This window comes from Humiphilus diazotrophicus (genome assembly GCF_059726315.1).
In genome coordinates this window covers 461,371-519,041 of record NZ_AP040869.1, presented here as the reverse complement: position 1 = coordinate 519,041, position 57,671 = coordinate 461,371, and the positions used below count along the sequence as shown (strand labels likewise).

The 57,671-nt window shown below is 51.0% G+C and carries 39 protein-coding genes (2 of these 39 only partly in view); 14 read left to right on the top strand and 25 right to left on the bottom strand.

Annotation, left to right across the window (positions count from 1 at the left end; translation table 11 throughout):
- Positions 1-2,857, bottom strand: the 5' portion of a protein-coding gene (locus AC6I7T_RS01845; RefSeq protein WP_497788092.1) for a TonB-dependent receptor. The gene continues 368 nt to the left of window position 1, outside the view; 2,857 of the gene's 3,225 nt are visible here — the first part of the coding sequence; the start codon lies at positions 2,855-2,857; its stop codon lies off the left edge, out of view.
- A gap of 493 nt (positions 2,858-3,350) precedes the next feature.
- Positions 3,351-3,821 (bottom strand): YdeI/OmpD-associated family protein, encoded by a 471-nt coding sequence (locus tag AC6I7T_RS01840; RefSeq protein ID WP_497788091.1) that lies wholly within the window; start codon positions 3,819-3,821, stop codon positions 3,351-3,353.
- 898 nt (positions 3,822-4,719) lie between these two features.
- Here AC6I7T_RS01840 and AC6I7T_RS01835 point away from each other — a divergent pair.
- Both AC6I7T_RS01835 and AC6I7T_RS01830 read left to right on the top strand, forming a co-directional pair.
- Positions 4,720-5,268: a hypothetical protein gene (locus AC6I7T_RS01835; protein ID WP_497788090.1), complete on the top strand. Its 549-nt coding sequence runs from the start codon at positions 4,720-4,722 to the stop codon at positions 5,266-5,268.
- A gap of 515 nt (positions 5,269-5,783) precedes the next feature.
- Complete coding sequence (locus tag AC6I7T_RS01830; RefSeq protein ID WP_497788089.1) at positions 5,784-6,425, top strand: IS630 family transposase; 642 nt, start codon at positions 5,784-5,786, stop codon at positions 6,423-6,425.
- A gap of 82 nt (positions 6,426-6,507) precedes the next feature.
- Here AC6I7T_RS01830 and AC6I7T_RS01825 read toward each other — a convergent pair whose 3' ends face one another.
- From AC6I7T_RS01825 to AC6I7T_RS01810, 4 genes are all read right to left on the bottom strand, one after another.
- The gene (locus tag AC6I7T_RS01825) at positions 6,508-8,349 is read right to left on the bottom strand and encodes a glycoside hydrolase family 97 protein (RefSeq protein WP_497788088.1); all 1,842 of its coding nucleotides are present in this window, start codon (positions 8,347-8,349) and stop codon (positions 6,508-6,510) included.
- Positions 8,350-8,902: 553 nt separating this feature from the next.
- Positions 8,903-9,769: a CheR family methyltransferase gene (locus AC6I7T_RS01820; RefSeq protein ID WP_497788087.1), complete on the bottom strand. Its 867-nt coding sequence runs from the start codon at positions 9,767-9,769 to the stop codon at positions 8,903-8,905.
- Positions 9,770-9,854: 85 nt separating this feature from the next.
- Complete coding sequence (locus AC6I7T_RS01815; protein ID WP_497788086.1) at positions 9,855-10,355, bottom strand: chemotaxis protein CheW; 501 nt, start codon at positions 10,353-10,355, stop codon at positions 9,855-9,857.
- 11 nt (positions 10,356-10,366) lie between these two features.
- On the bottom strand, positions 10,367-12,202 hold the full coding sequence (locus AC6I7T_RS01810; RefSeq protein ID WP_497788084.1) for a methyl-accepting chemotaxis protein: 1,836 nt from the start codon (positions 12,200-12,202) through the stop codon (positions 10,367-10,369).
- 1,733 nt (positions 12,203-13,935) lie between these two features.
- Between AC6I7T_RS01810 and AC6I7T_RS01805 the strand changes: the two genes are divergently transcribed.
- Positions 13,936-14,448 (top strand): molybdopterin-dependent oxidoreductase, encoded by a 513-nt coding sequence (locus AC6I7T_RS01805; protein WP_497788083.1) that lies wholly within the window; start codon positions 13,936-13,938, stop codon positions 14,446-14,448.
- Positions 14,449-14,606: 158 nt separating this feature from the next.
- Here AC6I7T_RS01805 and AC6I7T_RS01800 read toward each other — a convergent pair whose 3' ends face one another.
- From AC6I7T_RS01800 to AC6I7T_RS01780, 5 genes are all read right to left on the bottom strand, one after another.
- Positions 14,607-15,557: a carbohydrate kinase family protein gene (locus AC6I7T_RS01800; protein WP_497788082.1), complete on the bottom strand. Its 951-nt coding sequence runs from the start codon at positions 15,555-15,557 to the stop codon at positions 14,607-14,609.
- Positions 15,558-15,850: 293 nt separating this feature from the next.
- Complete coding sequence (locus AC6I7T_RS01795) at positions 15,851-17,134, bottom strand: SGNH/GDSL hydrolase family protein (protein WP_497788081.1); 1,284 nt, start codon at positions 17,132-17,134, stop codon at positions 15,851-15,853.
- A gap of 59 nt (positions 17,135-17,193) precedes the next feature.
- Positions 17,194-18,285, bottom strand: a complete 1,092-nt coding sequence (locus AC6I7T_RS01790; protein ID WP_497788080.1) for an alpha/beta hydrolase — start codon at positions 18,283-18,285, stop codon at positions 17,194-17,196.
- A gap of 84 nt (positions 18,286-18,369) precedes the next feature.
- Positions 18,370-21,963, bottom strand: a complete 3,594-nt coding sequence (locus AC6I7T_RS01785) for a TonB-dependent receptor (RefSeq protein ID WP_497788079.1) — start codon at positions 21,961-21,963, stop codon at positions 18,370-18,372.
- Positions 21,964-22,364: 401 nt separating this feature from the next.
- Positions 22,365-23,471 (bottom strand): GntR family transcriptional regulator, encoded by a 1,107-nt coding sequence (locus AC6I7T_RS01780; protein WP_497788078.1) that lies wholly within the window; start codon positions 23,469-23,471, stop codon positions 22,365-22,367.
- A gap of 970 nt (positions 23,472-24,441) precedes the next feature.
- On the opposite strand from AC6I7T_RS01780, the gene AC6I7T_RS01775 reads away from it, so the two are divergent.
- Positions 24,442-25,779 carry an EAL domain-containing protein gene (locus AC6I7T_RS01775; protein WP_497788345.1) on the top strand — a complete coding sequence of 446 codons (1,338 nt, stop codon included), beginning with the start codon at positions 24,442-24,444 and terminating at the stop codon, positions 25,777-25,779.
- A gap of 103 nt (positions 25,780-25,882) precedes the next feature.
- On the opposite strand, the gene AC6I7T_RS01770 is transcribed toward AC6I7T_RS01775, so the two are convergent.
- The 4 genes from AC6I7T_RS01770 to AC6I7T_RS01755 form a co-directional block, all read right to left on the bottom strand.
- Positions 25,883-26,287, bottom strand: coding sequence for a DinB family protein (locus tag AC6I7T_RS01770; protein ID WP_497788344.1), 405 nt, complete (start codon positions 26,285-26,287; stop codon positions 25,883-25,885).
- Between the two features lie 523 nt (positions 26,288-26,810).
- Positions 26,811-28,460 carry an IS1634 family transposase gene (locus AC6I7T_RS01765; RefSeq protein ID WP_497788076.1) on the bottom strand — a complete coding sequence of 550 codons (1,650 nt, stop codon included), beginning with the start codon at positions 28,458-28,460 and terminating at the stop codon, positions 26,811-26,813.
- A 209-nt stretch (positions 28,461-28,669) separates the two neighbouring features.
- Positions 28,670-29,707, bottom strand: a complete 1,038-nt coding sequence (locus tag AC6I7T_RS01760) for a site-specific integrase (RefSeq protein WP_497788075.1) — start codon at positions 29,705-29,707, stop codon at positions 28,670-28,672.
- 225 nt (positions 29,708-29,932) lie between these two features.
- Entirely contained in the window at positions 29,933-30,292 is a 360-nt protein-coding gene (locus tag AC6I7T_RS01755; RefSeq protein ID WP_497788074.1) for a hypothetical protein, read from the bottom strand.
- Positions 30,293-30,713: 421 nt separating this feature from the next.
- Between AC6I7T_RS01755 and AC6I7T_RS01750 the strand changes: the two genes are divergently transcribed.
- The 6 genes from AC6I7T_RS01750 (at position 30,714) to AC6I7T_RS01725 (ending at position 40,247) form a co-directional block, all read left to right on the top strand.
- Positions 30,714-31,283, top strand: a complete 570-nt coding sequence (locus AC6I7T_RS01750; RefSeq protein ID WP_497788073.1) for a hypothetical protein — start codon at positions 30,714-30,716, stop codon at positions 31,281-31,283.
- Positions 31,284-34,230: 2,947 nt separating this feature from the next.
- Positions 34,231-34,434 (top strand): MerR family transcriptional regulator, encoded by a 204-nt coding sequence (locus tag AC6I7T_RS01745; RefSeq protein ID WP_497788072.1) that lies wholly within the window; start codon positions 34,231-34,233, stop codon positions 34,432-34,434.
- Positions 34,427-35,230: a ParA family protein gene (locus tag AC6I7T_RS01740; protein WP_497788071.1), complete on the top strand. Its 804-nt coding sequence runs from the start codon at positions 34,427-34,429 to the stop codon at positions 35,228-35,230. The genes AC6I7T_RS01745 and AC6I7T_RS01740 overlap by 8 nt, the downstream gene beginning before the upstream one ends.
- Positions 35,202-37,163, top strand: coding sequence for a DnaA N-terminal domain-containing protein (locus tag AC6I7T_RS01735; RefSeq protein ID WP_497788070.1), 1,962 nt, complete (start codon positions 35,202-35,204; stop codon positions 37,161-37,163). The genes AC6I7T_RS01740 and AC6I7T_RS01735 overlap by 29 nt, the downstream gene beginning before the upstream one ends.
- A 459-nt stretch (positions 37,164-37,622) precedes the next feature.
- Positions 37,623-38,453 carry an outer membrane beta-barrel protein gene (locus tag AC6I7T_RS01730; protein ID WP_497788069.1) on the top strand — a complete coding sequence of 277 codons (831 nt, stop codon included), beginning with the start codon at positions 37,623-37,625 and terminating at the stop codon, positions 38,451-38,453.
- A gap of 129 nt (positions 38,454-38,582) precedes the next feature.
- Positions 38,583-40,247 carry a GH39 family glycosyl hydrolase gene (locus AC6I7T_RS01725; protein WP_497788068.1) on the top strand — a complete coding sequence of 555 codons (1,665 nt, stop codon included), beginning with the start codon at positions 38,583-38,585 and terminating at the stop codon, positions 40,245-40,247.
- 69 nt (positions 40,248-40,316) lie between these two features.
- On the opposite strand, the gene AC6I7T_RS01720 is transcribed toward AC6I7T_RS01725, so the two are convergent.
- Positions 40,317-41,522, bottom strand: coding sequence for an acetyltransferase domain-containing protein (locus AC6I7T_RS01720; protein WP_497788067.1), 1,206 nt, complete (start codon positions 41,520-41,522; stop codon positions 40,317-40,319).
- A gap of 119 nt (positions 41,523-41,641) precedes the next feature.
- Positions 41,642-42,784: an alpha/beta hydrolase gene (locus AC6I7T_RS01715; RefSeq protein ID WP_497788065.1), complete on the bottom strand. Its 1,143-nt coding sequence runs from the start codon at positions 42,782-42,784 to the stop codon at positions 41,642-41,644.
- A 263-nt stretch (positions 42,785-43,047) separates the two neighbouring features.
- On the opposite strand from AC6I7T_RS01715, the gene AC6I7T_RS01710 reads away from it, so the two are divergent.
- A complete protein-coding gene (locus AC6I7T_RS01710; RefSeq protein ID WP_497788342.1) occupies positions 43,048-43,407 on the top strand; it encodes a PadR family transcriptional regulator in 360 nt (119 codons plus the stop codon).
- A gap of 11 nt (positions 43,408-43,418) precedes the next feature.
- Complete coding sequence (locus AC6I7T_RS01705; RefSeq protein WP_497788064.1) at positions 43,419-46,079, top strand: ABC transporter permease; 2,661 nt, start codon at positions 43,419-43,421, stop codon at positions 46,077-46,079.
- Between the two features lie 313 nt (positions 46,080-46,392).
- Here the strand turns inward: AC6I7T_RS01705 and AC6I7T_RS01700 are convergent, their stop codons facing one another.
- Complete coding sequence (locus AC6I7T_RS01700; protein WP_497788063.1) at positions 46,393-47,319, bottom strand: AraC family transcriptional regulator; 927 nt, start codon at positions 47,317-47,319, stop codon at positions 46,393-46,395.
- Between the two features lie 160 nt (positions 47,320-47,479).
- On the opposite strand from AC6I7T_RS01700, the gene AC6I7T_RS01695 reads away from it, so the two are divergent.
- Positions 47,480-47,845: a nuclear transport factor 2 family protein gene (locus AC6I7T_RS01695; protein ID WP_497788062.1), complete on the top strand. Its 366-nt coding sequence runs from the start codon at positions 47,480-47,482 to the stop codon at positions 47,843-47,845.
- 435 nt (positions 47,846-48,280) lie between these two features.
- Positions 48,281-49,192, top strand: coding sequence for an alpha/beta fold hydrolase (locus tag AC6I7T_RS01690; protein ID WP_497788061.1), 912 nt, complete (start codon positions 48,281-48,283; stop codon positions 49,190-49,192).
- Between the two features lie 147 nt (positions 49,193-49,339).
- On the opposite strand, the gene AC6I7T_RS01685 is transcribed toward AC6I7T_RS01690, so the two are convergent.
- From AC6I7T_RS01685 to AC6I7T_RS01655, 7 genes are all read right to left on the bottom strand, one after another.
- Positions 49,340-49,738, bottom strand: coding sequence for a hypothetical protein (locus tag AC6I7T_RS01685; RefSeq protein ID WP_497788060.1), 399 nt, complete (start codon positions 49,736-49,738; stop codon positions 49,340-49,342).
- Entirely contained in the window at positions 49,735-51,393 is a 1,659-nt protein-coding gene (locus AC6I7T_RS01680; RefSeq protein WP_497788059.1) for an FAD-dependent monooxygenase, read from the bottom strand. The genes AC6I7T_RS01685 and AC6I7T_RS01680 overlap by 4 nt, the downstream gene beginning before the upstream one ends.
- Positions 51,390-52,994, bottom strand: coding sequence for a bifunctional 3-(3-hydroxy-phenyl)propionate/3-hydroxycinnamic acid hydroxylase (locus tag AC6I7T_RS01675; protein ID WP_497788058.1), 1,605 nt, complete (start codon positions 52,992-52,994; stop codon positions 51,390-51,392). The genes AC6I7T_RS01680 and AC6I7T_RS01675 overlap by 4 nt, the downstream gene beginning before the upstream one ends.
- A gap of 50 nt (positions 52,995-53,044) precedes the next feature.
- A complete protein-coding gene (locus tag AC6I7T_RS01670; protein WP_497788057.1) occupies positions 53,045-54,988 on the bottom strand; it encodes an acyl-CoA synthetase in 1,944 nt (647 codons plus the stop codon).
- On the bottom strand, positions 54,988-55,941 hold the full coding sequence (locus tag AC6I7T_RS01665; RefSeq protein WP_497788056.1) for a fumarylacetoacetate hydrolase family protein: 954 nt from the start codon (positions 55,939-55,941) through the stop codon (positions 54,988-54,990). Before AC6I7T_RS01665 ends, AC6I7T_RS01670 begins: the two co-directional genes overlap by 1 nt.
- Positions 55,942-55,991: 50 nt before the next feature.
- A complete protein-coding gene (locus tag AC6I7T_RS01660) occupies positions 55,992-57,071 on the bottom strand; it encodes a VOC family protein (protein WP_497788055.1) in 1,080 nt (359 codons plus the stop codon).
- 71 nt (positions 57,072-57,142) lie between these two features.
- Positions 57,143-57,671: the 3' portion of a TetR/AcrR family transcriptional regulator gene (locus tag AC6I7T_RS01655; RefSeq protein ID WP_497788054.1), read on the bottom strand. The gene runs 110 nt beyond the window's last position; 529 of the gene's 639 nt are visible here — the last part of the coding sequence; its start codon lies beyond the right edge, outside the window — the gene reads right to left on this strand; it ends in the stop codon at positions 57,143-57,145.

Below are 57,671 nucleotides of genomic sequence, written 5' to 3'. Positions count from 1 at the left end.
AGATGCCGGTACAATCCGGTCGGCGGCTGGTGGCAATAGGAAATGGATCGCTTTGATCATTGTAACTAAAGTTAATCGGCACTCCAGTACGGCCCTGTACTATAGTGCTCAACTGCCACCCCTCTCCTACCGCTCTAGGAACTTTCGGAACACGTGGCACGTCGTATACGCCTCCGAACGAGAACGAGTGTCGAACATCTCCGTCCGCGCGTGACCAATCGGCCTTGATATCACGCTGATTCTGATAGGCCTCAAAGAGTCCCATAGCGTCGTCATACTGGCGTGCGTAATTATAGTTGCCTTGCAGATTGAGCCCGTGCACGTTGGTCCGGGCACTTATGTTAAATGCGTTATAGTTTGAGGAAGCAATTTGCCCCTGTAGCGAGATACCTGCATATGCATCGCTTAGATAGCGTTGTCCCGACTTCTTGTTCGGATCGTAGGTATTCTGGTCCGTGCTGCCGGGTAACCGTAGTCCACGATTACCTCGATAAGAGACCGTAACCACGGTGTTCTTCGCAACCTGTTGGTCAACCGCGATGTTCCATTGTTCGGCATAAGTGTCGCGTTGATGTCTATCGAATGCGGTCATGCTGGCCGGAGCCTGTGGGTTGCAGTTGGGAGCTGTGGTGGGCAATGGGAATTGGATCGAGGTGAGCGGCGGATTACATGTAACTCCCGAGAACGCGATTGAAAGTAAGTTAATAGAGAAGTCTCTTTCCGTATTTGCAGATAAATTTAGAGGACTTCCAGCAGAAATAGGGAGGAAGAAGAGGCCGAAACCTCCCTTAATTGCCGTCAGGCCCCTTCCGGATGGATCCCAGTTGAAACCGATACGCGGCGCAAAATCGACCCATGACGGCTCATAAAACGATGTCTTCGGGGGAAGCAATGAAAGCGTAGCCAAATCGAAGTTTTGTACGACCCCAGCCTCATCGTGAAGAACCGTATTGTGGTCGTAGCGCAGGCCAAGATTCAGCGTGAGATTCTTCCGCATCTTCCAATCGTCCTGAATGAAATATCCCATCATGACGTTCTTCATATAGGTCATGGGGTATCCCTGGCGCGACCAGGCAATTCCATTATTTGCCAAGAAGCCTTCTGGTCCTCCGGATGCATCGACACATCCAGTCGTGGCTGGATCTTGTCCGTTGCACGGAAAATCCGATGCGGCATCCACGGTGGGTCCGCCGGTGAAATATATGCTGTCTTGCGCATCAAGTGCACGGCCGACCTTATTCCAACGGAGATCCAAACCAAACCGGAATTGATTTCTGCCAACAATCTTGGTTGCAGTATCAATCACCTGATACGAAATTGCAGGCTCCTTGGAAGCCCAGAGCTGTGGATTAGGAACTGTGCCGAATCCGATGTTGCAGAAGAAGCAGTTCATAATCGGGAAGCCTGGCTCTCCCGCATTCTGATGGGAGTGAGGACTATTGATCGCAAATCCGGCTTCATTCAGGAAAGAAGGAGAACCGATGTAATTCCAAGTGGCTTTTCCAAGTTGGCTGAGTTGCGGCGCGCTGGCTGATTGGCCAATTGCTAGACCATAGGTTCCGTATGTATCGCTGGCATTATAGTTATAGCGGACAGAGAAGTTATTCTTGGGCGAGAGCACATAGTCTAGCTTCAAGGCTGCGGTATTCTCACGAATGTCGTTATAGGTTGAGCCATTCAGAATATCGAACCAGTATCCATATTTGATATGCCCTACTGTCCTGGCGGGCCCGCCATTTCCGAGCGGAATCTTGGCAATAATTGGAGCTATGGAGGGTGCTGCTTTTGCCCGCATCGCTTGGTTGAGGACCAGGTTGTATCCGGTAGCCAGATTCGTAACATGCTGGCGGACGCCTTCGTAGTTACCGAAAAAGAAGAGTTTGTCCTTTTTGATCGGACCGCCAAAGTTACCGCCAAACTGATTCAGCCGTAGTGGAACAGCTGTACCTATGTAGAAATAGTTCTTGGCGTCAAGAGCATCATTGCGGAGGAACTCAAATACTGCTCCGTGAAACTGATTGCTGCCTGACTTGGTAATTACGTTGACGATCTCTCCCACCGCTCTGCCGTACTCGGCAGAATAGGCTGAAGAAATGACTTTAATCTCCTGAATGTTATCGACACTGGACCGGGTGATGCGTGCATTACCACGGCCGAAGGTGCTGAAGGTTGTATTGCCATCTACACGCGTGGCATCGGTTCCATCCACCAGCATGTTCGCGCCAATCTGACCGCTGGCAAATCCTCCGAGAGTATCACTGTTGACGCTACTGCCAGTGTTCTGGATGGCACCAGGTACCAGAGCCAGCAGAGACGTAAAGTCACGACCGTTCAGAGGCAGCTTGGCCACTTGCTCTGAGGTAATCGTGGCGCCCAGATTGCTGGTTTCCGTATCTGTTCTTATCTGATCGGCCTGAACTGTGACCGTCTCCGCCGCCGAGCCGATACCGAGAACAACGTTTTCGCCAATGCTTTCATTGGCGTGCAAAACAACACCTTCGATAGTGGTAGTTTTAAAACCACGCTTGGAGAATTTCAACTGATAGACACTCACCGCCAGTGAGGGGGCGAAGTAATCCCCTTTGGAATTCGTAGTCGTCGAGAAAGAACGATTGGTCTTCATGTCGGTAATCACGACCGTCGCACCCGCAACCATGGCTCCACTGCTATCGGAAACAGTACCCGTAATAGTGCTGGTATCGAGCTGTGCGTATGATCGAGCGGAAAAGAAGACAAGCACAGTAACCAGGAGTAGCAGCAGGTACGATCGCATACTGGAGAAACCGGCTATAGCACAGCGGAAGCCATACAGGCATCCCGCATGACCGTGTGACCTCTCAAGGAAATCAATTGACATGACGGTGTATTTGTCCTTCCTGGAACCGAATTCGCGATATTTATGGTACCGATTCCACACCCCGCATATATAACCCCCGCTTCAAAACAGTTGTCAAGCAGATTCCTTACAACTTTTCTGCTCCCGAAAGAGCATTAACACTGCTAATCAACTAAGCTATTTAAAATGAAATGCTTATAAATATTCATTCAAGACAAGAATGCACTTCAGCTAGAAGGAGATCGGAACTTTCGAACGCAACCGACTATTCCTCAGAAGAAGAACCAGCCGATAGCGCCTTAACGGCGTTTCGGTCAACAACTTGGAACCAGTTTCATATTGGAGGGAACCAAGTGGATACTACATTCAGCAGCCGGGAAAAATACGGCAATCGGCTCTGGATCTGCCCATTAGGCTGCGCAACCGTGATGCTGTACCGTTTGCATCAGGCGGCCAAACTATCATCATCTTTGAAAATGTAACGTGAGATTGCGGCGTGACGAGATTGCCCAGGTCAACGAATACGCTTTTTACCAGCTAGCAGCATCTCAATAGCTTTGCCGATGCGATTGGACTTTGTTGTTGCCTGTTTCGCGGAACAAATCCAATCGACGTACTCTTTCTTCTGAGAGTAGGTTAACTCGTCAAAGAAGGAAGCAGCCGTAGGGGCTGCCCGAAGCGCACGATGCAAATCTTCAGGAACTTCTACCGTACGCTCGGTCGTATCAAGCTCCAGGCTCACTTGCACCAAATCTCCCGGGTGCGCCTTTGCTCCAGCTTGAAGCTCCTTACTGACCATCATTGAATGAGTACCGTCCCCTTCGGGCATGAGGGAATTGTGAAACGGATGTCCATTGATCGTGCCTTTGACAGAAACTCTCGCCTTCGTCCCAAAAGCGTCCTGCACGTCGAAAGGAACAGAGAAGTACGTCCATGCACCGCCAGGCCCTTTTGACATAAGTCTTACTTCAAATTTATGCCTCATCTAATTGCTCTCCTCTAAAGCATTTCCCGAAATACCGCGAACTTTCCAAGTAAGGTGAAGAGCGGCTTTCTTTGGCGGAAAGCCGCGCCAACTTCTATTGCTTCGCTCTACATCTTTTCGGGAAATGCTCCAGCGCATAGCTACTGATACTTCGGAATAGGTGTTTTCCCATGGATTACAGAATCTTATTCCCTGCCAAAAAACCAAGCTGATGAAGATCTCGCAATCCCCTAAGGCTTAGTGAACCCGTGTCCATTTTCGAACATCATTTTTGAATTTCGGACAGTCCAATAACTTCAAGCAACTTTCTCCTATAAAGATTCGAAGGAAAATCATCTCGAACACAAAACAAATTGGCAATTGGAATGCTCTGACCACAACAGAACAATCTCAGTCACACCACCGTGACTGGACTTGGCTCGCATACAACTGACCCCGGGCGAAAAGGGACCATCCAGCCCCCATTTTGCCTGAAGCAGGTCTTGGTCTGCAATGAACAAACAGGAGTTGCCTATGAGCGATTTCAGAAATCTCTTGAGGCGTAAGAAGTGAACGATCCGCAACTTCAGATTACCGCCACCGCGTGGCCAAATCCCGGCAGCGTCAGCTTCGATGCTTCCACCCGCTTTGATCGTCCATGGTCAACCGGAATCAATGTGACAAGGGCAGAACCTATAACTCCTGCCAAAACATGGTTACTAACCAGCCTAGCCCTGAGCGATGAAAACTCATTCAAAAGGCCACTCAATCTCTACCCAATTGAATCGGAAATAAATGATGTGAGTACATCGTTCGAATATAAATTTTGTCCTCACTCGCTCACTGTAAGGTATCTGTCTGCGTAATAGGCGGACAGGAGTCATTGTGTATTCATATCAGATGCAGAAGAAAGAGAACTATGGATAGAAAAGAATTCTTGCGGACTTGTGCCGGAATGTTCTGTTCGTGCTCAGTAGCTGGTGCTCTCACTCCAAGCGAGGCTGTCAAGGCCGAAACAAAACAGCAGGAAGACTGGCGTCTACCTTTTATCCAAACTCGATATGCCAAATTGATCGACATTCTCGCGGATAAAGTCAGCCCCGACGATCTCTCTGAAATACTGCGGCAGCTTGGATACAACTGCAGCAACGACTGGCCGTTAACGAAGAAGTATAAAGGAAATATTGACGGTTACATTCAGGAGTCACAAAGAGCCTCAAATGAAAATATCGTTTACGATCGAGAAAAAGGAGTAATCACCGTAACCGGACCGATACGAAGCGATTGCTCCTGCCCTTTGGTAAATATCAAAACTACATCTCCGAAAGTATGTGACTGCTCCCTCGGATGGCAACAAGGCACATATGAGACCTTGCTGGGGAAGAAAGTCCACGTGAAATTCAAGGAATCGGTTCTGAGAGGCGGTCAGCGGTGCGCTTTTGAAATTCATATCGCCCAGACTGATTAAGCATTTCCGTCAAGATGTAGACCAAGCCACAAGAACTTACGCAGCTTTCCTTCCACCCGGTAAACATGCTTTATGTTTGCTGGGGTGGAAAGGAAGCTGCACCTCTGTATTACTGGCGAATCTATACCTATGCGGGACTTGCTCTAGAGCATTTTTCGAATTAGTGTAGACTGAGCATGGCGAAACTCAGCGACAAGCAAAGCAATGGCGAAAGCCTACGAAGATGATCTGCGACGTAAGTTCCTAGCAGCCTATGATGATGGGAATGGGACGCTGGAGGAATTGGCAGAGCTATTTGGAGTAAGTGTAGGTTGGGCGAAGAAGGTTTCCAGCCAGCGGAAGCATAGTGGTCAAGCCGAGCGAGTTGTTCATCGTCCCGGGAGAAAACCACACGTCGGAGCCAGAGAGCAAAAGCAGGTAATAGCGTGGGTGGAAGCGGAGCCGGATTTAACGTTGGCTGAAGTGCAAGCAAAGTTGCACAATGAAGCAAGCGTGGAACTGAGCTTGGGGCGGATTTGGTTTCTACTTCGGAAACTGGGTTTACGGCTGAAAAAAAGTCGCTCTATGCCAGTGAACGCGATACCGAAGCGAACCGCCAGCGACGCCAAGAATTTGTCGCCAAGATCCAGGCGACAAGTCTGGAACGGCTGATCTTCCTTGACGAGAGTGGTGTGACAACTTCGATGACGAGGCGTTATGCCCGTTGCCTCGGAGGCACTCGTATACACGAATCTACTCCTGGAGGACAATGGAAAATCATGACCATCCTGGGAGCAATGAGTTTTCGTGGCATGGTAGCAACGATGACCATCGAAGCCGCTACCGATGCGGAGATATTCCTAGCCTATGTCGAACACATACTCTGTCCGGCACTGACAGCTGGCGATGTGGTGGTAATGGACAACTTGAGTTCCCATAAGGTCAACGGCGTACGGAGGCTGATCGAGGCCGCTGGAGCAGAATTGCTATACCTGCCGCCTTACTCGCCCGATCTGAATCCGATCGAAAAGGCTTGGGCTAAGCTCAAACAACTGCTTCGGGCTGCCAAAGCTAGAACCAGAGAATCCCTTGAGCAAGCTATAGCCGACGCTCTCAAGCTTATTTCCCCTGATAATGCTCAGGCTTGGTTCCGTCTCTGTATAAATGGTCTACACTAATTCGAAAAATGCTCTAGACCTGTAAAAAGTGGCCCTTCTCGAGGGAAAAGCCAACTCCTGCTCAAGCCTCGGATGCAAGTTATTATTTGCGTATCCAGCCGACGAATCCACCCCGTGGTGCGAGATCCAGATGAATATGGTCACTGCTCGTCATAGTTTCATCCTTGCGATCCCAGCCATCGAGCTTTTTCGTCGTATCATACAGCAAGCTGGACTTCCAGCCTCCCTTACCCAGAAAATTCAGTGGAATATCGAGCTTTGTTACCCCACCACCGTTCATCACGGCAATAAACCATTGATTGCCTTTGCGCCGCGCCTCGGCTACCACCTTGCCCGGTTCACTACCGGCCAAAACACGAGTTTCATCCCATACCGGCGAAAGCGCCATCAAGATATCCTTTGCCGGATTGGCGACAAAGTCTTTCGGGTGGCCGCCGAAGCACAAAAACGGAGAGGTAAAAACTACCGACTGAGCCAATTCGTGTGTCCACGAATTTCCTTGCAGTTCTTTAGTCTCGAATACGGTAGGAGTGTAATCGCCGGCGCCCGCAACATAACGGGTAAACGGCAGGATGGTATCGTGTGCCGGCTCAAGGATCCGACGGTAACGGGTCATGTGCCATTCGTGTCCGCGAACACCTTCGCGTGTCAGGACATTGGGCCAAGTGCGTTCCATGCCCGTTGGTTTGTTGGCTCCATGAAAGTCCACAAGCAGCTTGAAAGTCGCTGCATCACGAGCTGTGTCGTGATACCAGCTTGACCACCAGCGGTCGCACGGTGGTGGGAAGTCGATTTTTACGCCGGTCACACCAGCTTCGACGGCCTTGCGGAAGTATACCTTGCGCTCCTCCGGATCCTTGACCTCCTTGCTGTGCACCCATAACCAAACCTTTACATTTTGACTTCTGGCATAGGTACTAACCTCTGCCAAGGACTTCCAGGGATCCTTCCAATCAGCCCATCCTTCATCAACGAGATAGTACTCATAGCCGAGTTGATGAGTCCAATCCACCCACTGTTTCTGATCCTCCAGATGGGGAGCCCCAATCGCCATCCACTGCCAAGTCGAACGACCCGGTTGGATCCAGTCTGCCTTGGCCAACTCCGGGCCGGGAGATGGATTCAGGTTCTGAATCAATGTGGTGTTGACCAGATCGGTAAGGGTACGAGCCACAACAGTGACACGCCAGGGCTGAATAACGGGATCGTCTGTAGTCCATCCCTTGGGATCGGCATAGAGTTGTCCTTCAAACGAACCATCAGAGGAGTACTTCAATGCTAGATCACCGTAGTCCTTCAAAGCAGCTTCGCTGAGAGAAACGTATACATTACCAACATGCGCCGTGAGTGGCATACCGTACAACTCGGCGCCCAGTTCATTCAGAACGAGCGTTCTATAAGGGCTCTCATAGGCAGGATCCAGCTTATCTGCCCAGACCGTTGGGTTGCCCGTAAGCATCCACGATGACCGGTCTGCCTCGATTCTGCGTCCTTCCTTTGCCTGGAGCCGCATACGTACGCCCACGCCATCATTGGCTACGTGAACGTCAACCCAGTACGATTCGCCATGCGAAGTCACCGGGATACTGGCTTCGCGCGCCTGATTGACTGCAGCCGCATGTGCACCGAAGAAACGATAATTCTCGTTCACTTGAGTAAACTGTGGTTTACCCAGCGTTACTCCCTGCCCCAATTCAGCACCACTGCTGAGAATCCCCAACTTTGACGGCGCAAGCACCTGTTTGCCATCGACACTGATGCTGTAATAAAGATTTCCGTCGATTGCGGTCAATTCAGCCTGTAAATTGCCGTCAGGACTTTTTACAACGACTGGTTTCTCTACCGAGAATGCAACAGCCTGCCCAATCAGGCTGAGACCAAGGAGAGTGAAGGAAACAGCCCAATTTGCTACTCGTAAACGCATATCTACATCTCCGGATTGAAGGACAGAGCCTGACTGTTCCCAGCGCGCACAGAGGTTCAAAGAAAGTAATCGCGCAGGAAGACACTCCAGCCTATCGCAATGCCAATTTTGTTTCTCTACTCAGGTATAGTCCTGGTTCCCCTCATTGTAGAAGGAGCCAACCACTCCCGGTGCACCTGCATTCGGCTTTTCACCCCCACCGGTACAGAATAAGTGCCATCAGCGATGATTGTTTCACCAGACTCAGCCACTATACCTAAATCTCAATCCGATAGCTCGAATCGAACCTGTGGTGATACGCCAAAGTTCAAGATAAAGACGCAGAAGCCATTGAAGTTGAGTAAAGGAGTGCCTTCCCGCCTGGGGAGCTCAGGCAGACTCATCGGATTGAAATCGGGCGAATAGATCTACAGATAGCCCCTACGAGGCAGCAGGCTGGGTCCCGGAGGGTTAAGCAACCTCTTCTTTATGCCAGTAGAACAAATTGCCTGACCTGTTACACAAGCAGTAATATCCTGGTCAGAGCTATTGAATAGTTCGTCTCTCCACGGATCTAGCGCAGCTTACGATAGATTGAGGGCTGCAGGCGTGTCAATGGAATGCTGAGATCTACCAGAGACTCTGAGTGCCCCACGAAGAAATAGCCGCCCGGCTTCAAATAATGGCATAACCGGTTCACAACGGCTTCCTGCACTTTCTTATCAAAGTAGATGAGTACATTTCGCAGGAAAATCAGGTCAAAGCGATTCTTCACTCGGTACTCTTCTGAGATTAGATTGAGGCGGTGAAAACTAATTTTTTTTCTCAACTCAGGAATAATTCGCAACTGACGCTTTCCGTGTTCTTTGCTTTGAAGAAAGTATTTGATCCGAAGCTCTACTGGAACCGCCTCCGACTGCTCGGCGGAGTAGACGCCTTGGCGTGCCAGAGTCAATACTCTCGTCGACACATCGGTAGCCAAAATTGCAAAATCCCATTTGCTATGAAGCCTGGCATATTCACGCAATACCATGGCTAAGGTGTATGGTTCCTCTCCAGAGGAACAGGCTGCAGACCACACATTCACCTGACGTAATCCTGGGATTCCGGGGTTATCAAGCGACGGTAGAGCTTTTTCAACCAGATAGGTAAACTGCTCGGCTTCTCGAAAGAAATCGGTCTTATTCGTGGTAATAGCATTAATAAAATGATCCCTCTCTCCGTCGTGGCCATCGGAAAATAAGTATTCCCCATACTGCTCCACAGAGTGCAAACCCAGCTCGCGGACCCGGCGCACAAGACGGCTTTGGATCATGCTTACCTTGGAAACAGGCATCTTAATCCCTAATTCGTCGGTAATGTAGCGGGCAAACCGGGCAAAGCCTTCTGACGTAAGGTGAGATATATCTTGCTCTGAACTGATTTGTGCCTTCTCGTCCATGTTCATAAACAAAGAAAGAGAGAAGCGCGAGATATGTTCTCGCGCTCATCCTTTCATTTCACTATCCAGCCCATAACGTAAAAGCTCACGCTGTAATACTGTTTTCCTTTACCTCGGGAGCTACTTCTTGCACTGCAACTAATTCTTCATTCGAAAATACTTTGTTGAAATCCAAAATGAGGATGAAGTCTTCCCCTCGCTTTCCAATGCCCTGTATGAATTCGCTACGCCATCGCATAGCTATCTTTGGAGGGGGATTGATGTTGCTAGGATCCAATTCGATGACTTCATGGACACTATCCGCCATCCCGCCCAAAACCGCCGGTTCCCCATCTAGATCCAGTTCCATCACGATAATCCTCGTGTGAACTGTTTCTCCAATCTTGGGCAAACCAAAGCGCATGCGTAAGTCAACAACGGGTACCGATTGGCCTCGCACATTTACCACACCCTTCATATAGTCCGGGGCCGTTGGAACTCTGGTGATCTGGGAGACTTCAAGTACTTCACGAACCTGTGCAACATCGATCGCGAACAATTCATCCCCCAGCTTGAACGTCATATATTGACTAACTTCTGTAATCATGACATCCCCGCCTATACCTGATATGTAGCAAAATTATTGTCTTCGGCATCGCCGCTACCGGTATTCGTCCCAAGCTCTATGTCAACCCCGATCTGCTTATCCGCACGACGATGACCATTCGAAGCTATGTTTCTACCATTTGTCTGAACCGGCCGCTGGAGCTGCTTAGGGCGGTACGACGATGTAGAGGATCTCTTAATCTGTGAACTCCGGCTCCGGGAATTGTCCTCCAGGCGGAAGAATGACACGGCTGATTGAAGAGAATCGGCCTGCGAAGCCAATTCCTCAGATCCTGACGCCAGCTCTTCTGCTGCAGCCGAATTCTGCTGGATGACTTGGTCAAGCTGCTGGATTGCTTTGTTGACTTGCTCGGTTCCGGTACTCTGCTCAGTGCTTGCTGCCGCTATCTCGCGAACCAATTCTGCTGTCTTCTGGATATCCGGTACAAGTTCGGCAAGAAGCTTCCCGGCTCCTTCTGCAGTCTTTACTCCATCCGCGCTCAGGCAGCTAATTTCCGCTGCGGCAGTCTGGCTGCGTTCGGCCAGCTTACGTACTTCCGAAGCCACTACGGCAAAGCCTTTTCCGTGTTCTCCAGCCCGAGCCGCCTCCACTGCCGCATTTAGAGCCAGAAGGTCAGTCTTGCGAGCGATCTCCTCGATGATGCTAATCTTTTCTGCAACTTCTTTCATCGCGTGTACGGTCTTATTCACGGCCTCACCGCTCGATTTAGCATCCTCGGCGGCTTTGGAAGCAATTTTGTCGGTCTGCCTGGCGTTGTCTGCATTCTGTTGAATGCTGGATGCCATCTCTTCCATCGCGGACGTACTCTCTTCCGCTGAAGCTGCCTGCTCGGTAGAACCCTGTGACAGCTGTTCGGCCGTAGAACTCATTTCCTCGCTTCCACTCGCCACGTTTGCTGCCGCTGAAGCCACCTCAGTCACAGTGGAACGCAAGCTTTCTAACATCTGCACCAGGGCATGTCCCAGAACATCGCGATCGGAAAGGGTCTTGGCCTGAACCGTAAGGTCTCCTTCGGAGATCTTCGTTGCTACACTAGCCAATTCTTTAAAGCTACCCACCATGCGATTAAGAGCTTCCAGCATCTGACCAAGTTCATCCTTGGAACTCACATCGACTGTATGGCTCAGATCGCCCTGAGAAACATGCTCAACAAGTTCTACAGCCTCAGCTAATGGCTTTGTAATGCTGCGCACGACGAAAATCGAGATAACTACCGCAATAATGACGGCGGCCAATAAGCCAATCAGAATTCCGGATTGGGAGCTGCTTACCGCATCCTTTACTTGCTTCGAAGATGTATCGGCAGCATTTTTGTTGAGAGTCACAAGTGCCAAAGCGGCTTCGGCATATCTTTTGTGTGCCGGCTTGAGTTGCTTCTGAACAGCCTCTGCGGCTCGTTGATTACTCTCTGCTGTCCCAATTCTGCTTATCTTTAGTACTTCCTCAAACTGCTCCCAAAATGCACTCCGGGCAGATTTGAAGGTTTCGTAGAGAGCTCGCTCCCTGTCGCTTGATATCAATTTCTCATAGTCTGTTAGTAATCCCTGATTGGCCGCACGAAGACTCTGGATTTCAGACTCGATTCGAGCCATCTCTTGCTGGTCCGTTGAAGCTACATGTTGCATGACCAGACTCATCGCCTGCTGTACATTGCTTTCCACCCTGCAAACGACGTATACACTGGGAAGGCTATTGTCCGTTACATCATTCGAGGCCTTATTGATACCACTGACCTTATTATATGAAAAAAGGCCGACCACTATGGCGATAGCTACGATAGCTGCAAAGCCTGCTGCGATTCGCACTCCTACTTTCAAGTTATTCACCCTCTCACCATCTCTTTCTTCACGGCACAAATGACCTTCCACTAAGGCCATCTCCGTTTGCTTGATCAATCCCTTGTCGGAATCCAATTCACCGCAGTCTTTCCAAAGAGAAATACTTCTATGACCGCGTTCTCATCTGCAGCTGTTTGTAAATAAATCTTTCTGCCTAACAATAACTTACTGGCCCATACTGATCGAGCAACGGATACGTATCTATTTCTATTGCTCTTCTATATCTTTCAGGATGCCCGACTCCCTCTCGCCCCTGGTGGTGCCTAATACAGGTACCTGCTTCGAGAGGCTATGAACTACAAGCAGTCGAATAGAGGTCGTCTATCTGCGTACGCTCTCGGCAACCGACAGTAATCTTGCCTCCCGTTATATAAATAACGGATGTCGGGATGAGAAAGATCGATAGCGTCATCGCTTGACCTGTCGCAGGGGAAAAGATCAGAGTTATGTTCTCCACAATCCGGATTATGCAAATTGGATCAGCCAAATTCTTGCGGACGGCTCGTACGCGCCATGCGTACGGAAAACGACCAACCCCTGGCCTTATCATTTTGCTGATCTCTGCATCGGCACTTGGTGAGATTTACTTAGGAAGTCGAATTCCATTTTTTTTGCCGGATTGCAAATCGGAACACAAATAAGTTATGAGCAGCGGGCGTAACCTTATGTAAACAATACTCAAGGCTGCTGGAAGATGTCTCTTAGACAAAGGATTTGAGGCGAAAAGTATGCTCATATCCGTCACTCAGATTTTTTCAAATATAACCCGAAGGTTGTAGAACTTCATCCTGGGCAAATGGTGGGATTGTCTAGACGCTGCGCAGAAAACAAAGGAAGAATAGTGGCCATTGCAAATCTTAAGGAAACGCGAACCTATTTGCAGAGAATCCACATTTCCTGGTCTGTGATGAGAATAGCTGTTTGTGGGACAACTAATGGAAAGCACAGATGCTCAACGTCGAAAGTGGAAAGATATGCCCGCTGCAAGCCGGAGATCATTTTGGGTATTGTTACCGTTATGGGGCGCCGCACCTGGTGCTCCACCTGAGGGGAAAAATACAGTATTGAATCCGTGAACTCCTCCCACCAGTCCTTCTCCGAAGATCGATATCCCATGGCCGCCCAAGTAGGCGATTTCTTCACTTTGCCGGTACCAAAAGGTCCGTTGCGAAATGTTCAACTATAGAAGAAGCAATAATGCGTCAAGTTATGCAACTTTATTCTCTACAGATAAAGAGAAAGGGCAGATGCTGGTCCAAGAAAACTGCTGAGAACAATGTACAAATGAAATAACCAAGGATTAATCCGACCTTCAAGAATCGGCACCTTATGTTTCCGTTCCCACAGGCCTCTTCCAATTCCTTGTCTTGGTCTAGTGGCGTTTGAAGAATAGAATCGCCGTCTTCTTCAAAGATTCCTTGATGATCTTTGGCAATAGGGGTAAGGAGCACCCACCCCCCAGGGTACACGGCTTGCCTAGTATCGCTACCGGTTTGGGCTTCATAGCTCTCTATATGGGAAATATTGACAACCCGTCTCAAGAAGGATTAATGTGTCTCGTAAACGTTACACATGTATTTCAAACTAGACACGGATAACACAATTGCGCCATCTACGTGCTTTGTACAAAGAGATGGCGACGTTTGGACCACCCAGACCACACAACCTTCAAGTGGTCATTTGTACCGATTGTTCCGGCAATTTGTCATCAGGAGATCTGTATGAATTTAGCCTTTCCAATTCGTTTCTTTAGGACAATAGCACTAGCCCTCCCTTTCTTTCTCATGAACATCATGGCTCACTCAGCCTCGGCCCAACTGACGGTAGAAGGTTATAAAGGCAAAACCGTAGCCATCTCTATGCAGGATCTGAAGCAACTGCCACGGCAATCTGTGACAGTCACCGATCCGAAGACCAAGGCAACTCAGACCTATGAAGGCGTACTACTTTCATCCTTACTTGCAAAAGCGGATGCGCCAACAGGAAAGACTTTGCATGGAATTGAATTTCGCGACTACGTGGAAGTGAGCGCTTCTGACAATTACAGAGTCATCTTTTCCCTTGCTGAACTTGATCCCCCGACCCATGCCAACCGGGTGCTCCTGGCTGACACTGTCGATGGGAAAATGCTCGATTCTACGCAGGGTCCTTTCAAACTAATCTCCCCTGACGATATCCGTCCTGAGCGTTGGGTGAGGATGGTGACAAAGGTTAGCATTAAGCAGGTTCCTTAGGACTCACCCTTGAAGCAAAGATTTAGCCAAGAGCCCTAACCACTCGATAACCACACAGCTTAGGATCTTCGACTCCCTATCGAACTACTACTACGGGAGGCCCTGAATACAGGGCCTCCCGATCATGCCGCATCGGCTCTGTCATGACATTTTCCTAATCAGCAATCTGCATTGTTCTGTTTTCGAATTGGGAATTCAATTACCTTAGCTCGCGCTTGTCCAACGACTCTCTGCATATACTGGCGATCAACTCTTGGCGTCCCCCCAACCTGCGTTGCAACCCATGCAGCAAACAGATTTGCGGAGTCACTAATATCCTCAAGCGACTTTCCTCGGATATAGAGATGAGCAAGACATGCAGTAAATGCATCCCCCGCTCCCACCGTGTCCATAACCTTTACCGTATATCCGTTGTGCTGCACTATCTTGTCTTTTGAAACCAGAAGGCTCCCGTGTGCACCACGCGTTATACAAACGAGGTCCAGTTGGAATTCTTTCAGGAGTTGTATGGCCAGCTCTCCTTCATCTCCAGTCATTTCCAACAAAGCGGAGACCCGAAGCAACTCCTCGGCGTTAACCTTCAAGATGTCTGCGTAGCGTAGTGATCTTTGTAATATCACCTTGTCATAGAAAGATTGGCGTAGGTTCACATCACAGATTCGGACTACATTATCAGCGGCACTCTGAAGAAAACGATCAATAGTCGAAGCAGAAACAGGTGACCGTTGCGCCAATGAGCCAAAGCAGATCACATGGGCGCTGCCTGCAAGTCCTTCCCAATCCGATGTCCATTCAAGAAAGTCCCAGGAAACGGGATGCTTAATCGAAAATACCGGCTGACCCGCTGTGTCGATCGACACCTCTGCAGTTCCGGTCTCGTACCGGTCATCGTACTGGAGATAGGATGTGCTTAAACCGAGTTCGTATAGGACCTGGTGTGCCTCTCGCCCCAAATCATCAGTGCCGATACGGCTAGCCACAATCCCGGTATCGCCAAGGATGCTCGCCATATAAGCAAAATTGGTTGGTGCACCACCTAATACTTTTCCTGTGGGCAACAGGTCCCACAGGATCTCTCCCAACCCAACCATGAGCACTGGCTTCGTCATTGAAAGAGCCTTGATGGAAAATCAGCCGAGCACTTTTGCCAAGCTGTCCATACGTGTGCACCAGAGCCTTCGATCCACACGTGGTTAATTCCTGCTCGCTCCAGACCTCATGAGAGTTCGTCACCGGAGTGAATAGGAAATTATCGTTTGCAACTCTAGTCCACAAGAGACGATGTTGCTTGTTTACCTTCTCAGCATTTGCCAGAACACCATGATCGAGCGGGGTCCAAGGACACTCCACCAGTGAGAAGAATGGCCAATGACAGACTGAGGATCTTCATTGATGTCCCAGGCTAACGTTGATCTCTGCGAAGCAAGGAGAGATCGATTGCATCGGCCATAGCTTTGTATCCGACTGCACTAGGATGCAAGTGGTCTCCCGAATGATAACCTTCGCGAAATCGTGAGGGATGGTTTGAGTCTCGAACTGCAGCATCAAAATCAATCACTCCGTCAAATTCCCCGCTTGTCCTGATCCATTGATTCAATTCTTTACGAATTGATTCCCCTTCCTGATTGAAGTAATCTGCTCCTTCAAAAGGCGTCAATGTAGCACCAAAAACTCTGATTCCACGTTCATGAGCACGATCAATTATTTGTTTCAAACCAAGAGTGAGATCCTTCACGGTCACATTTTCAGCTGCAAACGGACTCTCTTTAGGTGGTAGACCTCCGTTGGTGGCGGGCGGTTTTATGTGAGGCCATCCAATATCGTTAATGCCCTCGAAGACAATCAAACCGGTTATTCCGGCTCGTGCAAGTACATCTTTATCAAAACGAGCGAGAGCATTGATTCCTGCGCCGTCGTACAAAATTCGGTTTCCACCAATACCTTCATTCACAACCGCTATACTTGCAGCACCAGGCTCACATGCTAGACGCTTTGCCAATAAATCTGGCCAGTCGCCGTATCCTCCCTGCCTTGCCCCCACCCCATCAGTAATCGAGTCCCCTAATGCCACAATTGCAGTGACTTCGTTGCCAGACCAGATTTCAACATCAGCCAACCAGTACCAAGACATACTCGCTGTTGGATTTGGAATTTCCACTCGAGAGGTGAAGTCTCCCGAACTTGAGATATATGTCTCATGCTGAGCCCAGAAATGAATGGAAGGTACAGGTGATTTTCCCGATAAAAAGAGACTCACTGCAATTTCGGCGAACGGAGACACCTTCAGCTCAACCGGATCACTTAATATGGGAGCACCTGGAGGAATCTTGACCGCTGGCTCTCCAGCAAAGGTGAGAGCACGATCCGATTGGGGAGATATCTTCACTCCACCTTCTACCAAGGCTAGGTGTGCGGAACCAATCACAACAGGAGCCGTTCCAAATGCATTCGAAAGACGTATGCGCAGGCGCTGGCCTCCGATGGTTGACCTGACAACCATCCGGATCGTCTGATTTTCAAAAGTCGGCACAGGAGGAAGGCCAGGAATAGGAAGTGGAGCATGTATAGCAGCACTCCATGCGCTCACCCAATGCCCATCGACACGTTTCTCCTCAGCTCTGCTATTCAGACATAGGACCACGGCAACAAAAATGACAGTAGCTGGTAATGTTCTCGCCCACTTCATTCTTTTCTCGCTCATATCCATTCGCACCGCTTATGCTGAAATCCAGATGGTATCGCCTTTTACTTTCTGCCCAGGTGGCGATCAAAGAACTTGACCATCACGTTGAGTGCATCCTTGGATTCGGGGACATCCACGTTATAGAAAAAGCCGTGGAATAGTCCATCCCACACATGCAGTTCTACATCGACACCTTGCTTGACTAACTGTGTATCGGTGAACAGCGTCCCGCTCAAAGCAAAATCGCGGGTTCCTGTGATTAGCAATGTCGGGGGAAACTTGGCTAGAATCTCTGGAGAATTAATGGGAGAAACGAGAGGATCTTTCGGGTCAACGCTGCCGAAATAGCCGAGTTGAGAGTGACTTGGTGGATTGGGAGCAGGCATACGTCCCTCCCCTAAGGGAAACGCGATATAGGAGGCATCTCCGCCGAAACTTCCTGCCGAGGCACAGTAGATACCAGCCGCTCCAGGGGTAGGTAGGCCATGTGTCTGGAACCAGGCCAAAGACATTGCTGTCAGCATTCCGCCTGCGGAGCACCCATAAATGCCAATATTCTTGGGCTCATAAGTTTTCAATAACTCGCGATAGACACTCGCTACATCCTCGCTGGCCGCCGGAAATTTATACTCCGGGCCTTCACGGTAATCCACGCTGATAACCTTGATCTGCATCATTGCCGAAACTGGCATCGATTCAAGCTCAGCACATCCAGGCCAGCAACCGGAAAAACCTCCACCGTGAAGATTGATCAACACCCGCTTTTTATTATTTTCTGTAATACCTGCTTTAGGCGAATAAACGTATGTATGCACGCCACCAATCTGCTCGTCTTTGCGATCTAAAGAAAAGAGCTCTCGATCGCGCTCGATAAATGACTTCATGAAACGGGGAACACCCTGATCCTGTTTCGTAATCTCCGGATCCTGCATTTGCTGGATATGTTTGGTTACATAAGCTTTCGCCTCAGGACTGAGAAAGGAAGACATCGGAACCGGCCAAGCAGGAACTTCAACCGTACCATCCGGATGAATGGCGACTTTCTGCGGCACTGGTTGTGTGCGATCTTGTGCCGTAGTGAAGGAAACAGCCGTAATAGAAATGCAGCCTGCAACAATAAGTGTGAACACAGACCGTCTGACGAACATCATCATCTCCTACCTTTTCTGCCACTGATGTTTGGGAATAAAAGGGGTGAGGCATCGAATCCAACGGCACCTCACCTCCAGATCTCAAAACTAAAACGCCAATCTGAGAGAGAATTCAATGTTGCGCGGAGGGGCCGCAGTTGCCGTGACTATTCCCGTGACACCAGGTGAGCCGATGAGGGGGTTCGGACCGCTGAATTGTGTGCGATTGAACATGTTGTATGCTTGGGCGGTAAATAGCAGCCTGACACCTTCCGTAATGGAAGTATCTTTTGAGAGAGCTAAGTCCCAATTGTTTGTACCATCGATACGAATCTCGGAATCAACTCTAGATGCATTGCCGAATTCAGTTGGCGAAGTTGTTGTTGCGAAACAGGCCGTATTGAACCAGCCATTAAGCGCGCGTTGATACCGCGAACCACTCACCGCCTTGCGGCATCCTGAGACAACATTCGGACGAATGTAAACTCCAGGAGCAAAGATGAATCCGTTCCCTGCACCGAACTGCTGCATGATAGGACTCTCAAATTGGATCAAGCCAAGCGGCGGTCCGCTTTTGATAGTCGTTAAGCCACGGAACTCCCACCCTCCGATAACTCTGGAAGCAACCGGACCCGCGTTTGGGAAGAATCTCCGATTCTTCCCAAACGGTAAAGGCAACGTATATCCGAAAGTAATGTTTTGAGGAATATCGTACGAGCTTAGGGAGCGCTCCGTCTTGGTCACGCTATTGTTATCTTGAATCTGCCCGCCAAAGATAGAGGTGGGATCAAGAAAGCTTGTGATGTTGTCCGTGTTGGATATCAGCTTTGACCACGTATAGGCTGCAACGACTTGACCTCCTCCCCAGATTCGCTTGTTCGCAGAAATCTGTAGAGAGTTATAGCTGGAGAAGCCACGATGAGGATCTACAGCCAGTACACGATCGTACTGGGGGAAAGGTTTTAACAAATAGCCCTGTGCAACCGTTGGCTTGGAGAGAGGGGAGGCGGGATTGTTTATCGCGCCATAGAACGGATTGGGAACAAGCTTTTGCAGGGCGGCAGAGCCGAGCGCCCAATATTGATCCGGTAATTGATTGATATTGATGTTTGAAGCAGTCGCAAATCCCTGCAGCAATAAATGAGTCCCCTTCGATCCTGCATACGCGAAGGTAATGGTTCCATCTCTTCCCAGTTGTTGCTCGACAGCAAGGTTCCACTGCTGTTGATAAGCAGCTTTGTCTCCTGGTACACGCGATACCACCGTGGAACCGTAGTACGACGCGAAATTTGCGTTGCGGCCTGGTGCTTGCGATATTCCCTGCGGAAATGGATTTGAGGTAGTTGCCGTAATTTGATCCGGCTGCCCTGTGGTGACCTGGAAACTATTGTTGATCGCAGTCGTAATCGTATTAATTGGCGAAAAGTTCGGACCATCCTGTGACAAGGAGATCGGTAAATACGAAAGACCGTACCCCGCTCTCACGACTGTTCCCGGATAGAGACGATACGCAACGCCTACTCGCGGTGCGAATAACTTCCAGTGCAGATTGTCTTCACGTTGAGAATGCCAAGCAGAACTATTTACGAGAGCCAGCGACCCCATGGCATTTTGGGTACTTCCTGTAACTGGATTCGTAAAACTCGTAATGCTACCGACTGGAGCTGCTGATCCCGGCAAGAAGACAGTGTTCCTATTAGCAGCTTCAGAGTACACGCTGGGCTGGTCCCAACGAAGCCCCAGAGTCGCTGTTAATTGCCTGGTGACCTGATAGGTATCTTCTACAAAGAATCCGTAGTTGGTGAAATATGCCCGAGATCCAGTGATATTACCGATATTAGAACGTTGAGGAATGCCAAGCAGGTTTGAAGCTAACGCAATTCCCGTCGATCCTGAAGCGTTTGAACTTGCTGTAGGCTCAGCGTTATAAGTCAACGTAATACCGCTGGTATTTGGATCGGAGATCCATTGCACACGGCGGATATTCGCTCCAAACTTGATTTGATGCTTGCCGATGGTCTTGATCAGGTTTCCAGACAATGCGTACACATTCTGATGCCAGTACAATTGTGAGCCAATACCGTTAGAAGCAGTTAGGTTCGTTGCGGGGAATCCTGTCGTGCCAGTGAATGAAGAAGATGGGATAGAACCAGCTCCGTGTTGAGGGCCTCCTACGATCTGGCCCTGTAAAGCGCCGTAATTCCCTTCGTACCTCGAGAGGTTTATGCCTGTGCTAACGGGCGCTTCATTTTGGAAGATTCTCAGATACGAAGCACGTATATCGAGCAATGTCGTTGGACTCATCGTATAGGTATTACCTAATACAGCCTCCTGATTGTAGAGTCCTGTAGCTCCCTGCCCCTGTGTGCGAGTTCCCCAGGCGTCGTAGGGATTACTAACCACTTTCCAATACGTGTACCGGGCAAACAAGAGATCGTTACTGCCAAAGTTCTGGTCAACGCGGGCGTTGTATTGGTTTTGAGTAGCTCCGGTTCTGAAATTGGTGATGAAATTATTGACTAGCCCAGGCTGATTGGGAGCAGGAAAGGTATCAGTCAAGATGAGCTTTGCACTTTGATCGATCCTGTTTGGACAAATAACATTTAGCTTCCCATTGCAGGAAAATTGCGGACTACCTGCTTGGCTGTGATCATAAATGGGCGGCAAACCAGGATCAGAAAAATCTCCTGACAATTGGGCAGAGGTTGGAACTGTTGTCGTCGAGAGCACAGCAGAATGAGTTCGCGTCCACTCATAACCGAAGAAGAAGAATGTCTTGTTATGCTTGACGGGTCCGCCAACCGTTCCTCCAAATTGATTTTGGATTAAAGGTGCCCGCTTAAGCCCGGCATGGTTGGAAAAGAAGTCATTGGCGTTCAGAACTCTATTGCGCAAATAGTCGTAGGCGCTACCATGAAAGGTGTTGGTACCGGACTTGGTCGTGATGTTGACAACACCACCCGCATAGTTTCCATACTCCGCGCTAACGTTGTTCGTGACAACTCGAAATTCCTGCACGATATCTTGAGAAGGAATCAATCCGTTAGCATTGTTTGCCGGACCGTTTGACGAAACACCATCAACGAAAAATGCGCTTTGATTGCCAAACGCGCCTCCAATGAAGTAGTTCCCAAAAGCGATGGAGTTTGTTCGTGCACCGCCAGCCTGATTTCCTGAGGCCGTGCCATAAGTTGATCCACCGGCGGTTACGCCTGGTACCAGAGTGAGAAGGTTATTTACATTCCGTCCACTTACTGGCATCTTCTGAACTGTCTCTTCAGCTACAACGGAGCCGAGCGATGAACTATCCGTTTGTAGCGTTATCGCCGAGGCATTCACTTCGACAGTCTCCAATGAGCTTCCTAGCTGGAGTGTGGCATCCACACGTGTCGTAACGTCGACTTCCACCTGAACATTTTGAGCAGTAAACCTCTTAAATCCGCGCTGCCCGACTTCAATTCGATATTGACCGGAATTTACATTTGCAAATGAGTATGTACCGGAAGGTCCAGTTTGCATCGTGCGAATTTCATTTGTACCGAGATTGGTTAGGGTGACCGTTGCTCCTGAAATCGTAGCTCCACTTGGATCAGATACAAACCCCACGACTGATCCAAAGCGGACTTGTCCAATCAACGGCAGAGTAAATAGCATAGCCAAGACCATCGTCAACGCTAGCTTCACTCGGGAATCAGCGACCAACCAGGATCTCTTTCTCCAGCTCTTATCACTCCTAGGCTCCATGTCGTGATTACAGTTGTTCGAAGGTCTCTTCTTTCTTTCACACATACGAATATCTGCTGCCATATCAGAACCTCCCAATGCCTCTGCAATTCGTGCAGGCTTGATTTTCATTTCACGGAACGCCGGTATGGACTGGATTGTGCGAAGGTTCTCCGAATTCCGTGTTTAGCGTAATTCTGGGGTCCTAAAGAGTTTCACGAAGGGAACTTGTAGGCGTTTAATATAAAAGCTGTCAAGGGAATATGTAGATGTTTTGTATAAAGTTGTCTATACCGTTTTTCTGTTTTCGAGTACAAACGAGGCACTATGAGAAGGGCTGTAGGGTACCTTTAGCGAGGAGATAGAAGGATTACAAGGACTTAGTCTCGCGTTATCTGATCCGGTTGTGCACCGCAAGATTGCCGGATAATCAGCCGACATCCAAGCAGTACATCCCGAGGAGGTAATTCGGGATTAGCGATCCGATCCAGCATAACAGCCAGTGCCATTCGGCCAATTTCCCGACAGGGCTGGTGCTGAGTCGTAAGAGGAACAGGCAACAAACGTGCATACTTCACATCGTCAAATCCAACAATCCTAACGTCTTCAGGGATTTTTTCTCCAATCGAAAGCAAGGTATGCATTAGGTTTCCAGCTGTATGATCATTCGCGCAAAGAAACGCGTCCGGACGATGCTTTTTCAATACAGCTTTTACGAATTTTGGATCCGAAGCATCTCCCAGGTTTACGAGATCCAAGTGCGAAGATTTGGATAAGGACAGGAGGGCTTCACGGTAGCCTGAAATACGGGCATCTACTGTCGGCGCAGAGTTCGGTCGCGCAAAGAACGCGATCCTTTTAGCACCAGCTTGAATCAGATGCTCCGTCGCGAGATATGCCGCACGTCGATTATCTATTCCGACCAAATCGTAGTTGCTTCGATGCGGGTACCGTTCGATGCACCTGTCCAGCAAAACAACTGGAATATGTGCCTTACTGAGTGCAGCCACAATCCTGCGGTTTGCCTCATCTCTGCCGGGGGTAAATTCGACGGGGGAGAAGAAGACACCCGTTACTTTCCTTTCGATGTAATGGCGGCACAACTGTTCCGCAACTTCTTCTTTCTCGTTCTCCTTGGAAGCTGTATTTCCCCACAAAAGAGAATGATGTGCAGCTTGAGGTGCTTCCATCATTCCTTTACAGATCACTTCGAAAATCTCGGTCTGACCAAGTTCAGGAATGAGCAATCCAAACACATGACTTCCTGCGACCGTATTCTGTGACACAAAGGTTCCAGAACCCACCCGCCGACTCACAATGCCGAGCGACTGCAGCTCGTGCATCGCCCTAAAAACCGTCATTCTGGATGCCCCATATCTTCGGACAAGTTCAGCTTCACTTGGGAGTCGCTGGCCGGGCTTATATTTACCTGCTGAGATGTCTTCCTGAATTTTCTCGAGTATTTCTCTATATTTATGGTTTGCCATGGCCGCTTTCTCCCGCCTTGTTCTCTATTAGCAGACACAGATGAATCTGCATCCTGCTATAGACAAATCGACATATTATCCTATACAGCTATTAGACGAATAGTCTGATTTAGGAACACCCGATTTCGCGACTACTGCGGGCAACCAGAAGCGCTCACAACTGAAGCCTTCATAATTTCCAGTGAAGTTGCACACTACGGCAGAGCAGATCGGGTGATTATTTGTGTGCGACGGCTTTCCTCGGAGGGGACTAATCAGGAAGAGCAACCGATACAAGTCGAAAAGTAACTGACCATTCGGTTCACAATGTTGAGTCTTCGACAGTGTAGGGATCGAGACGATTAGCAGAGCCTTTTGCTCCCATCGCACATCTACCTTCTCGGACAATTTTGGGTCTATAACCCTCTCTGATCAAAATCCTCCCTTGCTCAAGCGCCTGGTTGCGTATGGAATCAAACCCGGGGTTCGAGTTCAACTTTGCAGAAGACAAACCACACACGCAGAACACATATTAAAAATAGAAAATTCCAAAAAGGAACCTCACCTTTCCGGAGATCTGGCTTGAGCTACCAAGGTTCATCAAATCCAGAGTGAAGCCAATAGGAAAGCAGATAAAGCATAGCGCTGCTAAAGCAAGCAGGCAGATAGTTTCGAAATGGGATTATGTGTGGGGGCAACCAGATCCGTCGAAAAAGGGGCAAAAGCGCCGATAATTTGGGTTTATCGGAGGGCGGGTCTCACCATACGGGTCCGACTACTGGCTCAACACATTGCGATTCTGGGGATGTTACCAACGTGGAATTGTCGGACTGAGATAGAAAGTTAATCATTTTTCTCTAGGAACAAATAGCAAAAGGCAGTCACAAAAAACAACAGATGCTAAATGGGTTTCCATGTGAAATTTGGGAAAAAGCGCATCCATAGGATTGCTTTCCCTATATCACCTGCCCACTGCATCCGTTAAAGTTGTCTGCCTGCCGTTGCAGAGGTATGTCTGTCGCCCAGAATTCTTGTTGTTGACGATAAGAAATCCACTAGAGATCTTCTTCAGGGATTGCTTCGCACCGAAATAGACTGCGAAGTTCATACTGCGAGTGATCGAGCCGAAGCACGAGCATTGCTTGAGTGCCACGCATACTCGTTGGCTGCCGTTGATCTCTCCTTTACTCCGGGAAGACTCGAAGGTCTTGATATTATCGAAGACCTCGCTTCGGCTCTGTTCCGTCCATATTTACTGGCTTATAGCGAGGACGAACAAAACAGAGCGCTTGCGCTTTCCAAGGGTGCAGATGTATTTCTTGAGAAAATTTGTCTGCAAACAGAGATCGCTTCTATAGTTCAGAATTTCATTGACGATCCAGCGTCCAGAATTCCTCGACTCCCTAACTCTAGCGGAAGACTACTTCTAGATGAACTTCTAGGGCCAAACGGTACGCGTGTTTATGTGCAGCCGATCTACGGCATAGAAAATACTCCCGCGCTGCTAAAGGCAGTCGAATTTCTCTCCAGGGGACCAGCCAACTCCCCCTTCGAGCGCGCTGATGTACTGTTTGCTTATGCTCGTGCAATACATATGGAAAATGTTTTGGACCGGCATTGTATCCAACGCGCTCTTGCGGTGGCCACGCTTCTTCCTCCGGATATCCGATTTTCCGTAAATGTGCATCCCTCCACACTCTGCAGCCCTCCCGATTTTGCAGCCTGGTTCTCGGAAGCAGCTAAAGCAGCCGAAATAGATGTCAGCCGGGCAACAATTGAAATCGTCGAACACGCTACAAGCTGGAATCGAAGTACTTTATTGCAGACATTGAAGGACCTGCGAAGCCTGGGAGTCAAAATAGCTCTCGATGACATTGGCACCGGGCTTTCCAACTATCAAATGATCTTAGACACTCGTCCTGATCGTTTGAAATTAGATCGATATTTCGTGAAAGGGTGTAGCACCGATCGCTTTCGTAAAGCTATTGTCGCTTCAGTGGCAAGACTGGCTGCAGATATCGGTTCAACAGTAATAGCAGAGGGCGTCGACACATTGGGGGACTTGCAGGAGTTGAAGAACCAAGATATCAATCTTGTCCAAAGCTTCATGTTCTGTCCACCGGTATCGGTGAACGAAGCTCTTGCTAGCGTCCTCGCCAATTCAGCTAAGGCATGCCATTGCTCGCTAGAGCAAAGAGAGAACAAAAATCAGTGCGCACTAAAAGGCCTGGGACTTTGCTTGCCTGATTACCCGAAACAGAACCTTCTTCGCGGAAACATCAGCAATAAGGAGCTGGAAATAGCTGGTCTTGAGATCTGCAAACTATAGTGCTCCCGGGCAAGGACCGTATTTTTGCTGCAAAGCTAAATAAAATAGCTTGAGTGCGTCTCCTCACACTCTCCCTTCCAAAAGCTAGGGACAAACGAGTTTGTCATTCAAACTGGTTCAGGTCGGTATCCGGCATAGGTTGGCCAAATCCGCGACACATGGCAGCTATCTGCCCCTTATGATGGAATGCGTGAGTAAGAATATGATGGAGGACAAGCGCAGGAGTACGAAAAGCTTTGTCTCCATCGGAGAAATGAAGCTCGGTATTGCTATTGAGCTGTTGATTTGTCAAGCCAGACAAATATGTCTGAGTTCGCCAGATGACCTTACTCTGTAGAAATCTGGCATCCGCGACCGTAGGATATTCGACAGGATTGCGATCAATATACTGAAGACCCTGAAGCGTGTGAATCCAAAAATCTTCACAGCTGAAAATATGAATCACCTGTTTTTGCAGTGTAGAGAATCCAAAACCAGGAAACTCCTTTACATAGTCGCTTGGGCGAATTGTGGAGGTGATCGAGTAGAAGATTTAGGCTGGAGTGAGTCCAGCTATGGAATTTCTGAACACCTTCGAGTGTGAACACGAAATTTCTCCTTACAACTGCCTGTAAATCTGATAATAAGATTCCGTGCATTTGCGAGTCATTTTCTGATTTGCTCCATGGAGTCAAAACATGAAATCGACACGAAAGGTCAGGAAGAATCAATCCCCGTTCGAGTCTCGTATTCTGCTGTATGGAACCGTCCTTGAATACGACAGAGAGGCGCAGACGCTGCTGTTTCGTGCCGCACAGGAACAACCACATAGTTTGTTCCGAGGAGCAGCTGGTCTTGAGTTCCGCTTCCCGATTTCCAATGTCACCCCTTTTTCCCACGAAGGAAAACCGGCCGCAATGGTTCCGGTGCGATCAGTACGCAAACAACTGAATGAGATCAGGCGGATCTTCCGTTTGAAAGGGGGCAGAGATTTAGGTGTAACAGGAAGAGGGGAAAGAGATTGTTGTTCTCCGAGCGGGAAGAGGTTCTGACTACATAGCGGGAAGATGGACGTGGAGAGCATCCAGAATTTGCTTCTGGCGTATATCCGGCAAAGGCAGTTTGGTAAGGGTTGATTTCTCGTCGACCGGATAATGCAAAAGACATAGACGTTCTAAGGAAGCCAGGGCATCGGGCAAGGTAATAGCATTAGGGTCCGTATCGGTGGTGCCGAAAGCAGCTCTTAATCGTTGTTCGATGGTGCGGCTAAGTTTCAAGGCCAACATACAACAGAAGACATGTCCACGCGTACGATCTTCTTTGCGCACGAAGATGGGGCGGATATCCAATAACCCAGTTTTTATTGCACGAAAATCTCTTTCTACTTTCTGCAGTGCCATGTAGCTGTCATGCACCTGCTGGGTGTCGAGTTGTGACATGGGGACATCGGTAGCCAACACGTAACAGCCCGCTAAGAGCAAAGCCTGCTGTATGGCTTCCTCTTTATGCTGTAGTCGCAGGAGATTTCCCTCTTGGATTAACTCAACAATTCCGCCTACCTTATGTCTTTGTGCCCAGTCTTGTAGCTTGCGCAATCCTGTTTCTGGTTTGCAGCGAGGATGCTGTTCCACCTGTACGTTACGTTGTTGGACCAACCGTTCCAGCTTGGACAACTTATCTTCTAGACGGTATTTCTCTCGTCGCTCAGTGTCTTCGTTTTTGCGCAGGATATAACGAGTCCCGTTATCCTGAACCTCACAAATCTGAGAACTAAACAGATCCAACTGCAGGAGTCCCTGGCCCAGGAAACGACGAATCTGGGGATCGGTAAGAGCTGTAATGTAGTGCAGACCCCGCTGCTGAAGCTCTTGTTGGCCTTTGCTCTTGACCATTCCACGGTCGCCCACGAAGATCAATTCTTGAACCTGAAACTGTTGCTGAAGGAGACGGATCTGCTCCGGTACGGTGCTGGGATCGGCGGTATTGCCGGCAAATACACGCACCGCCAACGGCTCTCCCTCCAGATCGGTCAGCAGCCCAATGACAATCTGCATCTTGCCGCGTTTGCCATCGCGGTTATAACCGAAGGCTGCTAATTGGTTTTGCTCGCCTTCCAGGTAGCTGCTGGTGACATCGTAGAGAAACAGTTGCGGAGGTTCACTGTGCTGACGTCGATAGTGCCGATACAGCGCTTGCTCGATCTTTTCTTGCCGCAGGCATAGATCATCCAAGGCTTCGTATAAATCATCTTCACAGAACGACTGCAGACCCAACACTTCACTCACCGCCTGATCCTGGCTCCAGCGCACCGCCGAGAGTCGAGAACCTTGATGGGCAATCCGCGCCAGCACCAAAAACAAACCCAACTTGCCCAGTTCGCGATTTCCTAGAGCCGAACTAATCCCTATCTGATCGGCCAGTTGTTTAAGGACGGACAGGAGTCCGAAGGACGGCCCCAAGGTTGGCAAGCCGGTGATGGCTGCCTGATCGAAATCACCACGCAAAGCACCGCGAAGAGCGGCAATGCGTTCGTTTGACCAATGAGAGATGTTGGCGATGGTACGGTTCTTGATCTTGCCATCCTGGCGGTAAGACTCTCGCAGTAAGATGGCCGGTGGCGAGTTGCGGTTAGGAACAACAGCAACGTACATGCGTAACAGAATAGCATAATAATGAACACTATAAAATATTATGTAAACCATTTACATGACTACATTTAGCCACGCGAAAACCAATACCTCCATATCTCTCAATTATTTATCGATTTTTTGGCCCGGAAGATCCGTCAGGAAAACACACGAACAGAAGGCTATGCCGGATACAGCCTAAAGGGCAGAAACCACTCAACACAAGCAAGGTATTCGAGTGGTTTCCAAAACCGCTCTTGGCCCTGAAGCACATCGAGAGCTTGCTAGAGTCCCAACTTCCCTGCCGCCCGCAACTTCATCTGCTTGCTGGCGCGGATGTAGCGCCGGAGTGTGTTCATTGATCTATGCCTGCTTTGCTGCATAATCTCGATTTCCGAGGCTCCATTTAAGGAGGCTTGCGTACAAAACCCGGCACGCAAAGAATGGCTGCTAAACTCCTTCAGCTTTTCACCTTTGAGACCGGCTGCCTTGAGAACGCGGCGCAGGATCCAGGTAATGGATTCAGGATTCAGAGCTTTTTTCGCTACGCGCCCTCCCTTGAGGACCTTACGGAATACCGGCCCATCTTTAATAGGAGCAATCTTCATCCAGTTATCGAGAGCTCGTACCGGACAGGTTGCCGGCCTCTGTCCAAAAGGGATCTCGACTTCCTCTCCCCTGCCCTCTTGGTCCCGCTTTGATCTCGGAATAGCAATGATCAACCCCGTAGATACCCATTCGATATCTGGAACTGTAATCGCTGCAAGTTCCGAAGAGCGAAAGCCCCCTGCGAAACCAATCAGGAGTAAGGCCTTGTCGCGAGCAGCCTTTATCGGATCTTGCAAGTTGTCGAGCATCTTCAAAAGGTCTTTCAGCAGAACCGGCCTGGCGCCCCGTTGGGCGATACCTTTCGTTCTCCGGATTCCTGCCATCACGTCGGCAACCAGCGGATTTTCACGCAACCTCGCTGGAGAGCGAAGACAGGCCTGCTGATGAGCACGATTAATCGTTGACAAACGACGTGCCAAGGTTGCCGGAGAATGAGTTTGAGCCAGATCGGCGAGATAGATGGCAACCGTCTGTTCGGAAGCTGGAAGGCTCTCGAGCGAGTGTCTCCGGCACCAAGTCGCAAAATCCTTCCAATCGGACCCATACGCTTCTTTCGTGTTATCCGAACGGGAGTGATCTACGAAGGTTTGAGCCAGCGCGATCTTGGCGGCCAACTCCGCGCTAGGTGCTGCAGGAAGAGTTAATCCCACTTCCCTGCTGTCCCGCATCTCTGTCGCAAATGGAGAAGTGGAGAAATCTGTAGTTTCGTCCATCTCAGCAGGCAAGCTCCAGTCGCCAAGGCTGGGAGGCATTGGCGGATGCGAAAGAGAAAAGATGCCGGGCTACGTGGGGCCGGTGAACTCTAAGTTGATAACCAACGTAGAGGGCAATCAAGAGATATGCTTCAGAAAAACAGAAGAGAGCGTGGTACACATACGGCTGGCATTCCTCTGTTACATGCAATCCCCGCTCTTCAGATTGGAAGTTAGGAATGTTGTTCATCGCCTAACCTCTTCCGGAAGCACGGCTATGTAACCGAGAGCGGTATACCAATCTGCAGAAATGAATTGAGCGGGCTCTATGTTTGGAAAAAGCTCCATTTGAGCAGCGGCTAGAATCTCTTCGCCGCCGAACTGCTGCCAGGGCAGCTCCGGGCATTCGGCCAGAATCTCGGCAATCGAAGGCGATTCCTTATCGTTCGCCACGATGTATTCGAGCACGATAAACGGCGCCGACTCGTGATAAACAGACCTCACCCGCCACTGGCCGGGACCGAGATAACCGCGATAGTCGTCAATTGCAATTGAAAGGCGGCGGAAAGCTTCGTCACGGGTAAAGACTAATTGGCGAGCGCTCATATATGGTCCTCAGTTCTGAAGATCTCGAACCACGTACCCAGATTTCAGGTATTTTGCACGATATTCCCGAAAATTCGCAGAAGGTTCTATTCGTTCCCCGACAAAGTTAATACTGCACACTCGTTGCCCGCCTTAGTTCGAAGAGCATGTCCACTTCTCCGCCTGCTTAGGCTTGCTCTTTTGGGGGTCACCCTTTCCCGCATGGGTAGCACGTCCTCTCTTCCGGTCCGGTGATCCATATTTTTCTCTGGAGCACCTGCAAGAAACCGTGCAAGTAGGCGAACAAAAGGAGTCTAGCACGATTACATCGGATAATGTTCGATTATCCGATGTAATTATCTAGGTTCATCAGAACAAATAAACGGCAACTGTGCCATTTATTCCCCTACCCTAAAAGCGAAGATTTCGAGGTAAAGATCGAATGCCGAAACCAATCAAGTGGGCAAATCAGGCACATGCCATCCGCGAGCGCGTTGCCAACTCCACGATTGAAACCTGGTCCCGCCAAGATATCGAGTGGGCGTTTGACGTCAAGCGCGTCGCGGCCCAGGAACTCATGCTTTCCATTGGCGGAACGCACACTATCGGTTCCAAGCGCTTCGTCGGCCGGAGCGAGATTATGGATTTTCTCGATGCAGTAATTAAGGGCCAAAGTGTTCGAGAGGTACTCGATCGTCGCAAAGTTGAAGTGGGTCCGCAACCACGTCGCAAGCGGCTACGCTTCCCGATCCCACACGACGCCGAGTCTTATACGCTGCTTCAGCTGCCGGAGGAAATAGAGCTATCTCCTCTCCAGATCGTCATCCGAGGTAAGGACACAGAAGAATTGTTGACCAACCTTTACCTCTTGGGACAAGCATTCCTGAATGATGCGGTGTCAATGCAACGTGCAGTAGAGCCGCTGCAGCGCGCCGCTGGGATTGAAACTGTCGCGACGGATGATTGGATAGAAAGGCAGCTTCATCCCTATATGGAAAGACCCGAAAGCTGACGAAATCCGTTAACCCACCTAGCCTTGCTCGAAGCAATCCTACTGAAGCTCCACAATTTAAGTATTCCTCAACCCTTATTTCGCTAAAGATCTAGATTCCGCCTAGGTCTTACCTCTTATTCCCAAAGAAAACATTGATTGTATAACGCCATCAGATGTGTTTACACCATCTGATGGCGTTATACAACTACAAGGCGACTGGGCGCGATAAACATAGCCAATGTCTTTAATTTTCAAGGAGATGGAGAAGGAGATGCCGGCCAGACAGGGGATGATATCTTCAAGCTGCCGATATCAGGCGATGATTGACTAGGCGTTTCCCGCGTCGAAACGAACTCGGTCGCCGGATAAAGAATATCTCTCGCCTTAGCAAATCGATGGCGATTTGACGGCCTCAGCCTAGCCATAGAGCTCAGAACCATGCTTGGGAAATAATCGGGCTGGAAATCGCGATCGAATTTATTTTGGATTTCGCGTCATGATCGTCTAGGGGGCAATACGATTCTTGCTCACGCGGAATATAGCGCGCATTCGACTGACATGCAGGGTTGAGATTTGGAGTTCCCTCCCTCCAAGTTCAGGGGATTTGTGGCTAAAGTGCAGACCAAGACATGAGCATACGCAGTTTCGACCAACAACGAGGGTCCATTCCAACCCCATCATTGCTTGCCTAGAGAATAGAAAATTGGCCTTCTCTAGGATTTTCGGGTTGATACCACCCAAGAAACACTCTGTAAATGGGATAGTTCCCTTCGAGGGTTAACAAATTGTATAGATAACACCATCAGATGGTGTTATCTTCCTACGGTTAAATAAGCGTCGCCATCCAACTCACTGCTTTGAGCCACCTACGACTATAGAAATGGGCATGAATAGAAAGCGCCCACCGCTCGGTAAGCCTCTTGAGACCTGTCGCTACCAATGTTCATTCGGGGATGTGATGGTGAAGAATTCGGTTTGAAGTGGCTACAAGGAGGAAAAGGATGTGTTGGATCGTCATAACGCCATCTGATGCTGTTATAACGAATTATTCTGTTGAACCTTAACAAACAGCACTACAGAATGGGCGTATTCGATCTCCTCTGCAATTGGGCATACCTAACGCGTTAGCTGGGTCACTAACATCGGCGCAAAACGTCCTTGGCCCTGAAATACGAGTGTCGAAGCATCATGTCGGATACGATCGGAAAGAATAAGACCATCAGATGCCTGATTCCTTAGTGAGATTTGCTGAACCTGTCCGTTGTAGCTCGGCAAGATTCCAATACTCTCTGGAGCTTTGCCTAGAACGTGACCTCATTGACACCTAACCCCCCGATGCAAATGCTTCCAGTCTTCTCTCGCATTCTTGGCGGCGGTCAAAGTAGTAAAGAAAAGTAATAACGCCATCAGATGGGGTTAATGATCTCGCATTGAACATCTGCGCCTCTCCTGGCACAAGCATCCGAACAGGTCTATATAACAGCATCAGATGGTGCTATATGCTCAGCGCTTGCCTCGACCATTCGGCTGGAGATGTCTCAACTTTGACGTGTTACCTTAACACCACCAGATGGCGTTATTCAGTCGATTACGAGCTTATAGCCAAAGGCTGATTGTTTGATTATCAACTTGAGAAATGGATCAAACTAACAGCATCAGATGGCGTTACATATTCAACTCTCACCCCAACGGTTCAGTTGGAGATCCCTCAACTTGATATACCAACTTAACACCATCAGATGGTGTTATCCGATTCGATCACGGGCCTACATTCAAAGGTTAATTGCTTGATTATCAACTTGAAAGACAAACAAATAACAGCATCAGATGGCGTTAATAGAGCATTCTGATCTCGGGATCTAAACTTCGAGCTTTGCACACAAGACCCATTTCTTACTGGCGTGCCAACCACAGTGTCTGATGGCGTCGCACCATCAGATGGCGTTACGAATGTTTCCAACTGATAACAGCATCAGATGGTTTATTACCATCTAATGCTGTTATTTATGGTAGCTCTCTTTATATCTTACAGACAATAAAAGAGTTATATTTGCAAACTACACTAACGCCATCAGATGATTATATTAAATATCACCATCAGATGCTGTAATACCACCAGATGGTGATATTTAGACAACAACACATATAAACGCCATCAGGTGGTTTTTCACCATCAGATGGCGATATTCTTTAGAGATAGGATCCTCAAGGTCAAGAATCCAGCAGACACGTAGAACTCAATATGAATAATCAGTTTCAGCAAAAGCTATAACACCATCAGATGGCTCACCCCCACCGGTGGCGTAAAGCCATCGGTGTCGATACTGAAACGGTGGACATCAGTTGTCCAAGAAAATCACTTTTGGTGGAAAAGGTCGATCGATATCGCCATCTGATGTGCTTTCACCATCTGATGGCGTTTGCAGAAGCTAAAAGAACCACAACATCTAACACCATCAGATGGCCATGAACCACCGGTGGCGCATAGCCATCTGAGTCAATCCTGAAACGAGGTGATCAATTGTCCAGGAACATTACTACAGACGGGAAGAGGTTGATAGATAACGCCATCAGATGGCGTTTAATGGAATGAAGAGATTCACAATATCTAACCCCATCAGATGGGGTTAGATCCTCAGTCGCTCACTGAGATACATTCGCTGTAATCCTTGAACCGACTGTTCCAGTACCAGTCAGCCGATGCCCCTTTGTCCCGCTTATATATGGAGCTAACCATAAACGGGTCGAAGTACCGAGAATCGGCCGAGACCACCATGATGATCCCCGAATGGCTTGGGTAGCCTGCTGTTTACCTCGGATGTACAGTCTGCGACCAAAAACTCGATTTTGTCCCTAGTTTGATTGCAGAAGGCCAGTTTTTTTGTTTTTATTGACTCTGATAATCGTCAACCGTGTGCTTAGGACAGTTGCTCTGATTACCGGATCTGAGGAATGGAATAGGGGAATGGCAAAGAAAGCAGACATTCGTCCGCATATCCTTTCAAGCTCTCAAATGGCTGCGCGGCTCGACGTCAGCAAGAAAACTCTTGATCGAATGATTAAAGACGGACGGCTACCTCAGCCTAATCGTGGCGAGAACGGCTACCGTTACTGGACCATGGAAGAAGCCCGTGAGATCGAAAACGCGCTGAAGGGGGAACGTGAATAAAATCAAATTTGTAACCCTAAATCAACGTGGAGGCGTCGGGAAGACCACTACTGCCTTATGCCTCGCCAGGTATTTGGCCGACTCCGGCAGGCGTACCTTACTAATCGATAGTGACCCTCAGGGCTCCATCGACACAATCCTCCGGCTAAAACCTGCCCACCATCTGGCAGACTTCTTGATCAATAAATACGCTCTGGAAGATTGTGTCATATCGCCGTCGAAAAACCTCGATGTCCTCTGTGGCAGCCGAGAAACGGCCAGTGCTGAGACCAAGATGATGGGTGAGTTTGCTCGCGAACGTCTTTTTGAAAATCTGTTCGGTCTTTATGACGAGAAGTACGACGCGGTTGTCGTCGATGTAGCACCGTCAGTCAGTCTGATGCAAACCTGCGCTGCGGTGTACACCCAAAATGTTCTCATTCCGGTCGATGCTGATCTCGTCAGTCTCTCCGGCGCCGGTGCCTGCCTTCAGTTCATCGACACCCTCAGCAAGGCTATTCGTACACCGATTCAGCCGATCGGGCTCCTGCCGACAAAGGTTGACCGACGGCTAGGAATGACTCGTATTATCCGGGATTTTCTGGGAGGACTCTCGCAAAGATTCTCAGTTCCTATTCTCCAGGAAATTCGTACCGATACAGCGGTCAGCAAGGCTACTCGCGAGAAGCAGTTTTTAGCTGATTTCGATCCCAAGTGCAAAGCATTTGAGGATTACTGCAAAGCAGGGGAACAGCTGTTAGATATCTTCGAAGGGAAGCTAAGGACGGATGTCCAAGCGGTCGAACCGGTCGTCTAAATCAGACCTGGATACTACATCGGAACTCGATGAGCTGTTGTCTGCTCCCTCGGTTCGTCCAAATCTGGACTTCCTTGGGCTCGGCGAAGACAGTGCTCCACAGGTTCCGTTAGATGTAGTGTCGAATATCGGGTTCACCCCCGGACCGAGCATCGGTGTCTCTTTCGATAATTTCGATATTCCGCAGCCTGCTCCGGTTGTCGCAGAACAACCTAAAGCAGAGCAACCAATAGTTGTAGACCCGATTCCTGTCTCGAATCATAAAAGTGTGCCTTCAACTCCGCGGCCCAAGAAGCGGATTGAGGAAAAACCTGTTTTCAGTGAAACCCTTGTTTCCGAACCATTACCGGAGCAGATTGTCGAGGCTGTCAACGACGAAGAGGTTCCTGAGCCAGCCGTTGTGCAAGAAGCAGAAGCTGCAATTGAGGAAAGGACCACCGAATCCGATGCCCCCATTGAAAGCACTCGACCGGTAGAGCTTCCAGTCCCTGCTGTCCCTACTTCCCCTCATGCGGAAGAGGAGACTAAACCGTCCTCGCCTGAGGTCGTACCCGACTTCCAGTTGGAAAGTCAGAGTGCACAGAGCCGTCGGAAAATCATCCACAAGTGCGTTCGAGCGCAGGATGGCCACTCTCATGTTGAGCAAGAAGTATACGCGACGCTATGGAGATACGGGCGCGAAGTCTCTACCGACCCGGACCAACGCCTGAGCACAATCGGACATAGCGTGATTGCTCGTGAAGCCCGAATCCACGAGCGTAGCGTCACATTCATTATTAATCGTTTGATTCAAAAGCTCTCCATCGAAATTGCACAAAACGAGGTGAGTGACAAACGAATTGCTCGTACTTACCGCATCTTCTCTTATACGGAATTGCTTAAACGCCGGAAAGCGGCAGGCCTCGAATGGGTGATCCGTGGACGCGGCGTAGAATTTGTCGACCCAGATTCCGGAACACCGCTCTTTGCTGTCCCTAAGCGTCCGAGAGCAAATAAAGCCATAACAGCACCTGATGGCATATTGCCATCTGATGGTGTTATGCCATCAGATCCTATGCATATAACACCATCCGGAACCGATGGCGTTACGCCATGGGCTTCTAATGGTGTAACAGCATCAGTATCCCCCGGTGTTACACCATCTCTTATAGGAATATCTAGGAAATATTCTAGGAATGAATACAAGGCAAGTACCGAGCAGGCAACGTCGTCGATCTTTCCTGGGTTTGACGAAGTCCGCCAGACCCTTGCCCAATTCGCCTATGCCGATGAGACAGCTGTAACCCAACTCGTGTCCGAATGTCTTCAACTCGTACCGGATCTGACCGCTGAAGAGATTTGCGAGTTTGTTGAACAGAAGGGAGCTATTGTTCGCGCTTCTACTTCGATCCAGAATCCGATAGGCTTCCTCTTGGCCACCGTTCCGAAGTGTTTTGCAGGCAATGCTTTTCTCAAATTCCGCGAACGGAGGAAGCGGGAGGTTAATGAGAGCCTCAAAATCGTCGAATCACAAATGGCGCAGCTTGAACTCTCTGCAAGCCATGCTGTTTCGCTTATCGCCGAGGATGATAGTCCAGAGGTTCTTAAGCAGAGGATTATTCGAGATTTCAAAGCCGATCCCTATCGACCGCTAGCTACGTATCTCAGCGCGGCTGAACGTACAGAAGCCGATCGATGCTGGAAAGATGTTTTGGTGGAAATTGAGCATATGGTTGATCGGCATACGTTTGCGACTTGGTTCAAACCCCTTAAGGGTTTCAAGTATTATCGTGGAACGCTTAAGGTCGTCGTTCCGCTATCGGAGTTCATGCACCTCCAACAGAAGTACAAAGATCAGATCGAGGAAGCTGTAAATCAGGTTGCTGAAAAGTCCCCGGAATGGCGGGCACTCTGCGAGGTCAGACTTTTCGACGGAACAGATTTTCGAATTTAGGAGATATGCGGGACAGGAAGACATAACGCTTTGGGAGAATAAGTAAGCTGTAAGGAATTGGTTCAGAGATCGGTTACGAATTAACTAGTATAGTCTGTCATAAATAGACGCATCTGGAAATCAAAGTAAATCGATCATTCTGAGTGGATTCCATTGACCGCGTTGGTAACAGTGTGATTGCCGATTACGCGAACTTTTCGGAAGGTGCCTAGTAGATGCAAAGTGATAAATGTAACAGCGCATGTTTTGTAAGTGCTATTGCCTCAGCCAATGCAAACTGGCTGCAGGCTCGGGCAATAGCGTGTCAGGATGTCCTGGTGAGTACATACCGTTTCTGATTGGTCGGAAATAGTCGTTGAGCACGTTCGGTCAGATTGCGTATGATCCATTCTGATCTCGTTGATATCACGAATGCAGTGCAGCCTAACTACGCCCCGCTACTTTCGGTAAATCCTAAAGATGAGCACCAAGGTGGCTTTGATCCAGGACTACGGCTCTCAGGCCAATAACTTCATTGTTCGCGGCGGTAGATTGTATGCAGGTGTGGACGGCAACAGCCGTTACGTTGAGAATCCGAAATATAGATTCTTTCAGCCGCGAATTGGTTTCGCTTATTGCCTCGCAAAGAATACGGTAATTCGAGGCGGTATCGGTCGCTTTGTACAGTCGAGCTTAAACACGGCCGACCAGGGAGGCTTCAAGCAGGAAACTCAGCTTCTTGCAACGAACGACAACTATAGGACAGCTAATATGTCGTTTCCTAACCTATTCCCGAATGGCAAACTGGCGCCTAGCGGTGCAAGCCGGGGGATTTATACAAATCCTGGCACATACGGAACATTCAGCAGCATGGATATTTCGCGTCCGCATATGAATGAAGCCAGTGTACATTTGCAGCGTCAGGTCGGGGAGTATCTGATCGGACTGGGTGGTACGCTGAATCGTACACGCAATGTGGGCGTCAACTACAACATCAGCCTTCCGAGTAAAGAGGCATGGGAGGCGGCATACGAACCTACCTTTGATGCCAATGGAACACCGATCATCAACACCTACCATGGCGACGTTAAGGTAGCTAACCACTTCAAAGGTGCATCGCCGTATCTGAACAACAACAGTCTGGGTAGTAATAACCAGATTAGTGCCTACCAGTTGATTCGTCCGAATCCTCTCTATGGCGATTGGTACGAGACTATCCCGATCGGCAAAGCTGGAGGCGTTAACCAAGCCTTACTACCAGGATACGACTTTCTTTATGTGCCAACGTGGTTATTAGGTTCTTGTCGGTAAGGGATGTATTTACAGAATGGAAGCAACGGCCACGAGAATTCATTGCTGACAGTTGCATGTCTTGGCATCTTTGATGCTCCTCAACAGCGCACGTTATTTGACAATTCATTATTCTTCGGAGAAGTAACAATGAGTTCACGTCTCTTACTGAATGCAGGTCTGTTGTTACTGATACTAGCTGGGTCCCTGCCAGCCTATTCTTCCGAGCCTGTTGTCATCACGGTGTATGCCAGTCAGAGCTCTGGCGCGTACAAGCCTGTATGGAATTACTTCGGAGCGGACGAGCCCAACTATGTCTACACCCTGAATGGTGAAAAGCTGCTTAGGGAACTTGCTGCAATGAGTCCGGTACCAGTTTACTTCCGGACGCACAATCTGCTAACTACGGGTAATGGCCAAGCTTCATTGAAGTGGGGATCTACAAATGTATACACGGAACGTCCCGATGGCACTCCCATATACGACTGGACTATCACCGACAAGATCTTCGATGCATTCAAGCGAAGCGGTGTGCGTCCGCTGGTAGAGGTCGGTTTCATGCCGGAAGCGCTCTCCACGCACCCGCAGCCCTATCGTCATACTTTTCCCAAAGAAGGTGCCGAGGGAGTCTTCACTGGCTGGAGCTATCCTCCGCGTGACTACGACAAATGGAGCGCGCTGATTTCTGCCTGGGTGCAGCACCTCAGCGAGCGCTACGGAAAGGACGTGAACGGCTGGTTATGGGAGGTATGGAACGAACCGGACATTCCGTACTGGCATGGGACTGCGGGGGAGTACAACCATCTTTACGACGTTACTACGGCTGCAATTCGTCGCGTGCTGCCCTCGGCTAAAGTTGGAGGTCCGGAAAGTACCGGTCCCAGCACGGGCAACAGTGCTGCCTTTCTCAGACAGTTTCTCGAACATTGCGCGCACGGCAAAAATACCGCAACGGGCAGAACCGGTGCTCCGCTTGACTTCATCAGCTTTCATCCTAAGGGAAACCCAAAGATCGTTGATGGTCACGTTAGGATGAGCCTTGCCACGCAATTGCAGAAGGTCGATCTTGGCATGGAAATTGTGGCCTCTTTCCCGAAGTGGAAGAACACCCCCATCATTTTGGGCGAAAGCGATCCTGAAGGATGCGCTGCCTGCAAGGGGAGTCAGAACTCCTATCGCGAAGGACCTCTCTACAGTGTAAGCGTAACAGAAGCTACCGTTCGCACCTACGAACTCGCCCGCAAACACAACGTGAACCTTGAGGGCATTGTCACATGGGCTTTTGAGTTCGAAGACGAGGCTTACTTCGCGGGCTTCCGCGAGCTTGCGACTAATGGCGTAGATAAGGCCGTCCTGAATGCCTTTCGCATATTGGGGATGTTGGGAGGGAATTGGCTGCAGGTAGAAAGTACTGGAGCTCAACCTCTGGAAGGCATCCTCAAGGGAAGTGTTCTCGGCCCGCCTGATATCAACGCCGTGGCTACGCGAAAGCCGCGTGAATTGAACATCCTCGTATGGAACTACCACGACGACGATGTGAACGCGCCTGCTGCACAGGTGGAAATAAGAATTCAAGATTTGCCCGCGAAGGTCGCCCGTATGGAGCGCTTCCTGATTGATGAAGGCCACAGTAATGCCTATGCCGTGTGGATGAAGATGGGCTCACCACAGCACCCAACTGCAGTGCAGCAGCAAGAACTGGAGAAGAGCGGCATGTTGGAATCGGTTGAACCGTCTATGTTGGACCGCTCAAGCGGAGTAGTGAAGTTCAGCCTGGCCCGGCAGGGCATTACGCTAGTCCACCTGACATGGTGATTAAACGCTGTAGAAACTTTGCGGTGTTCAACTGAGCCGCCTCGAACTTGATCCAACTCGTTGGAAGCCCTACACATAGCTGAGCAATGGTGATCTTTTTTTTGCTTTCAGCTTCGCATACCATCGGCAGGGAAAATAAAGAAGGACCAAGCAAACTAGGTAGACGAGATATAGGAGGGGAAGGCTCCACATGTAGCCGACTGGCAATGGACCCGGGTCTACTGGATGGTTTGTGAAGAGCCATGGGTGAACATGTCCGTCACGTACGAGTGAAACCCCGCACGCCGCAAGATGGATCAACGGAATGTGCAGCAAGTAATAGAACATCGGAACTCGTCCGAACGTCTCAATCATCCTGGCAAACCGCCCGGTCCACCCCTCAGCAAAAGCCCATGCGACGAACATCGGCCCGATCGTCATGCACAGATACTCGAGCGATGCCGGGTACTTCGTCGTGTTCAGGAAGCTGAACAGGCTGTGCCTGTCCCACGGCCGGGGATCTCCGTAGATTCCGATCCAACGCAGAGCAACAAAGAGCGTGGTGAGCGCCACGCCCAACCGGAGATAGATGCGCCGCCGCGTTTCGAGCGGTTTCAGGATGATTGGTCCGAAGGCGTACCCTGCAAGCATCAACCCAACCCAGGGAATGAGCACATACAGGATAAGCAAAGGTGGTCCCGAGCTTCCAATCTGGACAGAGCCTCCGAAATAGACGATTAGAAGCAACCAGTTCGGCCCGTCGTCTCCAAACAAGTGTGCGATCGCCGGCCGGAAAAGGTTTGTGAGATTGTGCAGCATGATGAGCGCAATGCCGATTGTTGCAATTGCTGGCCGGGAAAGATATACAGCCCCGGCAAGAGCGATCATGCTCCAGCCAAGCATCCAGATCACGCCAGCAAGGAGGTAGTGCTGAAAATCGAAGTTGAAGGTCCATGCAATGCGCAGGAACGTAAGCTCAAGAAAGATCAGCCATGCTCCTCTGCCGAGTAGAAATCTCGACAGCGACCAGCGATCGGCACGCTTCCGGCCGTAAAGGTAGGCTGAGGTTCCGGCGAGAAACACGAATGTCGGCGCCACGAAGTTTGTAATCCAGCGGGTGAAGAAAACACCAAAAGTTGGTCCGCCAGCCGGTATGCCCGAGTAGACCCTCACGTGATCAATGGCCATCAGAGCCATCGCGATTCCACGCACGATATCCAGTGACGTCAATCTGGCGGATATGTCCGGCGATTCAAAGGCATGGGCCGACTGCACGGTGACCTCGGAAATAGACATGTGTCCTCCCCTATGTGGGTTGGAGGGTAGCAGCCGTTAGTCAACGTCTGCAAGTTTTTGCCACGAGTGGTGAATGATTGGAGGACGATCTCTCGATATGCCCGATTTGCATTCACCGGCTAGCGGGTTGGTGCGTGATAGTCCCGCCACACATATTCGAGGGCTTCGGGAAGGGTCTGGAGTTTGGTGGCGTGGTCGACATGGCCGGCGTTTCGAGCGAAGACAAACTGATAGTGGTAATGCTTTGCGGCGAGAGAGCGGGCAAGGTTCTCGTTGCCAAGGACCCAATCATGCATGTTGTCGCGCATGACGTTGGGGTTGAGGAGATCAGAATCGCCGACCTCCATCCAGATGCGGATGGGCTTGATGGGCGAGTTGGGGATGAGGTGCTCGGGAAACTCCCAAGCGCCGTGCGGAGTTTCGGAGTTGGAGGGCCACTGCTGGTTGATCCACGTGCCGGAATAGGCGAGGACGCGGTGGTAGAGATCATTGTGATACCAAGCCATGATGAGAGCGCAGGCGCCGCCGGAGCTACCGCCCGTGGCGGCGCGGGCGTCGGGATCGTGGGTGAGCTTGACGTGGGCGTGGGCTTCGACGAGGGGCAGCACCTCCTGCTCGACGAACTCGGCGTATCGCCTGGACATGGTGTCGTACTCGAGCCCACGCTCGCTGCCCTGTGCGTCGCCGCCGCCGTTGCCGATGGAGATGCCGATCATTACGGGCAACTTGTGCGCGGCAATGAGAGAGTCGAGTGCTGTAAAGAGGGCACGGTCAATGCCGTCGGCGCCGACGATGAAGGGTGCGATAGATTGGGGGGCGTAGGCACTGGGAACGTAGACGCCAATTCTGCGATTCCAGGGCGCGGGATGACTGCTGGTGACGATGAGCTTGGCAGGATCCTGTGGATCTGGTGTCCCGAGGGGGCCAGGGTCGCGCGCCACGCCAGGATAGAACTTGCTGTCGGCGGAGCTCATGGTGAACTCGACAACTGTTCCATGGGGAGTTGCTGGGACGGCCGCCATTTCGGGTGCAGCGGAGTGCGTAGGACCGAGAATGAAATTACCGTCGGCGTTTGGGGAAGGCAGTGCGCCGTCGAGCAGTTCTTTGGCTTGGACGTAGCCGGGGCTGTGGGGATCGCGGGTGGGCGGTGGCAGATATTTGGGCTTAGGCGCTTGCGTCGCGGCTGGTGTTGCCACGGTTTGTGCTGAGACCGGCACGGCTAGCGCGGGGAGAAGCAGCAGGCTGAGGGCGCGAGAAAACATAGACACATTGTGCAACCTGGACCTCGGGCAGGCTAGGGAGTTTTCCCGCCCTAGACATAAATAACCGTTTAGGATAAGGCGTCCCGTGACTGATTCTGGTCTGCCGCTAACAGGCACGAGTCCAGAACTCTGGCGTCTGGAAACGCGAGTTGGAAATTTGGCACCGGTTGGCACATTTGCCTTGCCGCGATGTGCTCCTAATAAATGCTTCCCATAGTCATTCGAGTGGAGTATTCTGCTCTCCGGTAGTCGTTCTAGGGGAGATGACATCTGTGGCAACGCGGAGACCGCCCGACGCGGGAGAGATTCTGCAGGGAACGCTCGACATGCTCATTTTGCGCACGCTGGTGCTGGGACCGGCGCACGGCTACACGATAGCGCAGGCGATTGAGCGCACCTCAGAAGACGTGCTCGAGGTGGAGCAGGGCTCGCTCTATCCGGCGCTTCATCGGCTTGAAGATCGCGAGCTGGTTTCTTCCGAATGGGGCGTGAGCGAGAACAATCGGAAAGCGAAGTTCTATCGGCTCACGGCAAAAGGCAAGAAGGAGTTGAATGCGGCGGCTGGACGCTGGCGAAAGATGACACGCGCCATCGGCCTGATTCTCGGCGAGTCCTTTAAATAGCGACTGGAGCGATGAAGATGAACATGCGGCGATTTGTCGATAAGGCCAAGAAAGACCGCGAGTTGGCAGAAGAGATTGCGTCTCATCTGGCCCACGAACAGGATGCCAACATTGCGCGTGGGTTCGATCCGCAGGAAGCCCGGCGGCGGGCGCGTGTTCGCTTTGGCAATCCGCGCGTTTTACGCGAACTTGTGTGGCGTTATCGGTCTGTTGCGTGGCTCGACGACCTTTGGCGCGATATTCAGTTCGGATTGCGGTCACTGGCCAAATCGCCGAAGGTTGCGATCATCGCCATTCTGTTAATTGCCGTGGCAATTGGCGTGAATACCGCAGTTTTCTCGGTGGTTGACACAGTTCTGCTGCGGCCGCTTACCTACCCGAATCCAGAACAACTGGTCGAGTTACGGAATGTGAGTCCCCATGGCTCGTTTGCCGGCGCAAACATCCCCAAGTTCAACGTGTGGCATCAGCAGAGCAGCGTCTTTCAGCAGGTGGCCGCTTATGACTGGGGTGGAGCGGGCCTCAACGTCACCGGCGACGACCATCCGCAACAAGTGCAGGGGATGCACGTCTCCGCGGATTACTTTGCCATGTTTGGAGCCCCGCTTGTTGCCGGACGCAGTTTCACCGCAGAAGAAGATAGTCCGCATGGACCGCGCGCTACGGTGCTGAGTTATGGACTATGGGTGAGCCGTTATGGAGCGAATCCGAATGTGATTGGATCGACGATGCAACTCGATGGGGAGGCATACCAGATTGTCGGTGTTGTTGGGCGGAATTTTGTGACTGACACGCCGGCTGACCTGTGGGTTCCATACCAGTTCGACATGAACTCACAGGATATGGCGCACTTCTTCACGGTGGCGGCGCGCTTGAGGCCCGGGGTCAGCATTCAACAGGCAACAGCTCAGCTGCGTCTCGCCGCAGACCAGTACCGCCGCCTGTATGGTCGGGATGCGCTTGAGGCCGACTCCTCCTTCGGCGCTGTCTCTCTGCAAGAGTCGATGATTGGCGATATGCGCTCACCGCTTCTGGTTCTTCTTGGAGCTGTGGGGTTCGTACTCCTGATTGCCTGTGCCAATGTGGCGAATCTGCTTGTGGCGCGCGCCTCGGCGCGCAAACGCGAATTTGCTACGCGCGCGGCGTTGGGAGCGGGGCGCGTACAGCTTATGCGCCAGTTGCTGATCGAGAGCCTGATGCTATCGCTGTCTGGCGGAACGCTTGGGCTCGTTCTCGGCTTTGTGGGCGTTCGTTTTCTGTTGAGGATCAATCCAGGTAATATTCCGCGCATCGGTGAAGATGGCACAGGCGTTACGCTTGACCTGAATATTCTGCTGTTTACTCTGGGGATCTCCCTACTGACGGGGATTCTGTTCGGGCTGATTCCAGCCCTCAGCGCGGCACGCCCGAACCTTGTGTCCTCCTTGAATGAGAGTAGTAGCCGTTCCGGGATGAGCGTACGCAGCGGCAAGCTTCGCTCGATTCTGGTGGTGGGTGAAATGGCCCTCACCGTGGTGCTGGTGGTCGGAGCCGGGTTGCTTATCCGAACATTCCTCAAGCTGCAAGCCGTCGACCCGGGATTTGCGATGCGCAACGTCATCAGCATGTCGATGTCAGTCAATGGAAGTCGCTTCCAAAAGACTTCCCCGGTGGCGCAGGTGGTTCGCGAAGGCACGGATCGCCTGCTGACCATTCCCGGTATAGCGGCTGTGGGTGTCTCGAATTGTTTGCCGATGGCGGGCGGCTTTGGTATGGGGTTCGAGGTGGTCGGCAGGCCGAAGGGCAATCACAGCGGCGCCGGCTTCTACTCCACTTCCTGGGGGTACTTCAATGCGCTGAAGATCCCGGTCTTGCGCGGGCGGGTTTTCACGAAGCAGGATGACGCGGCCACGCCTGGAGTGGTTGTGATCAATCAGGCATTGGCCCGCCGCTACTGGTCAAACGGCGATCCACTCAAAGACAAGATCGTTATCGGCGCGGGCGCGGGGCCCGCGTTTGCCGAGGGGCCGCGCCAGGTTATCGGCGTAGTGGGCGACACGCACGATGGCGGTCCCAACCGCGAGCCGTTTCCGATGATGTATATCCCTCTGGCACAGATGCCGGACCTTGAAACCGCTCTCAACTCGCGGGTCGCTCCGATGTGGTGGATTGTTCGCACCGAGGTCGATCCGCGGACGCTTGTGAATTCCATGACCACGGCACTTCGCGAGGCAAGCGGCGGGCTGCCCGTTGCCCACATCCGCACGATGGAGGAGATTGAGGCGCGGAACATCGCACGCCAGCGATTCAACATGTTGTTGCTCACGGTGTTTGGCACGGCAGCAGTGTTGATGGCGGCTATCGGTATCTACGGAGTTCTGTCGTACTCCGTCCAGCAAAAGACGCAGGAGCTGGGCGTGCGCATGGCGTTGGGAGCGCAGGCCTCGAATCTCCGCAACATGGTAATCCGGCAGGGAATGGTGCTCACGCTGATCGGAGTTCTTTTCGGCAGCGGCGGCGCTCTCTGGTTGACGCACTTCTTGAAGAGTTTTCTCTTTGGCGTGAAGGCGCTTGACCCGATCACGTTCCTCGCGACACCGCTATTGCTGATCGGAATCTCCCTGATCTCGGTATGGCTGCCAGCCGTCCGAGCCACGCGCGTCGATCCCATGACAGCTCTTCGGATTGAATAGATTGTCTTTGTCAGTAGCCTCCGAAATCGTCAAGAGGCTCCAACTTCTGATTACAGTCCCAATCGCATTTCCATGACTGCAACGGTTGGAAACGCGACTTGGCGATTACGTATAAATCCAGAATCGTTACGGAAGAGAAAGGCGTTATGTAGACTCAAGCATTCGGTTTCTGAAGATGTCTACTTTCCTGTAATGATGTAGATTCCGTGCCTGACTGTACGGAGTATTGCAGCCACTGCCGAGTCGCATTGAGCCGTTGATTCGTGGATTCGTTCTAGCAGCGTTGAATAGCCCCTGATGGCATCTCCTAATGTCAACAACTGGACTCGACAGGATGACGATTCGCAAACCGTTTTGGCGGACAGCCGACCGCACGGGTAAACGCAGTACTGAAGGCGCTTGAGGAGTGAAACCCCACGGACAGAGCAATTTCTCTGACAGTCTTGGTTCCGCGGGTAAGCTGGTCTCTCGCCAAAGCAATTCTCCAATTCGCCAGGTACTCAATAGGACCGACTCCCATCACGGCCCGGAATCGTGTAGCGAAGGTTGATCGTGAGACAGCGCAGAGACGTGCAAGGTCTGCGACCGTCCATGCGCGGGCGACTTCGTGATGCATCGCGGAGAGCGATTTTGCGATGACTGGATCTGCGAGGCCAGAGAGTAGCCCCTTTGTCCCCGGTTCCAATCTCGGCACCACGTTACGCAGCAGTTCCAACAGGGTAAGCTCCATCAAGCGGCCCACAACGAGATCGCTGCCAGGTCCAGGATTCTGACCTTCGGCGTCATTCATCTTGAGCAACCAACCTAAACGCCAAGAGTCCTGCTGGTTAGCCGAGACATGAATGAGAGACGGTAGGAGGTTCCATAGAAGAGCTTCGTTTGCTGTATCGAAGACGAAACGACCGCATCGGAGCCTGGTGCAAGACCCCGCTGTTTCTCCAAGCACAAGTTCGGTGCTCCCAGTCGCGGCGACAATTGCCTCACTCTCCACAGGCTCAAGCTCCGGATCGGATGTCAAAGTAAATGGCGATGAGGTCCGAATCAGAGCGAAGTCTCCGGTCAGCAGGAGAACCGAATCGGTATGTGGGCGCGTTATTTGGCATTCCCCGGCTTCGACCCAACAAAACAGAAGGTCATCACGCTTTCGGAATGAAACGCCCCATCTTCCGGTACCTTCAATGCGTCCCCACAGTGTCACCTTCGGTCTTAGTAAGCCGATCAAATCGGCGAACGGGTCCATGCAGAATTGGACTCTGGATAAACAAATTCGGTGCAGGAGTTATCGACCGCATAGGCCAGCTTCCCTATTCTGAGACAGAGGGGACAAGTTCGGGGTACATACCGTCCGGCGCAAATCCACGGACCAGTCCTCAATTCAACAGCAGCAGAGGAACAAGAAAATGCCATCGAAAGCGATCGATCTCTATAAGCGGTATATCGAGGCGTGGTCGGCGATTTCAGACCAAGAGCGTCGCAACATTTTGGACTCGGTCCTAGAGACAGACATCCTCTACCGTATCCCGAGGATGGAAGGAACAGGCCATCAGATTGTCATCGACGATATGAACGAGTTTCAGGCAAAGTTTCCCGGAGGGAAGTTTGTTCTTCACAGCGTGTCCGAACACCACGACGTAGCGCTGATGGAGTGGCAACTGATTCTGCCAGACGGGACGCCAGCCGTGCTAGGTCATGATGACATCCGCGTAACAAGCGGAGGCAAGATAGGACAGGTCATCACATTTGCACCGTCCACGCGGGAGCAATAGGTCTCAGAAGTTGTCTACCGAACAAACAATAATCCAGGCCAACGGCCTCCGTTGAGAAGCCATTGGCTACGTACGACCCTGCCTCTAGCATTTGAAGGACTCTGCCCGAGGGATTCCTGACCCCTTGCACCACGTACCAAATGACGTTCTCAGGAATTCCCTTGTCCCAGGACCTCCCATGTCGGCTAACGGCGTGGAAGATTCAGCCCACGGTCATCTTCGCTACCATCATGCACAATAGAAGCGTCACGGGAGTTTGGCCTCGAAAAGCGCACAGGCGATTTCTCGCCAGTGAGGGTGGTTTCTAGCGGTAAATGCGTTGTTGTTACCGATCCGCTCCGTCAGAAAATCGGATTCTACTCTCTGCATCGAGAACGAAAACACCGCTACTTATCCTTCGCCTGATTCATCTTAGTCCTCTAGAAGGGAGACCCGATGCCATCAACGATTCGTGAGGCAGAGACGAGCGAACTCCTCATAACCTATCTTGAAGACGGCCCCAGCGATGGTTGGCCAACAATCCTCACGCATGGTTTTCCGTATGACGTGCATGCGTTCGATGACGTGGTTCCACTTCTCGTCGATCACGGGGCTCGTGTGGTCCGTCCGTTCGTCCGCGGCTATGGTCCCACATCCTTTCGTTCTCCCTCTGCAATGCGTTCCGGGCAGCAGGCTGCTTTAGGACGGGATCTGATCGAATTGGTCAACGCTCTTGGTTTCCAAGGAGCGATTGTTGCCGGATTCGACTGGGGTGGACTCGCATCGTGTGTGGCGGCCGCATTATGGCCCGACCAGATCGGAGGGTTGGTGTCCTATGCTGGTTACGACATCATCGACCTCGAACGGCAACGCCGGGCATACGCTCCTTCCTTGGAAAGATCGTTCTGGTATCAACACCTTTTTCAGACAGAACGTGGCCGGGACGCCCTCACTCAGTCCCGTAGAGAAATCGCCCGTATGCTTTGGCGCGAATGGTCACCAAACTGGACCTTCGATGAGGCTACGTTGTCGAAAACGACCGAGTCATTCGATAACCCTGATTTTGTAGATGTCGTGATCCATTGCTACCGATTCCACTTCGGCTTAGCAGAGGGCGATCCTCAACTTCAGCCGCTGGAGGCGGCGCTCGCACGCCGGCCCAAGATCACCGTTCCTTCGATAACGCTGGATGGCACAGAAGATCCTTTGAAGCCGGGCGGCACGGCGCAGTACGCGGACATGTTTTGCGGCAAACATGAACATCGCGTCCATAAGGCGGGCCACAATATCCCGAACGAACTTCCTTCAGCATTCGCGGATGCGATAGTCACCATTCGAAGATGGGTACGTGAAGGAGTAGCGCGCTGACCAGATGCCCTGGGCTATCATCTGCCAGGTTTAATCGAAGCGAAAGGCCTTAGGGTTGGTCATGTCACTCAAGCTGAGAATAAATATTTCATCCAGCTTGTGGTCTCCCAATATCCAGAAGCTTCTAGACCGTTTTCATCGAGCCCGCTATCTTCCGGGCTCGGTCTCAGGTCGGCGTGCGAGCTGCATCACTTCATTAAACCAGAGTGCGATTGTGAAATTGCCCTGCATGGTGTAGCGGCCCTCTTCGTAGCCGCGAAGCATGGACGCTGCATCACGACTGGCCAGAATGTAGACAGCGTCGCTGCCGCTTCGCCATATCTGCAAGAAGTCCGGTTTCTTGTGGAGTCCCCAGCGAAGCTGTAGGTGACCGTGGTGCAACACCAGATAACCGCCCACCCCGCCACCAGTCATGATTTGAAAGACAAATTGTTCTTGTCGCAAAAGGGCGCGAATACGCGGCGAGCGTTTAGCCGCACGCAGAATCATCCATTTAGTAGCTGCGAGCAGCGGCAGCAGTTTGAAGTCGTCAATTTTCGTTTTCATAACGACGGCTCCATGCCACGAATATGATCGAGGATACGATCAGGAACTGCAGGCAGAACCTCGCCACGCCACGCAATATGTTGATCGGGGCGCACAAGGACGTATCTGCTGAAGTAGGTTGCGCGTAGTCGCAGATCTGGAACTGGCAACACCGCCAATGGTATCTTCCTGTCGGCTGCTGCAGTTGTTAGCGGAAGCACGTTGTGGCTTGGGTCCTCGCACACGAGCAAAGTGAATTTATCCGGTGAGAGGTGATCGAAGAGTGCAGACCCGTCAGCAAGAAAGACGCTGGGAAGCCGTGCGCCGGGCGTCGTCGACGGTGTGTATTGAACCTCGTTATTGTTTTGGCAGGAGCACCTTCCATCGGAGATGATGACCGGAGATTGTTCGTACACGTAGCCAATCTCTATACCAAGTGATTCATAGAGCCTCGAGATTCTCTCCTCAAAATTGGCTCCAATCCTGGCTCGACATGCACTTCCGTTGGAGTTGTCATTCAATGCTTCCTTACAAACTGGGAAGTTGATCTCGAATGCTGCTGCGGCGCATCGTTTGACATGCTCGCGGTTACGGAGTGCGATTGGCAATCGTTCGGCTTCATAGCTGTCAATCAGTGCCTGTCCACCCCAGCCATGAATTATGGCCGCGAGTTTCCATGCAAGATTGTGAGCTTCAGCAATCCCTGTATTCATGCCGAGTCCTCCAGTGGGCATGTATTGGTGGGTCGCGTCACCTGCGAGATATACGCGCTTGCGGCCGAAGCTGCGAGCTACCAGGAATTGGGGCCGCCACGATCCACTACGGACGATTTCGTAGGCTATCTTCTGACCGAGTGCCGCATCGACGATTGCCTCGAGCTTCTCGCCATTACGCGGAGCGAAAGGGCGGTGCAGAACGAAATCAGCCCGTTCTGCATCTGGTGAGACCAGCAAGCAGAGATAGCCTGGACGTGAGATCCATGTGTGCCAATAAGGCTGTCGATTCGGATACAGTTTAGCGATTTCATTGGAGCGGAGATGAATGATGAAGAGTTCGCCTAGAATGTCGCGTGTACCGTCATAGTCGATATTGAGGAAGTTACGCACGCGGCTATTGGGGCCATCGCAACCCACAAGATACTCGCTGCGAATCTGTTCGTGACAACTGGTAGCTATTTCGTCAATATGCGAAGTTACTCCTGAGTCGTCCTGTTCAAACCCGTAGAGGGACCAACCAAAGCGCACGTCGATATTAGGATCGTCTTTGGCTTCGGCGAGTAGAACGGGTTCGAGGTGCATTTGTGCAATACGCTGCATGGATTCGAGAGGAAGGCTACCATCTGCAGTTTTGCGAATAACTAGGGATGCTTCTGCAACAGGACGATAGACTGGGTGACGATCCTTTATTACGCTGTACCATGGTCCCGCAGCGCTGGCTGCAAATCCGACGTATTGATTTGCGGTACGTGGATTGCCGACATCGCGAATTTTGTCTGCAAGACCAAGTTGCCGGTAGATTTCCATCGAGCGGCAATTCACAACATCTAATTTGGGATGGCGGGTGGTTTCGGCACGGTCATTGACCACGATCGATGCGACTCCCTGACGACTGAGCGCGAGTGCGAGCGTAAGCCCCACCGGACCGCCGCCGCAAATCAAAACGGGCGTATGAATCATGCGACTACCTCCGCATGTTTCTGGTGCGGTAGCGATCCGAGCAACATTTGGAACACAGAGCCGAGTTGTTCCGCCCGGCCAGCGTCGTACACATACCGGTCCGGCCTGATCAGTGCGAAATCCGCCTTAGCGTCTGCGAACCATTGTTGTAATGCACCGTTCTTATCACCTACGATTTTGGCGTCAGGCCTTGCCGCGAAGGTTACAAATCGTAGGGGAAGATTATCGGCCAGCTCCCGAATCTCCAGCGAAAGCGAGCTGATGACTCCTTGCCGGGCAATCACAGCGAAGCTCTGTCCGATAACCTCGTCCAGTAAGATAGGAGGTCCATCGTTGCGCGTTACAATGGGCTGAGGGAACAGATGCCCTGCTAAGCGTGGCCTATTCTTACCGAAGAATCCGTCTTTAAGCGGTCGTTTGCGATTTGCCGCCCACAACAAAAGACCATTGAATGCTGGTATCCAATGACAGGGACGAAAAACAAGATTGTTGCGCAGAATGGCCATCAACCGATTTCTCGTCTGAATACGATTCCCCAAGAACATTGCGCCCTTGATGATCTGTTGCACGTGGTCTCTGCGTTCGCGTTCATAATTATCGAACAGGCTTTCATACTCGTATCCTTTCAGTGCGAGATCGAGACGCCAGCTAAGACTTTCGGCATCGCGGACCCCCGAACACATTCCTTGACCTAGAAATGGAGGCATCTGATGAACGCTATCTCCTGCGAGTACGATGCGCCCGTTGCGCCATTTGCGCGCCCATAACGCGTGGAAGCGGTAGTATGCGATACGAATAATTTCCAGCTTGGAAATATCGGCAAAGGCGCGAAGTTGCTGACGAACGCGGATAGGATCTGTCACTTCCTTCTCCGGCTTGTCGTCAGTTACCATGAACTGGAATTCGTAGTATGGTCCTGTAAGTGGTACGTAGGTGACAGGCTGTTTGGGATCACAGCATTGGAAGTGAGTTGTAGGCAGTGAGGGGTCTTTTTTGCCCGACTTAGTCTTTGTATCTACTACCACCCAGGCTTCGTCGAAATCAGCGCTGTCGAGTACCAGACCCGCGGTCTTGCGCGTGAAGCTGCGTCCGCCATCGCAACCAATTGCAAAGCGTGCGCGAACAGAGAGTGTCTTCCCATCGGAAGTAGTACCTGTAACGGTTACGTCATCATCATTCTGAACTATCTCGGTAACTGCGGCTCCGTAGAGCGGAGTTACCTTGGAATAGCGCTTGATGGACGTGCGAAGATGCCGCTCCAGTGTTGGTTGGTGAAACCACCATGCTCCGTCAAAGCCGTGCCTGCGATCCTGCACTCCGACTTTCGTGCGGAAGATCGGCTTGCCGCCGGGCTCGAGCGTGATCTCCATGTTCTGAAACGGCTCGCATGATCGACACATTTCCTCGTGCAGCCCGATCTCCTGAAATACCCGCATGATCTCGTCGTCGAAGTGGACGGCACGAGGAGCGTAGTAGATGTCGACATCGCGCTCAAATCCAACTACGGACCATCCGCGTCTGCCAAGCAGATTGGCGAGAACCAGGCCGGTTGGTCCAAGGCCAATGATCACGACGTCACAGTCGTGAACGTTCTCCTTCATAACTCTTCCTCCTATGGATGTGTGCGCAAACGAACAGAGAACGGCCAGACTCAGGCGGACTCTGCGAGTGTTTGATCAATACTGGACTTGGCAAAGGAGACCAAACAGGTGAGAGGATACGACGCAAGTAATTCCTCCGCTTGCGATTTTGCTTGTGCCGACTCGGTTGTAACACAGACTTTCAGGCCTGTCTGCTGGTCCTGGACAATATCAACCTTGCTGCTGTGCAAGCCGGATTCCTGAAGTGCCCGCAGTACAGTGAGACGAATCTCTTGGTTTTTCAGTACGAGCTTGTTCAGTTTGCCGATTGCAGTCTGCGGCATCTGATCGACAAAGCGAATAGCTTTGGGCCATGCCGCACGCTCGCCGATAGTGGCCCGTGCATGATCGAGAAGTGCCTCTTCGGATGTGTCTGCTCCGGCACGCAACTGTACATATGCGACTGGTACTTCTCCCGCGTTGGGATCTGGACTCCCAATTGCTGCTACCATGTGCACATCTGGATGTTGCAAGAGAGGTTCCTCGATAGACAACGGGTCGATGTTATGACCACTACGGATAATCAATTCCTTCTTGCGACCAGTAAGCCAAAGATATCCGTCCGCATCGTGACGTCCGAGGTCCCCAGTATTCAGCCACCTTCTACCTTCCCATTCAACCCAGATCGATGTATCGTTTTCGTTGTTGAGATAACCTTCGAATACGTTCGGCCCGTGGATCAGCACAGCACCAATTTCATTGATTGCAGCGTCACGAACGTAACTATTGTGTTCATCGAGAATAGCCACACGCAACTCTTGATAGGGTAGGCGTAGGCCCACGGAGCCGATGCGGCGTTCTCCAGCCGGAGGGTTGATTGTGGAAACACAAGCGCCCTCTGTCAATCCGTAGCCTTCCAGAATTCGAATGCCTGTTACACTTTCAAATTTGCGAAATAATTCTGGAGGCATTGGTGCCGCTCCGCATACCGCGTATTCCAGGCTCGAGACGTCTATATCATCCAATTGTTGATTGAGCAGAGTTGCAAAGATGGTGGGGACCGCCGAAAAAAAGTTGATGTGATAATGTTCTACAATCTTCCAAAATTGCTGAAGAACCTGGTTGCCACGGTATCCTTGTGCTGTGCCCAGGATGACTTCATCTCCGCGCATCCACGGCAAGAGTCCTGTCACAAGTTGCCCATTGGCATGGAAGAGCGGTAGTCCGCAAAAAAAGACTCCTCGCTCCCGTACTCCGAGTGCTTGCATTCCTGCCCATGCGTCGAAAACTTCCGAGCGGTGTGTGCGACACGCGATCTTCGGCGACCCGGTGGTGCCACCTGTGCAGAAGTACGAGGACCGGTCTGTGGGCAAAATCACTCGGGCACTGATAAGGGCCTCCTGGGGTTGATTCTTTATTGAGCTTGCAAAATCGAGAATGCAATGTCGGGAATGTCTGCGGCGCTCTCTCCAGGCAAGCATACGAAGAACCGCCCTCTTGGGCAGCGAAACGTACGGCCCCATGTTGATCCAGACGATTGCTTTCACATGAGGAAGGTTGTCCAATTCTGCCGCGATCTTCTGCCATACATTAATTCCAGGAGTAGGCGCAAGCGTGACGACAACCTTCGCACGAGCTGCATTCAGCAGGTTTCTGATCTGCAGTCCATCAAGCAATGGGTTGATAGCCATCGTGATTCCCGCTGCTTCGCCGCCCCAAATGGTGAAATGGGTTTCAGGAAGATTGGGGAGGATAAACGCGATGATGTCCCGGGATGTTGCCCCAATCGACGTGAAAAGATTCGCTGCACGCGTAATATTGGCAAACAGCTCGTCATAGGTCCACGATCTGGATTTCTCGAACTGTCCACCATCAAAGAAGAACGTCAGTGCTGTTCGTTTCGGTGTCTGTTTCGCCTGTTGCTCGATTGCTGCATATGTACTGGTAGGGAGATGGCGCTCATTGAGCGGCACCGATTCTATTTGCAGAATATCTGTAATATCGCGGATTGCCATTAGACTTCTTCCACCACGAGGTTATGTTGAATACCGAGATCGATGCGGTTATCCAGGCTATAAATATGGGATTCCACCAAGTCACCAGGCTTCAGATATTGCTTCCGCCGCGCCTGAAGCTTCATGAAGAGTTCCCATTTCTTTTTCTCGGGAAGTAACCCGACGAGCCGCTGCTTGAAGGGCGTAGGTACGATCAACGCGCAACCAGAAGGAGTTCCGGTTGCGATCAGGTCGCCAGGAGCTAGGTCGTGAATACCGGATAGTTCCGTCAGGGTTTCTGCCGGACCGTGCACCATGTTTGCTGTACAGTCTCTCTGCCGAATTTCGCCATTCACGGTCAGTAAAAGTTGGAAGTTCCGAAGATAGTGCATTTCTTCGCGCTGCAGTAGACAGAGATATGGACCTATAGGAGCAAATGTTCGGAAGCTTTTGCCCTTGTAAAACTGACCTTCGGGTATCTGGATATCGCGTGCGGAGTAGTCATTCAACATCACGATACCCGCTACGTAATCACCCAGGTTTTTCTCTGTCACTTTGGTAGGGCGCGTAATGGCCTTCCCAATCACGATCCCGAGTTCGATTTCGTAATCGAGGAATCGCACGCAACGTGGTTTGATGAGCTTACTGTCAAACGGCACGACGCTGGACAAAGACTTAGAAAAAATCATGTTGAAACGCTTCACGTTCGGATTGATTCCTGACTCAATCATGTGCTGGCGGTAATTTGCGCCAAGGCAGAGGAACTGCTGATCGCGCGTAATCGGAGCTAGAATCCGAACGCTTGCGAAAGGAATCACAGGTTCTCTGTCAGACGGTGTCCAGTCGGGCTGGAAATGGCGGACGAAATCGCCTGTGGAGATGGGGCCACTGCAGAGAACTTGCAGGTGATCCCCTATCACTGCGCCCCATCCGGTTTGACCCTCAAATTCATAGCGAACAACTATAGTTGCCATTCAGTAAGATCCCTTTGATAAATCCAAGGTTGGCGCGTCAGAGGCGCGCATTACATCGCGAAGAGCTTAGCCAGTGCGATCACTTTCCTGAGCGTCACGTCAGGCGAATGGCGGAGACCGCAGATGAAACCTGCGACAGTTTCGGGCGTCAGCTTCGGGCGGTTAAAACTAGCCGGCATGCGCTGTCCCCACTGTGCCATTGCTTCAGGACTTGCGAATCCGATGCCCATTGGCTTTTCCGTAGTGAACATATCGCCGTCGCAATAGTGCTCGTGCTTATCTCCCCAGGGGTCTTGCCAATAATCGAAGAGCTGGCTACCGAGGATGTGACGTCCAATTCCCCATGCGTGTTTCCATCCACGTTCGCGCAGGATCTTTTGGCCCATACCGATGGCGTCAGCATCGACAACCTCGTATGCACTGTGGCTGTATCCAGGAATGAAACCTTGGGCGATAGCCAGAGTGTGGTGATCTGCAGGCTGAGAACCAAGGTCGAGGCGCATGAAGGTGACTACGGGCGAACCATCAGGTAACACCTGAACGTCACTGGGAATGAATCCGAAGTGATACGTGTACCACTCGCATGTCTTCTGGTATTCGACTACTTCTAATACGATGTGACCGAGCTTGTAGATCTCAGGAGGGCAAGCCGGCGGCCGCTGTGCGCTATTGATGCGCGTAGGCTGTATACCCTGATTCAGACTTAACGGAGCTCTGTACTCCAGTTTCTTGGCATCCGCGCGTCCGTGGATTACTTCCACTGTGAAGCCCGAGGGATCGTGGAGACCTGTGAAATTGCCCCCACCCGGGTGAGGAGCAACTTCTATTTTGGGTGCTCCTGCAAGCTCCGTAAGGACTTGCAAATCAAAATCCGAAGCAACATTTAATCCAAAACCGACAAACCTTGGCCGTCTGGCCTTGTGGATTCGATAACAATACGCCGCCGGACCCGCTCCGCGAAGATAGAGAATTTCCGGAGATTTACGTATAACCACTAAACCAAAGTCCGTAAGAAAACGCTCTGCGAGGTTAAGGTCTGGTCTTTCAAAAATAAGATGCGCGAGACTTGTCGCCTTCACGAGTGGACGGATGTGACGCGCAGGTTGCGAAGTGCTAAGGACAGGCTGCATCGACCCTCCGTAGTCTCCGGCATATTAGTGCAGGGGAAGTGTGCCAGAGCCTATGAACTATGTGGCCCGAATCAATCGATTGTCAGTAGCGCAGGCAGGTCGGTGATGGCTGCTGTTCTAGCTGCTTTGTGCGGTATTCCAAACGCCCGAAGTGTTAGCTCGACAGCATCCGACCCTGCTGTCTTCCAACTGCGATGTCCATTCAAAACCAGAAACATGGCTCCGAGAGTGCTGCAGCCGATCTGCATGATCGCGGTTGGCACCTGCTCCGGGTGCAACTTGTAACGGCCTGCTGCAATTCCATTTGCAATATCTTTACGTGGGTGTCCGCTCCACATCTTGCGCAAGGTGTCGTCATTGAGCGCGAACCGTACAATAAAAGCGCCCCACTCAGGTTCTTCGTGCGCGCGGCGCACAAAAAAACGCATTCCAGCAGACAGCCTCAGTACCGGGTCTTCGATGTGTGCAAGTGACCTACTTACGCGCTCGAACATCTCTGTGCTAAGGCGGCTTACGATCTCCTCGAAGACGTCCTTCATGGATTGCTGATCGTTGTTGTAGACCGTGCCGCGTGCAACTCTAGCCTTGAGTGCTAGATCG

What these genes read in the sequence shown, in the direction of transcription:
- AC6I7T_RS01840 (WP_497788091.1), bottom strand. Translation starts at nt 3,821, where the DNA reads ATGAGGCATAAATTTGAAGTAAGACTTATGTCAAAAGGGCCTGGCGGT.
- AC6I7T_RS01835 (WP_497788090.1), top strand. Translation starts at nt 4,720, where the DNA reads ATGGATAGAAAAGAATTCTTGCGGACTTGTGCCGGAATGTTCTGTTCG.
- AC6I7T_RS01825 (WP_497788088.1), bottom strand. Translation starts at nt 8,349, where the DNA reads ATGCGTTTACGAGTAGCAAATTGGGCTGTTTCCTTCACTCTCCTTGGT.
- AC6I7T_RS01820 (WP_497788087.1), bottom strand. Translation starts at nt 9,769, where the DNA reads ATGGACGAGAAGGCACAAATCAGTTCAGAGCAAGATATATCTCACCTT.
- AC6I7T_RS01815 (WP_497788086.1), bottom strand. Translation starts at nt 10,355, where the DNA reads ATGATTACAGAAGTTAGTCAATATATGACGTTCAAGCTGGGGGATGAA.
- AC6I7T_RS01805 (WP_497788083.1), top strand. Translation starts at nt 13,936, where the DNA reads ATGAATTTAGCCTTTCCAATTCGTTTCTTTAGGACAATAGCACTAGCC.
- AC6I7T_RS01800 (WP_497788082.1), bottom strand. Translation starts at nt 15,557, where the DNA reads ATGACGAAGCCAGTGCTCATGGTTGGGTTGGGAGAGATCCTGTGGGAC.
- AC6I7T_RS01795 (WP_497788081.1), bottom strand. Translation starts at nt 17,134, where the DNA reads ATGAAGTGGGCGAGAACATTACCAGCTACTGTCATTTTTGTTGCCGTG.
- AC6I7T_RS01790 (WP_497788080.1), bottom strand. Translation starts at nt 18,285, where the DNA reads ATGATGATGTTCGTCAGACGGTCTGTGTTCACACTTATTGTTGCAGGC.
- AC6I7T_RS01780 (WP_497788078.1), bottom strand. Translation starts at nt 23,471, where the DNA reads ATGGCAAACCATAAATATAGAGAAATACTCGAGAAAATTCAGGAAGAC.
- AC6I7T_RS01765 (WP_497788076.1), bottom strand. Translation starts at nt 28,460, where the DNA reads ATGGTTTACATAATATTTTATAGTGTTCATTATTATGCTATTCTGTTA.
- AC6I7T_RS01760 (WP_497788075.1), bottom strand. Translation starts at nt 29,707, where the DNA reads ATGGACGAAACTACAGATTTCTCCACTTCTCCATTTGCGACAGAGATG.
- AC6I7T_RS01755 (WP_497788074.1), bottom strand. Translation starts at nt 30,292, where the DNA reads ATGAGCGCTCGCCAATTAGTCTTTACCCGTGACGAAGCTTTCCGCCGC.
- AC6I7T_RS01750 (WP_497788073.1), top strand. Translation starts at nt 30,714, where the DNA reads ATGCCGAAACCAATCAAGTGGGCAAATCAGGCACATGCCATCCGCGAG.
- AC6I7T_RS01745 (WP_497788072.1), top strand. Translation starts at nt 34,231, where the DNA reads ATGGCAAAGAAAGCAGACATTCGTCCGCATATCCTTTCAAGCTCTCAA.
- AC6I7T_RS01735 (WP_497788070.1), top strand. Translation starts at nt 35,202, where the DNA reads ATGTCCAAGCGGTCGAACCGGTCGTCTAAATCAGACCTGGATACTACA.
- AC6I7T_RS01730 (WP_497788069.1), top strand. Translation starts at nt 37,623, where the DNA reads ATGAGCACCAAGGTGGCTTTGATCCAGGACTACGGCTCTCAGGCCAAT.
- AC6I7T_RS01725 (WP_497788068.1), top strand. Translation starts at nt 38,583, where the DNA reads ATGAGTTCACGTCTCTTACTGAATGCAGGTCTGTTGTTACTGATACTA.
- AC6I7T_RS01720 (WP_497788067.1), bottom strand. Translation starts at nt 41,522, where the DNA reads ATGTCTATTTCCGAGGTCACCGTGCAGTCGGCCCATGCCTTTGAATCG.
- AC6I7T_RS01715 (WP_497788065.1), bottom strand. Translation starts at nt 42,784, where the DNA reads ATGTTTTCTCGCGCCCTCAGCCTGCTGCTTCTCCCCGCGCTAGCCGTG.
- AC6I7T_RS01710 (WP_497788342.1), top strand. Translation starts at nt 43,048, where the DNA reads ATGACATCTGTGGCAACGCGGAGACCGCCCGACGCGGGAGAGATTCTG.
- AC6I7T_RS01705 (WP_497788064.1), top strand. Translation starts at nt 43,419, where the DNA reads ATGAAGATGAACATGCGGCGATTTGTCGATAAGGCCAAGAAAGACCGC.
- AC6I7T_RS01700 (WP_497788063.1), bottom strand. Translation starts at nt 47,319, where the DNA reads ATGGACCCGTTCGCCGATTTGATCGGCTTACTAAGACCGAAGGTGACA.
- AC6I7T_RS01695 (WP_497788062.1), top strand. Translation starts at nt 47,480, where the DNA reads ATGCCATCGAAAGCGATCGATCTCTATAAGCGGTATATCGAGGCGTGG.
- AC6I7T_RS01690 (WP_497788061.1), top strand. Translation starts at nt 48,281, where the DNA reads ATGCCATCAACGATTCGTGAGGCAGAGACGAGCGAACTCCTCATAACC.
- AC6I7T_RS01685 (WP_497788060.1), bottom strand. Translation starts at nt 49,738, where the DNA reads ATGAAAACGAAAATTGACGACTTCAAACTGCTGCCGCTGCTCGCAGCT.
- AC6I7T_RS01680 (WP_497788059.1), bottom strand. Translation starts at nt 51,393, where the DNA reads ATGATTCATACGCCCGTTTTGATTTGCGGCGGCGGTCCGGTGGGGCTT.
- AC6I7T_RS01675 (WP_497788058.1), bottom strand. Translation starts at nt 52,994, where the DNA reads ATGAAGGAGAACGTTCACGACTGTGACGTCGTGATCATTGGCCTTGGA.
- AC6I7T_RS01670 (WP_497788057.1), bottom strand. Translation starts at nt 54,988, where the DNA reads ATGGCAATCCGCGATATTACAGATATTCTGCAAATAGAATCGGTGCCG.
- AC6I7T_RS01665 (WP_497788056.1), bottom strand. Translation starts at nt 55,941, where the DNA reads ATGGCAACTATAGTTGTTCGCTATGAATTTGAGGGTCAAACCGGATGG.
- AC6I7T_RS01660 (WP_497788055.1), bottom strand. Translation starts at nt 57,071, where the DNA reads ATGCAGCCTGTCCTTAGCACTTCGCAACCTGCGCGTCACATCCGTCCA.